Origin of the sequence: Micromonospora sp. CPCC 205739 (assembly GCF_036906795.1) — a bacterium.
Classification (GTDB): domain Bacteria; phylum Actinomycetota; class Actinomycetes; order Mycobacteriales; family Micromonosporaceae; genus Micromonospora.
Map to the genome: position 1 here is coordinate 1 of NZ_JBAKHS010000006.1, position 56,083 is coordinate 56,083.

Below are 56,083 nucleotides of genomic sequence, written 5' to 3' on the forward strand. Positions count from 1 at the left end.
CGCGGCGATCAGCAACAACTGGTCCGCGTTCGACATGATCTTCCCGGCCGGTGACTTCGACGGCGACGGTGACCCGGACGTGCTGGCGCGCAACGCCTCGACCAAGGACCTGTGGCTGTACAAGGGCAACGGCTCCGGCGGCTTCTCCTCCGGTGCGGGTGCGATCAGCACCAACTGGTCCGCGTTCGACCGGATCTTCTCCGTCGGTGACTTCGACGGTGACGGGGACGCGGACGTGCTGGCGCGCAACGCGTCGACGAAGGATCTGCATCTGTACCGGGGCAACGGCTCGGGTGGCTTCACCTCGGGCACCGGCACGGCGGTCAGCAACAACTGGTCCGCGTTCGACCTGGTCTTCTCGGTCGGTGACTTCGACGGTGACGGGGACGGCGACGTGCTGGCCCGCAACGCCTCGACCAAGGACCTGCACCTGTACCGGGGCAACGGCTCGGGCGGCTTCGTCTCGGGCACCGGCGCGGCGATCAGCAACAACTGGTCCGCCTTCGACCGCATCTTCTGACCGCCTCCGCGGAGGGGCCACCCGGCCATCGCCGGGTGGCCCGTCCGCCGTACCCACCGGAGATGCCACATGTCGCTGTATTTGCCGGAGCCCACCGGCGTCGGCGCGCCCGTCCGGCTCGTCGAGTGCGGTGAGCCCCTGATCGACGTCGGCACGGTCGGCACCCTCGCCCGGCCGGCCCGCCCCGGCCCCGGCCCGTTCCTGCGGAGCGCCCTCGTCGACCGGCTGGTCGCCGCGCAGACCATCCTGCCGCCGGGCCTGCGGCTGACCGTGGTGGGCGGCTGGCGCCCGGCCGGTGCCGGCCCGTGCCGCGTCGGGCTGGACTCCGGGCGGGTCCGCCGGGCTGGAATGGTCGATCGGATCATCCGGCGGGCACCGGCCGAGGCCGACCCGCACCTCACCGGAGCGGCCGTCGACCTCACTCTCTGTGACGCCGCCGGGGTGGAGTTCGCCCTCGGCAGCGGCCTCTACGCCCGGCCCGAGGAGTGCGACGGCGCCTGCCACACCGCGTCGCCGCTGGTGCCGCCCGAGCCCCGGGCGCGCCGGTTGCTGCTGGTCCACGCCCTGACCACGATGAACCTCGTCAACTACCCGTCCGCCTGGTGGCACTGGTCGTACGGCGATCTGCACTGGGCGGCGGTGACCGGTTCGGCGGTCGCCCGCTACGGGCCGGTGCCGGGTCCGCTGCCGCCGACCGATCCCGCCGGGCCCGCCGTCCGTATCACCGGGTAGCCGGTCGAGGAGGGGTCATGCGGGACGTACCAGAGGTGGCGCCGACGCCGCTCGTGACGCTCTGTGGCGGGGCCGGTCCGGCCGACGCCGGGTGCCCGGAGCCGGCGGAGGCGACCCGCGAACCCGGCCCGGCCCCGGCCGACGACCGCCGCGACACCCCGTTCCTGCCCTGCTCCAGCCGCAGCCGCCGGATCTGACGCCGATCACCGGCGGGTCGGACGAGCCCGGCCACCAGGGGCGGCGGGGTGGCCGGAGATTGATCAGAATCTCCCGGCGATGGATTCGGTGATCATCCAGCGGATGTCCGACTCGGAGATCTGGTATGGAGCTGCCCGTGGTTTCCACTGCAGGACGTACAGCGTGCGGTCGCGGACCCATTCCGCCTGCTGAACGTCCTCGTCGCTACCTGTCAGGTAGAGGCGAACCTGGATGCCGCTGATACGGAGACGCTCCGGAGTGACGTCGTCCACGTGTTCCGTCAGGGTCGTGGTGTGAGGGTCACGGATGAGGCGCAGCAGCGAAGCGTCCCGCTGGTCGGACGGGAGCGACGTGTCGATGATGTCGGAGGCGAATGCCCCGTTGAAGGGCTTCTCGCGGCGCTTGGTGAAGCGATCCGCCGGCTCCAGGCTCGCAGGCGTAGGGATCGCGGTCGGGGACGTGGTCGGGTAGGACGGCGTCGCGTCGGCCGTGGGCGGGGCTGCCTGGCGCGGTGGAGGTGACCCCGGCGAAAGAACCGCCAGAGCGGTGCCGAGGCCGAGGATGACCGTGGCGGTGGTACAGGCCGTCAGCAGAACCTGTCGACGCGTGCGCTGTCGCTTGCCGCGGGCCAGCACGTCGGATGCGTCCAGCGGCGGGGTGGTGGCGGCAACGGCATCCATCGCATCGTGCAGGTTGATTTCGGGCTTCATCGGTTCTGGCTCCCTTGCCGCGCCGCGGTCCGCAGACCGTCCAACGGTGAGTCCTGGAGTTCTCGGCGCATCTTGCGCAGCGCTCTGTGGCAGGTGGCCTTGACCGTGCCGACGCGCATCTGAAGCATGTGCGCCACGTCTGCCTCGGTGCGATCGTCCAGGTAGCGCAGGACGATGACGGCCCGCTCCCGCCGGGTCAGGTGCCGCAACGCGGCCAGCAACGCCTGCCGGTCGTCGACGGCGCCGAACGCGGCGGCACCGGCCTTCTCGGGTACGGCGGCTGTCGGCGTCTCGTAGCGGCGGTGGGCTATCCGCCACCAATCCGTCACGGCGTTGGCGACCGCGGCGGCGACGTACGCGTACGGGTCGTCGCGTTCGATCCGGCCCCACCGCCGATACGCCCGGACGAGGACGCCCTGGACGATGTCTCGGGCCTGCTCGGTGTCACCGCACAGCAGGTACGCGTGTGCCACCAACCGGCCGGAGCGTGTGGCGACGAAGGCCGCGAACGACTCGTCGACATCCGGACCCGATCCGATTCCCATGATCTCCCTGACGGAGGACCCGGCCAGAAGGTTTACCGCGGCGCCGAGAATTCTCCGCAGCCGCCGGATCTGACACCGATCGCCGTACCAGCGGCGGCGGCTCAGCCCAGCCCGGCCACCACGTCCGAAGTGAGGTCCTGCACCGAGGGCAGCACCACGGCGGCGAGGGCCTGGGCGTCCGGGTCCAACGGGTACGACCCGTGCGGGATCGCCACCACCGGCATGCCGGCTGCGGCCGCGGAGCGTACTCCGTTGGAGGAGTCCTCGATCGCGACGCAGCGGGCCGGGTCGACGCCGAGCCGCTCGGCGACGGCCAGGTAGACGTCCGGCGCGGGCTTGCCCCGCGCGGTCTCCTCGGTGGAGAGGGTGACCCGGAAGGCGTCGGTGAGGTCCATGGCGGCCAGCGCCGCGGCGATCAGCCGGGTCGGCGACGAGCTGGCCAGCCCCAGCGGCCACCGCCCGGCGATCCGGCGCACCACCCGGTCGGCGTCGTCGATCAGGGGTACGTGGCGCGCGTACCGCCGGGTCATCTCCTCGACCACCTCGGCGGCGACCTGCCCGGCGTCGCGGTCGACGCCCAGCTCACCGCTGAGGTAGTCGGCCCACTCGCCGGTGCTCATCCCCATCAGCCGGCGCTGGGTGTCCGGCTGCCAGGTGCCCCCGTGGGCGGCCACGTACGCCCGCCGGACCTCCTCCCAGACCGGCTCGGAGTCCACGATCACGCCGTCCAGGTCGAACACCACCGCATCCACCGTCACCCGTCCATCCTCCCCGACCGGGGCCGGCGGCGGGGCGTCAGCTCTGCAGGGCGGGCAGCCCGATGGGGCTGTTCTCCGGGATCACCGTGTGGCAGGCGCGGGCCATCGGCTCGAGCAGTTCGCGGAGGCGGTCGGTGCGGTCCGGGCCCAGCGCCCGCCAGGGCCGGGCGGCGGCGAGGTCGGTGGCGTCCTCGACGGCCTGGAAACCGGCCCGCCCCAGCTCGGTCGCCTCACCCTCCGGGCCGAGCCAGCCGCGCTCGGCCAGCCGGCCCCGCGCCGCGTGCCACTGCTCCTCCGACCAGCCCCGGCCGAGCAGGTTCTGCAGGGGCTGGTCCACCGCGACCCGCCAGGCCAGCGCCTCCACCGGATCGAGGTCGGCGGCGACCAGCGCGGCGATGTGCCCGTCGCCCCGATGCTCGCGCAGCGTGGTGGCCGCCTGCCAGAGCCGGGCCAGGGGATATTCACCGCGCGGCAGGGCGGCGTTGGCCGCGCCGAGCACCCGGCCGGCCGGCTCGATCGCCCCGGCGGCCTCCTCCAGCAGCTCCGCCGCCTCGACCAGATGGGTCTCGGGCAGCTCGTAGGTCAGCTCGGCGAGGGCCTGCACGGCGCCGGTGAGCCGGGCCCGCAGCGCCTCCTGCGGGGTGGCCAGCCGCCAGACCGCCGGCAGCGCCCGGCTCACCATGGGCGGGGCGAAGGTGTAGAACGCCGCGATCACCGGGGCGGCGTCGGTGGGCCCCAGCGGCGCGGCCCGGCCGGCGAAGTAGCCCCGCCAGTAGCCGCGCAGCCCGACCGCCTCGTACGCGGCGCGGGCCCGGGGATGGAAGTAGGTGACCGCGTGCAGAGGTTCGACGTGCGTCCACATCAGCCGGGCGGTCCGCCCGGGGTCGTCCAGCGCCGACACGCGTACCTCCGCAATGGTGAGGGGTCACCGTGACGCGGCGGAAACCGCCCACGGTGACCCCGAACCTACTGCGGGTAGGTGACGACCGGGAAGACCTCTGTGGGCTACTGCACCGCGAGCACGTCGACGACGAAGCGCAGCGGGCCGGCCGGCGCGCCCGGGCGCTGCGGCTTGTCGCCGTACGCGAGGTCGGCCGGGATGTCCAGCTGCACCCGGCTGCCCACGGTCTGCCCCTGCAGGCCCTGGTCCCAGCCCGGGATCACGTTGCCCTGGCCGAGCATGAAGGAGAACGGCTCGGAGCGCTTCCAGGAGGCGTCGAACTCCTCGCCCGTCCGGTACGAGACCCCGACGTAGTTGACGGTGATCTGCTGGCCGCCCTGCGCGGCGGGGCCGTTGCCCCGGATCAGCGGGGTGGCCTTCAGGCCGCTCAGCTCACCCTCGCCCTTGCCGGCCTGCGGCTTGCTGCACAGCGCCCGGTCGGCGCCGTCGGGCAGGGTCGGGAAGCCGCCCGGGCAGCCGGCGGGCGAGGCGGCCGGCTTCGGGGCCTCGTCGCCGCCCCGGGTCACCACGAAGACGCCCACGATCACCGCGATGACGGCGAGGCCGGCGAGCGCCCCCAGCCAGGCCTGCCGGCGCCGCTTCGCCTCGGCGGCCTTCTGCGCCGCCAGCTGGGCGGCCAGCCGCCGCTGTGCCTTCGTCTCCGGGCCCTGGCCCGCCGACCGGTTCTGCGTACGCTCGCTCACGTCCTCGACTCCCTGCTGGTGTGGGTGACCGGCCCGTCGACCCGGTGCCGTGGCCAGCGCACACGGTACCTGGATCGATGCCGTCGGTGTCCCGTCGCCCGCCCGGTCTCCCACGCCCTGTCCGGCGACGACACGACCGGACGACTCTGATGATCTTTTCGGTCAGTTGTCCGGTTACCGTGTTGCCGCTCGATGGATCCCCCACCTATGGTCCGCTGGCATTCTCTCCTTCAAAGACGGGGGTCTTTCTTGCCCAACATCCGTGGCGTCCTCTCGGGCGTCATCGCCACGGTGGTCGCGACGACGGCGGTGTCCGGTCCCGCCAACGCGGCCCCGGCAGCGACCGCTCCCCACACCGCTCTCTCCGTCGACGGCAACCCCAACTCCTGGTGGTACCAGGGAACCCAGGTGTTCGACCAGGCCGACGGAGCCACCTTCACCGTCGGCGCGGCCGCCGGTGGCGAGCTCAACCTTCGCGCCGAGCAGGGGGGCGACAACTGGACGTGGCGCCTGGCCCCGCCGACCGGCGCGTCCTGGACCGCCGGGACGGTGTACCAGCTGGCTGGGTATCCCAGCGCCGACTACGCCCTCGCCGACGTGCAGCACGCCGGGGCGAGCTGTGACGAGGCCCCGGGCATGCTCACCGTCCGGGAAGCCACCACCGACCCGGAGACGGGTGCGTTGACCGCCTTCGCGGCGTCGTACGTCATCTCCTGCTACTCCAGCTACAACGACCTGCACGGCGAGATCCGGTGGAAGTCGTCGGTCGACTACGCCGCCGCCGCGACCGACGTCATGTCGCACAACTTCGGTGACCGGCTGGTGGGCAGCCCGCCGGTGACCCGGACGATCACGGTGACGTCGACCGGGTCGGCGGCCACCGTCTTCGGTACGGCCGGCTTCTGGTCCCCGACGACCGCCTTCTCGATCACCGACGACACCTGCTCGGGCACCACCCGGGTCCGTGGCGAGACCTGCACCATCACGATCAGCACCGCGCCGACCAAGCTGGGTGGCGACTGGACGTGGCTCCAGCTCCCCGACAACACGGTGCTCGGCAAGCGGTACGTGCAGCTCGGCGTCAACGGCCTGGATCCGCGTACGGTCGGCGTCTCCCCGGCCTCGCTCTCCTTCGGCGACCAGTACATCGCCGACCGGGGCCCGGCGAACTCCGTCACCGTGACCGGCACCAGCGCGGAGCCGACCACCTTCGGGGCGGCCACGATCACCGGCACCGACGCCTCGTCGTTCGTCGTCACCGCCGACACCTGCAAGGGCGCGACGCTGCTCAAGGGTCAGACCTGCCGGGTGGACGTCGCGCCGACGCCGGCCGGTGCGGGTACCCGCCACGCGGTCCTGGAGCTGCCGAACGACAGCCTCAGCAACCCGCGCACGGTCCCGCTGACCGTGAACGGCGTGATCGGCTCCCGTGGCACCTACTACCCGCTGTCCCCGGCGCGGATCATGGACACGCGTACCGGCAACGGTGCCGCGAAGGCGAAGCTGGGCCCGAACGGCACGGCCAACCTCCAGGTGACCGGGCGCGGCGGCGTCCCGTCCACCGGCGTGTCCGCGGTGGTGCTCAACGTGACCGTCACCGAGCCGACGGCGTCGAGCTTCCTGACGGTGTACCCGTCCGGGAAGGCGAAGCCGAACGCCTCGTCGCTGAACTTCAAGCGGGGTTGGACCCGGTCCAACTCGGTGACGGTGGCCCTGGGCTCGGGCGGGAAGGTGGCGGTCAACAACAGCTCGGGCTACACCCACGCCATCGTCGATGTGGTCGGCTTCTACGCCAGCGACAACAGCTTCGTGTCCACCAACCGTGGCGTCGGTGGGCAGTTCCTGCCGGTGGTCCCGCGACGGCTCTTCGACAGCCGGAGCGACTGGGGGCGGAAGCTGCCGGCCGACCACCAGGTGCGGCTGGCGCTGGACTACGGCTACGACGCCAACTGGCGGATGCGCGCCGCGGTTCTCAACATCACCGCGGTGTCGCCGACGTCCAACGGCTTCCTGACCGCGTGGAACGGTGAATGGCCGGAGCCGAAGACGTCCACCGTCAACTACGGGGCGAGGTCCGTCACCCCCAACCTGGCGGTCGTGCCGCTGCGGCGCTGCTACGACTGCCCGTGGAGTTCGGAGTTGCCGACCTTCGGCGTCTACACGCTGAAGGACACCCACGTGGTCGTGGACATCGTCGGTTTCATCGACGACTCCGGCCTGCGCAACGGTCTGCGCTTCAACCCGCGGACGCCGACCCGGATCGTGGACAGCCGCGTGGGCCAGGGCCTGCCGGCCAACCTCGGTGCAGGCAAGAGCGGCGTGGTCACCACGCCCGCCGCGGTGGCGACGGCCGACACGCGTGCGCTGGCGCTCAACGTCACCGCGGTTGCCCCCACCGCCAGCACCGTCCTGAAGGTGTGGCCGAACGGCATCAACGGCATCGACCGGCCGGACGCCAGCAACCTGAACGCCGCAGCCGGGGAGACGGTGGCCAACGCGGCCGTCACCCTGATCGGCCCGACCGACCGATTCAACGTCTACAACCTCTCGGGGACCACCGGGGTGGTCGCCGACGTCGTCGGCACCTTCTGGCTCTACCCGGGCACCGCCGGCACCACCGTGCGTGGCCTCACCACGGGCGCTCCGCCCGCGGAGCCCACCCCGGGCGACATGCCCAAGCCGGACATCGCGCGACGATGAGCGGCTGAACGAGGAGAGACGAACGGGCGGTGGCCGGCGACGGCCACCGCCCGTTCCGCGTCTGCGTGGCCGTGTCGATCAGGTCACCGAGCACGAGCGGGGACTTGAGTCGAGGAGCCGCCGCAATGGACCGTCCGGCGGTAGGTTCTAGGACCATGGCGATCCTCACCGATGAAGACCTGGCCCTGCTCGCCGAGCCCCAGCTGGCCCACGTGGCCACCGTCGAGCCCGACGGCACTCCCCACGTCACCCCGGTCTGGGTAGACACGGACGGCGAGCACATCCTGTTCAACACCGCTCGGGGGCGGCAGAAGTGCCACAACATCGAGCGCAACCCGATGGTGGCGGTCTCGGTGGCGGACAAGGCCAACGACTTCCGCACGCTGTGGGTGAAGGGCACCGCCGAGCTGGTCAGCGAGGGTGCCGACGAGCACATCGACCGGATGGCGAAGAAGTACCTCGGGCAGGACACCTACCCGTTCCGGCAGCCGGGCGAGGAGCGGGTGATCGTCCGGATCACCCCCACCCAGAAGCTCGGTCGCGGCTGACCGTCGGCGGGGCCCCGGCGTACCACGGCGGTGGCCCCCGGCCCCGTCGCTCAGGCGGTCTTGCGGGGTGCGGCCTTCTTCGCGGCCGCCTTCTTCGCCGGTGCCTTGGCGGCCTTCTTCTCCGCGGTCTTCTTGGCGGCGGCCTTCTTCGCCGGCTCCGCCTTCTTGGCGGCGGCCTTCTTCTCCGCCGTCTTCTTCGCCGGGGCCTTCGCGGCCTTCTTCGCCGAGCGGGCCGCGGAGATCGGCGTCGGCTCGCCCGCGCCACCGGCGGCGGGCTCCTCGCCCCGGGCCGCCCGGGCCCGCTCGACGGAGGCCTTCAGCGCGGCCATCAGGTCCACCGCGGCGGCCGGCGCGGCCTCTTCCTCCTCCGGCTGCACCACCTCCCGCCCCTCGACCTTGGCGTCGATGACCTCCTGCAACGCCGCCCGGTAGTCGTCGGTGAAGGCGTCCGGCTCGAACGTGCCGGCCATCGAGTCGATCAGGGAGCTGGCCATCGCCAGCTCCGGGGGACGGACCTTCAGGTCCTCGTCCAGGAAGCCGAAGTCGGGGGTACGCACCTCGTCGGGCCAGAGCATCGTGTTGAGCAGCAGCACACCCTCGCGGACCCGCAGGGTTGCCAGCTGCTCGCGCTGGCGCAGCGCCACCTTGACGATCGCCACCCGCTCGGAGTCGGCGAGCGCGTCCCGCAGCAGCACGTACGGCTTGGTCGCCGAGCCCTCCGGCTCCAGGAAGTACGCCTTGTTGTAGAGGATCGGGTCGACCTGCTCGGCGGGGACGAACTCCAGCACGTCGATCGCGCGCGAGCTGGTCAGCGGCAGCTCGGCGAAGTCCTCGTCGGTCAGGATCACCATCTCGCCACCGCCGAGGTCGTAGCCCTTGGCGATGTCGTCGTAGGTGACCTCCTCGCCGCAGACCTGGCAGGTGCGCTTGTAGCGGATCCGGCCGCCGTCGGCGCGGTGCACCTGGTGGAATCGGATGTCCTTCTCCTCGGTGGCCGAGTAGAGCTTGACCCCGATCGACACCAGCCCGAAGGACACCGCTCCCTTCCAGATCGCCCGCATGCCGCGCTCCTCTCCCCGGTTCTGACCAGAATCGCAAACGATCGAACGGGGCGCACGCTCTTCGCTGCGCAACTACAGTCGAAAGGTGCCCGGCGCGCCGCTGAAGCCGATGCTCGCGATGACCGGGCCGCTCCCGGTGGATGACGGCTGGGCGTACGAGTTCAAGTGGGACGGGGTCCGGGCGCTGGCCGACATCACCGGCGGCCGCCAGCACCTGTACGCCCGCAGTGGCGTGGAGATCACCGCCGCGTACCCCGAGCTGATCACCCTGGCCGAGCAGGTCGACGACGCGCTGCTCGACGGCGAGGTGGTGCTCTTCAACCAGACCGGGCAGCCGTCGTTCACCGCGCTGGCCGAGCGGATGCACGTCCGGGACCGGGCGAAGGCGGCCCGGCTCGCGGCGGCGGCCCCGGTGACGTACATGATCTTCGACCTGCTCCGGCTGGGCGGCCAGGACCTGACCGGGCGCTCCTATCGGGAGCGGCGGGCGGCGCTGGAGGCGCTCGGGCTCGGCGCGGCCCGGTGGGCGGTGCCCCCGGTCTTCGCCGACGGCGTGGCCACCTACGAGGCGGCCGGCGAGCACGGGCTGGAGGGGGTGATGGCCAAGCGGGTCGAGTCGGTCTACCGGCCCGGGGTGCGCTCGCCCGACTGGGTGAAGGTCAAGCTGGAGGTGACCGGCGACTTCGTCATCGGCGGCTGGCGGCCCGGCGCGCGGAAGATCGGCGGACTGCTGGTGGGGGTGCCTCGGCCGGACGGGCGGCTCACCTATCGGGGCCGGGTCGGCGGCGGGATCGGCGCGGCGCTGGAGCGGGAGCTGCTGCGCGAGCTGGAGCCGCTGCGCGGGGCGGCGTCGCCGTTCGCCGGTGACGTGCCGCGCGAGGATGCCCGGGGCGCAATCTGGGTAACACCCCGGGTCGTGGTCGAGGTGAAGTACGGCCAGCGCACCCCGGACGGGCGACTGCGGTTCCCCCGGGTGCTGCGGCTGCGGCCGGACAAGCCACCGGAGGAGGTCGACGATGCCGGTTGAACGGTTCCGGGTGGAGGTCGAAGGGCGGACGCTGGAGCTGTCCAACCTGGACAAGGTGCTCTATCCCGAGGCCGGGTTCACCAAGGGCGAGGTGATCGACTACTACACCCGGATCGCCCCGGTGCTCCTGCCGCACCTGGCCGACCGCGCGCTGACCCGGATCCGCTTCCCCAACGGGGTCACCGGCGGCTCGTTCTTCGAGAAGAACGCCCCGGCCGCGACCCCCGACTGGGTACGCACCGAGACGCTGCCCGCGCCCGGGTCGAGCAAGGGACGGGAGACCATCGACTACGTGGTCGCCGACGACCTGCCCACCCTGGTCTGGCTGGCCAACCTCGCCGCGCTGGAGCTGCACACGCCACAGTGGAAGGTCGGCGAGCACCCGGACATGATGGTCGTCGACCTGGACCCGGGCGCGCCGGCCGCGCTGCGGCAGTGCTGCCAGGTGGCGCTGCTGATGCGCGACCGGCTCGCCGACGACGGCATCGAGGCGTACCCGAAGACGTCGGGGAAGAAGGGCATGCAGCTCTGCTGCCCGATCGCCGGGACGCAGGACGCCGACGAGGTGTCCGCCTACGCCCGGCGGATCGCGCAGGAGCTGGAGAAGGCGCACCCCAAGCTGATCGTGTCGAAGATGGCGAAGAACCTGCGGCCGGGGAAGGTCTTCATCGACTGGAGCCAGAACAACGCGGCGAAGACGACGGTGGCGCCGTACTCGCTGCGCGCCCAGTCGGTGCCGTCGGCGTCGACCCCGCTGACCTGGGACGAGGTGGAGGCCGGGGCGGCGGGGAAGCGGCCGGCGACGAAGCCGTACACGGCGACCGAGGTGCTCAAGCGGGTGGAGAAGCAGGGGGACCTGCTGGCCCCCCTGCTCGACGGCGGCCCGAAGCTGCCGGGTGCGTGATCAGGCCGCCGGCCAGGTGGTGTACGACACCCGCGCGTTGATGTTCGCCGGCCCGCCTCCGTAGGCGTAGCAGCGCACGTTGACGATGGTGTCGTTGATGCCGGACCGGGACCAGTCCGCCACCACGCAGTACCCGTTCGGCCCCGGCCGGTGCTCGGTGCGGAAGTCGTCGACGAAGGCGGTGCCGAACGCCGTACCGGTGCCGGTGATCCGCACTTCGTACCGGCCGGCGCCGAGGTGGTAGACGGCGTCACCGCCGAATCCCGGCAGCGTCGAGTTCCAGGCCTCCCCACCGATCCCGGTGTCGGGCGCCTGCTCGCCGTAGATCACTCCGGTGTGGAAGCGCGGGGCGGTGGCGTAGCCGAGCAGGTCCACCCGATTGCCGTAGGTGACCGCGAACCGGGCGTCGACCGGGTTGCCGGCGGCGTTGCGGCACCACACGTACCACAGGTCCGGCGGGCCGACCTGGCAGTGCACGCCCGTGCTGCCCACCGCCGTCACGTGCACCATCGGGAAGGAGTAGTCGTACCGGTAGTTCATGTGGAAGCGGTAATGACCGGTGCCGAGCCGCTCGTAGCGGACCTCGCCGCCGGTGGAGTCGTACCGGTAGGTGGCCGCCAGGGTACGCAGCCCGACGGGGGCCGCCTGGTCGGTGACGAACCAGGCGAAACGGCCGTCACCGGTCCACCGGGCGTTGCTGTAGGTCGCCACGAAGCGGCTGTCCACCGGCGTGCCGGTCGCCGCGAAGCAGCGCACCTGGATCAGCAGGTCCGGCGCGACCAGGCTGCGGTACCAGCCGGCGACCGTGCAGAAGACCGGCCCGCCGCCGTACGCCACGACGTGCGCGACGCCGCCGCGGGCCGGTGCCTGCTCCAGCACCACCGTGTACGCCCCGGTGCCGGTGCGCCGGATCAGCACCCCGCCGTCGGTGTTGGTGGCGGTGTAGCCCCAGCTCGGGCGGTACTCGGCGGTGGTCGGCGCGTGCGCCCAGACCGTGGCGGTGACCGTCGGCTCGATCTCGGGCAGCGGGTCGGCCTGGGCGGGGACCGCCCCGGCCAGCGTGGTGGCGACCAGCAGGGCCGTCAGCGCGGTGAGCGCTCGGCGGGTTCGTCTCCGCATGGCGGTGGGCCTCCGTTCTGGGCGGGTCGGTTCGTCGGCGGGTCGTGCCCCGCGCCGGGAAGTCTGCCAACGCCTGTCAATGCGACGGGGGGTCCGCGGCGGCCTCCGGCACCTCGCCCGGCGGAGGTCGTCGGCGCAGCCGGTGGAAGGCGCCGACCGTCAGGGCGAGCACCACCGCGGTGACCACCACGTCACCGACCAGCGCCTCCGTCGGGGACGCCGGGGCGTAGTTCGGCACGACGTACGCGAGGGCGGCGGCGACGAGCAGACCGGCTGCCCAGGCGGCGAGGACGTGCCGCTGGTCCCAGCCGGCGCGCCGGGACCAGCGCACCACCAGCACCGCCACCGCGGCGGCGGCCAGCAGTTGCCAGCCCACCCGGGCCCAGCCGCTCAGCGGCACGGTGCTCAGGTGGGCGCCGAGCACCACCAGGCCGACCCACCCGGGGTGCGGGGCGGGGACGGCCACCCGCCGGGGCGCACGCCGCCACCGGGGCAGCAGGGCCGCTCCGACGAGCAGGAGCACGGTCAGCGCCGCGATGGTCGCCTGCACCGGGCTGAGCAGGAACCCCTTCCGGCCGGCCGAGTCGTCGCTGAAGATCATCAGGCTGCCGAGGGCGAACAGCACCACGATCACCAGCAGGCCCCACCGGCCCAGCCACGGCCGGTGCCGCCGCCGCGGTCCGACGAACGACTCCACCACTGCGATCGGCGCGCAGATGCTCAGGGCGACGTGGTTGCCGACGAAGTCGACCGCCTGCTCGGCGCTGAACCCCAACCCCGGTACCCGCGTCCCGGCGGCCCCCGCACCGGCCTCGGCGAACTCGGTGTCGGCCAGGAACGCCGGGTTGAACAGCGACTGGTCGACCAGACCGGCCTGGTACACGCCGAACGCCGCGGCGAGCAGGACGATCGCCGGCCAGCCGCCGCCGACTCGCCGGGCGGTCTCCCGGACCAGCACCGCCGCGCCCCCGTACAGCGGGGCCAGCACCACCACGACGAAGAGCGAGTCGACGGCGGTGAAACCACCCCACGAGCACTCGGCGGCCCAGGGGGCGAGGGCCAGCAGCGCCAGGACGGGCCCGATCCGCCGCCAGCGGCCCGGAGCCGGCGGTGGGTGAGCGGTGCCGACGTGCGGACCGGCGTCTGTGGACATCATTGACCTCCCGCTGCGCGGTCGGAGGAACGCGCCCCACCAACTCTGGGACCACCGCCGGTCCCGGCGATACGGCCGAGGGTCGATGCCGGGTCGACGAAGGTCGACGTCCCGGGTTCCGCCGGCGTGGCCGGTGGCGGCCTCCGGGCGTCCCGGCACGGCGGCGTCGCGCCGGGACGGGCCGGTGCCCCGGGGCGGTGGTTAGGGTGAGGCGACCCGACCGAAGGAGTGCCGTCGATGACCGGTCTGCCCGCCACCGTCACCGCGCTGGATTCACCCCTGCTGACCTGGTGCGACGACGCGACCGGCGACCGGGTCGACCTGACTGCGCAGCAGCTCGGCGCCTGGGCGGCGCGCAGTGCCGGCCTGCTCCGCGACGGCTGCGGCCTGGCCCCGGGCAGCCGTGTCGCGGTGCTGCTGCCACCGCACTGGCGTACCGCGGCGGTGCTGCTCGGTGCCTGGTCGGTCGGGCTGGCGGTGTCGTACCGGCCGCGGGCCACCGCCGGGCTGCCGGTCCTCGAACCGGGCGGGGACCTGCCGTACGACGCGGTGTTCGTGACCCCGGAACGCCTCGACGACTGGCTGGAGGACGTACCCGAGGGGACGCACCGCTACCTCGTCGGCACCGGGCCGGGGCGGCTGGACGAGGTGCCCGGCGGCTGGCTGGACTGGTCGGCCGAGGTGCTCCGGCACACCGACACGCCGCCCGACCACGCCTCGATCCGCCCGTCGGACCCGGCCAGCCCGGACGGCACCAGCTACGACGAGTGGGGGAGCATCGCCCGGGAACTGGCGGACCAGCTCGACCTGCGTGCCGGTGACCGGCTGCTGGTCGACGCGGCCGAGCACGAGCAGCCGCTGAAGTGGCTGCTCGCCCCGCTCTCCGTCGGCGTCCCGGTGGTGCTCTGCGCCAACCTGGACCGGTCGCGGCTGGACGCCCGCCTCGCCGCCGAGGAGATCACCCGGGTCCTCTGACCTGCCGGCCGGAACCGGCCCGGGCCGGGGGCGCACACCCTAGGGGCTCCCCTGGGGACGGACGCCGGCCTCAGGGTCGTACGAACCGGGTTTTCTCCGGTGGTCGGCGGTTCGGGACGGTGAAAGCCTTGCCCCCATGGTTACCCGACCCGTACGCCGCTGGCGCCAGCTCGCGGTCTGGCTGCACGTCGTCACCTCGGTGGGCTGGATGGCGCAGGCCCTGGCGATCTTCGTGCTGCTGGTGACCAGTTTGACCACGGAGAGCCGGGCGGTGGCCGTGAGCGCCACCTCGATGGCCGAACTGCTCGACGGCAGGCTGCTCGCCCCACTCGCCAACGCCTCGGCGTTCACCGGGATCATGCTCGCCGCCGCGACCCCGTGGGGGTTCGTCCGGCACTGGTGGGTGCTGGTGAAGTTCGCGATCACGCTGGTCCAGCTCCACCTCGGCATCTTCGTGCTCAGCGGAGCCCTCCAGGCGAGCGCCTCGGCGGCAGCCACCGGCGCTTCCGGGCCGGCCGTCCCGCTGGCCGTCGGCTCGGCGCTGATGGCCGGGGCGATCGCCTTCCAGGCCTGGGTGTCGGTCGCCAAGCCGTGGTCCACGACCCGCTGGATGCCGGTGGACCGTCGACGGGTCTCCGGCGAGACGGCACCTCGCTGGGTGTTCGTGGCCACCGTCGTCGGCGTCGTGGCGGACCTCGCCATCGCCGCGGTGCTCGGCAATCCCGCTCCGCTGGTCTCCGTGACGATCCTGGTGACCTGGCTGGTGCGCCGCCGCCGGGTGGCGGTGGCGGCTGCCGGCGCGACCGCCTGAGCCGCGACCGGTACGTCTCGCGATTGCCTGTCCTCCTTCCGGGCCTGTCGTCGGCGCCCCTCGACGTGGTCTGATGCCGGAAGACGACGTCATCGACCCTGGTCATGGCAACCCCGCGTCGATTCCGCACCGCTTCCATCTCTGAAAGGTGCACCGATGCACAGGAGACCGATCTTCCGACTGGCAGTCCTCACCGCCACCGCCGCCACGTTCCTGGCGTCCGGTGGCGCCTACGGCGCGGCGGCGGCAGCACCCGTGACCGTCTCCCCGGGTGTCGAGGCGTGTGAGCCGGGTGCCGACGAGCACAGCGTGGCCCGGGTCGCCGAGGGCGCCACCGCCAAAGAGCCGGAGCTGTATTCCAAGAACGAGGCGAACGCCTACGGCGTGATCAAGGATTCGCCGCGCCTGGCCAACGGCAGCGTCACCGTGCCGACGGTCTTCCACATGATCTCCGACCACCAGCTCACCGCAGCCGAGACGACCAGGTGGAACACCCTGATCGCGGCGCAGATGGAGGTGCTCAACGACTCGTTCGCCGGGCGCACCGCGGCGAACGCCGCCGACACCCCGTTCCGGTTCGACCTGGTCGACACCACGTGGACGGTGAACAGCGACTGGTACACGGTCGTGCCGGGCAAGAACGAGCGCGACATGAAGCAGGCGCTGTACACCGGCGACGCCCGCACCCTGAACGTGTACGCGGCGAACATCGGCGGCGGGCTCCTCGGCTGGGCGTACTTCCCGAAGGGTTACAACAACGGCCGCGACTACATCGACGGCGTGGTGCTGCTCGACGAGTCGATGCCGGGCGGCACGGCGGGCAAGTACGCCCTCGGTGACACGCTGACGCACGAGGTCGGGCACTGGCTGATGCTGGAGCACACCTTCGCGCACGGCTGCTCCGCTTCCGGCGACTTCGTCGCGGACACCCCGCGCGAGGCGCACCCGCAGTTCAACTGCCCGGTGGGCGCGGACACCTGCACCGCACCCGGGCTGGACCCGATCCACAACTTCATGGACTACACGCAGGACTCCTGCATGAACATGTTCACCGCAGGACAGGCGGACCGGATGAGCGACGCCTGGGTGGCGTTCCGATCCGGTGGCGGCAAGTAACCACGCTCTGCCGGGGGTTGGCGGGCCGCGCTCAGCGGCCCGCCAACCCTGTCGGACGGGCAGCGTCCCAGGCGGGGCTGCTGCGGAAGTAGGTGTCGTACAGCTCCTGCACCTCCAGCAGGCTCTGCGGCGGCACCTTGCCGTACGAAATCCGCTCCAGGTGCCGGAAGTACTCGAAGCGCTGAACGCCGGGTGTGATGACGATGAGGATGTCGGCGTCCTCGCCGGGGGCGGCGGCGAACGCGTGCGCGAGACCGGGCGGCACGATGACCAGGTCGCCGCGTTCAGCGGTGACCACCTGGTCGCCGGAGAGCAGCTGCGCGGCGCCGTCCAACAGGTAGAAGGCCTCGCTGTCGACCTGCCCTTCGCCAGCCAGGACGCGCCGGTCGATCCGCCCGAGCCGTCGGCCGCGCCCGGCCCAGGGTCGGATGATCCCGGGCCGGGCCGGATCTCGATTCAGTCGAACGCGGCGGCGAACATGCCCGGCTGGTAGGAACCGCCCCGCTGGTGCACGATCACGGCGAGCCGGTTGGCCGCGTTGATCAGGGCGACCAGGGCGACGAGCGCGGCGATCTGGTCGTCGTCGTAGTGCTTGCGCACCTGGGCCCAGGTCTCGTCGGACACGCCCTGGTGGGCGTCGGCGAGCCTGGTGCCCTCCTCGGCGAGCGCCAGCGCGGCCTGCTCGGCCTCGGTGAAGACGGTGGACTCGCGCCAGGCGGCGACCAGGTGGAGCCGGACCGCGCTCTCGCCGGCCGCTTCGGCCTCCTTGGTGTGCATGTCGATGCACCAGCCGCAGCCGTTGATCTGGCTGGCCCGCAGCGACACCAGCTCCTGAGTGGCCTTCGGCAGCGGCGACTGCTGGATGACCATGCCGGCGTTCGCGAACCGCTTGAAGAACTTCATGGCGGTCTCGTTGTCGAACATGTTGAATCGGGCGTCCATGGTTCCGTCCTCACTCGTGGTGTTCGATTGGACGAACACGAGATGCCGGCGAGCGGAGTCCTGTGACGGTGCGGCCGGGTGACGACTGCCACAGCCGGAGGTGTCACAGAACGGCCGGGTCCGGCATCTGATGGGTGACACAGTCGAGGGCGAACAGGAGTCACCCATGGTGGGCACGCCGCAGACCGCAGCCGACGACCGTCCGGACCCGGCCACCGAGGCGTTCCTGGCCCACCGCAATCTGCTCTTCACCGTCGCGTACGAGATTCTCGGCTCGGCCGCCGACGCGGAGGACGTACTCCAGGAGACCTGGCTGCGGTGGGCGGGCGTCGACCTCGGCACGGTCCGGGACCAGCGCGCGTACCTGGTCCGCGTCACCACCCGCCAGGCGCTCACCCGACTGCGGACGCTCAGCCGCCGCAAGGAGTCCTACGTCGGCCCCTGGCTGCCCGAGCCGCTGCTCACCGCTCCGGACGTCGCCGAGGACATCGCGCTGGCCGACAGCGTCTCGATGGCGATGCTGCTGGTGCTGGAGACCCTCGCGCCGACCGAACGGGCGGTGTTCGTGCTACGCGAGGTGTTCGACCTCGGCTACGACGAGATCGCCGAAGCCGTCGACAAGCACCCCGCCGCCGTACGTCAGATCGCCCACCGGGCCCGGGCGCACGTCGCGGCGCGCCGGCCCCGCCAGGTCGTCTCCGCAGCCGAGACCCGGTACGCGCTCGACGCGTTCCAGCGGGCCGTCGAAACCGGCGACCTGCAGGGCCTGCTCGACATCCTCGCGCCGGACGTCGTCCTCCTCGGCGACGGTGGCGGCGTCAAGCAGACCGTCCCGCGGCCCATCCTCGGAGCCGACAAGGTGGCCCGCCTGCTGGCCGGCGGGTGGGGCAAGGTCGCCGGCAACACGTCGTGGCGGCCAGCGCAGGTCAACGGCCACCCGGCGCTGATCGTCCAGCTTGACGGTGAGATGGACACGGTCCTGGCCGTGCGCATCGAGAGCGGCCTCATCACGGGGATCTACGCCGTACGCAATCCCGAGAAGCTGTCCCACATGGAACGGGAAACCGCCCTGAGCCGGTGAGCCGGCTGATGTCTTCCGCCGGGCGGTGCGCCGGCCGCGGTCGGGGCTTGTCAGCGCCGCCTGAGCCACGGCGGACGTCGTGTGCAGGCCGAGGTGTGATCCACCGGCAGCGCACACCGCCCGCCGCCGTCCGGCAGCGGCCGATCGCAGAAAACCCAGTGGCGTACGCCCTGCTGGTCCTCGGCCGAGACGGTCACCCCGCCCGGCTCGACGCGGGCGCTGAGCCGGGCCAGCACCCGGGCGGCGGTCCGGGCGAAGATCCGGGCGCGGAGCAGGTCGGGTGCGGTGACCGGCAGGTGGATCACCCAGCGCTCGGTCATCGGTAGCGGTGGTTCGCCGACTGGGCGCTCTGCCAGGCGCGCAGTGCGTTCTTGATCCGTACGTTCTCCTCCTGCACCGCGACCAGGGCGGTCTGCGCGGCGGTGAGTTCGTCGGCCACCCGGTGCAGGAAGGCGCGGATCTCGACGGGGTCGAGGCCGCGCCGGCGCACGTTGAAGCACCGCTCGCGGATCTGCCACGGCCGGAGGGGCTGCTTGTGGTGGGCGGCCGCCACAGGTGGTCTTTCGTCGCGCCGGCTCACCAGCCGGCGGAACAGGTCGCGCACGGGGACCGCCCTTCGTCGGGTCGCGTCGAAGTGGAGGGGGCGGCCTCCGCCGGTTGCGGTCGGCGGAGACCGCCCCGCCCTGCGGCCTTGTTCGGCACAAGGCCGCAGGGCCGCGCCGGGGGAGCGCGGAGGTTGGGGTCTCGGCGGCGATGCGAGACCGGTACGAGAGGCGCCAACCGACCGCAGCAGCACCGCATCACCGAGAGCGACGCTATCGATGCAGCATCACCTACGTCAAGTCCCTCGCCATCCTCTTCTACCGAACCACCATCACCATCAGCTATGTCACCACCATCACCTCTTTCAGCGGATGCATTGCCTACGTCGAGGGCGTGGATCAATACTGGGTGGGCCAACCGACTGCAAGGGGCCGCATCGTGCCTATCCCGCCCACCATGGACGAGCTGCTAGACGACCTGCGAGGCAAGATCAAGGACGGGACCTATCCTCCGGGCAGCCAGTTGCCCTCGGGTCGCGCGCTTGCCGACTCCTACGACGTTTCGCACTCGACCATTCAGCGTGCGATCGCGACCTTGCGGGAGCAGGGTGTGCTGGTCGGCCGCCCGGGTCGCGGCGTCTTCGTGGCGGAGGCGACGAGGCGCTGACAAGCCCGGCCGGAGGCCTGCACGCGCCAACTCTTCTCCGAATGATCGAAAGGCTCCACTTCGAACCATGTGCGAATTGCGGTGCTCGGGCAAGTGCAGCTAGCCCCGCTAGGCCTCGGAGCCGCGACTATCGGCGGCATTACCCCTGGAGATGCCATGGCCGTTCCGCCTGTAATACGACCCCGACAACGCAATACCCTAGCCTCGGCACCTCGAAGCTCCATCGCGCCAACCTCGCCGGCCTCGACGACGCTGGGTGCGAACGGTCCGGTGAAGACGCTCTGAGTGAAAGGGGCGGGATGGAACACCAAGAGGACGAAGGCCCTCTGCTCATTCGAGAGCGATTCTCGCTGCCAGGTCTACCGGAGACGCTCGAGGCATTTGCTGTCTATAGCGAAGGCAAAAGGCCGGTGAGGAAAGGGCGGTTTTGCCCGCGGGTCGCCGAGGTGAAAGGAGCCGACTCCCTTGAGCGTTTCGCTCCCTCTGCTTCAATCACCAAAGACGAACTCGTTTGGTTCCTCCGTGAGCGGCGCCGGCTATGGCGGAGCGTTGAGGCTAAGTGGGGCGACAGGGCCGAAGAGTTGGTGTATGAGCTGACAAAGTGTGGCGGCCTCATCCTGAAGATCCGGCTGGATGCAAGCTTTCGTGTATCAGCCATTGTGACGCTTCAACTTACCCCATTCTGGGCAGAGGTTGCTGCCGAGAAATTGGTGGAACTCACCGGCAAGGCTCGTCCGGCTGAAGCACGTGCCGCCCTTCTCGAAGTCTTGGCCGGGACGCCGGAGTTAAGAGACGAGTACGACCTTCTTCGAGCCCAGGACCAAGCGTCTCCGCTGCTACCCCCGCTGGATACAAGAACGAGGGCGTCTCGCTGGTCGCCTTACGAGTTTTCGCTCCGAGTTGCAGCTTGGTGGTACCGTCGTCCAAATCCTTACCGAAAACCGCCGATGGATGAGGCGGCCGCTTGGGCCTTTCCCGACCGTCGTGCGTCCAAGGAGGAATGGACCGCTCCTCGTCGGCTCGCGGTAGAGAATATCTTAGGGGCTCCGCTTACCGAGCTGATGACTACGCCAGACTATGAGCTCCGAGTTCGGGGCCCACTGCAGTGGCGGATTGGCTCTGTCGCCGCTGACGCTAGCGTCGCGGATCCGTGGACCGGTCTGCCTTCAAACGGGGCCCGGCTGATCGGCGACCTTGACTATTCGAAGGCGTACGGCGTCTTCGTAATTGAGAACCAGACTACATTCCAAGAAGTCTGCAAACTGGCTCCGATCGTAGCGCATTGGGTCGTTGTATGGGGGAAGGGCTATGCTGCTCACGGTTTGGTCGAACTGCTTAAGAGGCTGGCCCATCTTCCCCTAGCCGTATGGGGGGACTTGGACGCCGACGGAGTGAGAATTATTGCGAACATGGAGCGCAAGCTTGGACGCTCGTTCCATCCGGTGGGTATGACAGCAGAATATTGGTTAAAGGGTCCGCACCGTTTCACGACGCCAGATCAGAACGACCGGTCGATCATGATAGCTAGAGAGCTAGCCTCTAGCGGTCCGCAGGCCTTTCGGAAGCTAGCCCAGGCGATGGCAGATCATCCGAAGCTGGCCGGAAGAAGCCGCGAGCAACAAACGCTGCACGACGTTGTTCTGCCAGTACTTGGCAAATTGCTGGCGGAGATCGGCCCTACGCTTCTTCCCGACCCTCATGGAGCCAGGGAGCGATGAGGTCAACTCTCCTGTGGTCGGCGTCGAACCCCCATGCCCGCGTCGGTCTGTTGTAGGGTTCCGACGCGGATGCGTGGCAGAACCAGAGAATTTCCCCGCATACGCCAGCGGCATCGTGAATGACGCTATCCTGGCACGTCCCAAGTATCGTGATGTCCTGCTCTCTGGCGACAGCATTTAGCGCCGAAAGGACGTCCTTGCGGTTGGCGTCGCCCAGACTGTTTCCGAGCTCGTCTAGGATTAAGAGTCGAGCTGGCACGCTATCGTCCGCGAGTAACGCCGCCAGCACGAGCTGAATCGCAAAGATCTTGACTTGTGCGCTATTAGCGACTTCCTTGTAGGAGATATATCCCCCCGCAGGAGAACGCTTCCATTTTGGCGTAACGTGCCATCCCCACGAGTCCTCTGGCCCAATCGGACGAGTAATCACGATATCGAGTCTCGCGCCATAGCCGCGTTTCGTATCCAGCTGGTCAAGACGCATACTTATTTTCCTCAACGCAGTGTCAACTGAGGTCTCGACCATATCTTGCTGTTTCTTCAGGTCTTCGCCGATGAGTTCAAGTTCTGCCTGGGTCTCTTCGACCTCTCGTTCACGTTTCTCACGGCTCCGGTATATTCGGTCCTGGAGAACTGCATCCTTCTCGACCGTCGAGTCGAGGAGATCGCGAAGTTGTCGCGTTCGAGTCGCGAACACTGCTGGATCCGGCGCGTCAAGATCGAAGCCATCTGATCGCTCACCGGTGTTGAACGCCGGTTCTTCTCGCGAAGTAGGTCCATTCGGGTCATTGGCTGTATATGTGAGTGCCTCTTTCAATGAGAGCTTGCTTTCGGCGAGCCACCAAGCTGCAGTATGCTTTCCTCGTCGTCTCCCTTCGCCCTCCATAAGTGCAGTTGCGGCCTGATATGGCCGGTGCCATGTGTCTCGCCAGAGATTGATCTGTACTCGGTCTACTGCGGAAACCGCAGCCCTTTCATCGCGGACCAGCTCACCCTTTTTTTCTTCGCACTCCTTTACCTCGCTAGCGAGCCTACTGAGGTGCCCTTCATGATTATCGAGTGCGCTTTTGGCGGCCGTGTACATGTCATCCGCTTCGATCCATTCAGATTCGGCAGTAGACTCACGCTCACGCTCGATTCCAAGCGCGGTCTCCGCAGCCCTGATTTCCTTTGTCACGTTGACAAGTTGCGCCGCTGCGTCAGCTGCCTCCAGTAGTCGCCGCTCGTGCTTCAGCTTCAGCGCCGCCTGTGCAACTTGATTGCCTTGGCTGGCCAGGAAACCTTCTGCGGCGCTGACCCCGGCGCGAGCCAGGTTGATTCGTGCTTCCCTGCCTACAAAAGGGCTGGCGAAGCCCCCAAGCACGGCTTCGGACAGTGCATCATCCCGCACGTGAGGTGGCTCGCCTCGGAACTCAAGTCGATCCTCAAGTGCACGCAGAAAGTTTGAGAGAGGCACTGACGAGGTGAGTCCTTCGGGCAGGCCGTCGGCGTTGGCACCGTGCAGTGGCCCGTCCGCCAGCACCAGACTGGCGCCAGGCACTGCTTGTAGTTCCTCCAGGGCACGTGCCTCATCGCGCGGGGCGACCACTACAGCATCTCGGTGCCGCCACAATCTTGGCTCCCAGCTTGCTCTGCTGCTGTCGCTGACGGTGAGCACATCGAGAAGGGGCACCGCCTCGACAATTCCCTCCAAGATGGCCACCGCATGCCCGGCCGAGCCTTCCCGTCCTTCCTGCGCCGCTTGGAGGTCTTTCTTGGCCTGTTGAAGGCGCTCCTCAACTAGGCGATGCCTGGCCTTCGCCGTTACTAATTCCGCCTCTGCCGCTTCCACCATGACCGTGTGGTCGCCAACCGGTCGCGTATCGTCCCCCTCGGCCAATACTTGAAGCCGTGCTGACTTCCCGCGCAGGGAGTCGATGGTGGCAGTAAGGCGGCCGATCGCCTCTTGTGCTGCGCTACGCCGGCCGGCGATCTTACGCCGGCTGTCGTCTGCCATTTTTGCCGCGTCGGCTAGGCCCGCATTGGCCGCGCACTCCTTGTATTCCGCTTTTTTCTCGCGGAGTACGGTCTCCGCTTTCCGTAGAAGTTCCTGTGTCCTTTCGAGTTCGGCGGTTTTATCTTGGTGGAGCTCGGACTTCTCGATGAATCCCTGGGCGAGATATGCATTCCAGCAACGGTCGGCCTCTGCGAGTGCTTCACGCGCCGACTCTCGACGTCTAAGTTCTTCCAGCTGTGCATCCTCGACGAGCCGATCACGCTTATCCTCTTGTGCCCGGCTATCAAGCACCGCCAGTTGGTCGGCGTGCTTGCGGCGAACTTCTACCTCGTTATGTAGCAATTGATCGCGTCCGGTTAGCGCGATGAGCGCTTCTCCGATACGGTCTGGCGACATCTGCGTCATCTGTTGTGAGAGGAGGGACGGCACGGACGGCCGTAGTGTCGAGTCAAGGTAGGCCAGACAACGTGGCGCATTCCCAAATAGGGTGGAAGCCATGTCGCGAGAACCGCGCTCGGTGCTCCGCGGCATCTGTTCCCAGAGGTCGTCGGCTTGGTCGGACCGCTCCTGGTCGGTTACTCCGCGCAGAACATGAAATTCAGAGACATGTCGCATGAGAACCAGCGGAGGTTTGCGGGATATCCTGACCCAAACCGTTACCAGTCCGGACGGATTGCCGGCGGCTCCGTGAGCAAAGACGCCGATGACATAGCCATGGTCGGCGCCGCCTCCGGAGGCATCTAAACCTGCAGCGCCTGGCCGGAACAACAATCCGGCTGCGTGTCGACCGTCAACGTCCAGCCGCCATTGAGAGTCGCAATGCAGAAGGGAGACCGCGCTGAGAAAGGTGGTTTTGCCGGACCCATTCGAATCTGCCTTCGGTCCTTGCCCCGTCACCGCTATAAAGCTGCCGGGAACGATCGGAACCGGGTGTGTGGTCAATCGCGCGATGTCAACCGTCTGGACCGCGATAAGCCGTCGTTCCCCGATCACGCCGGTAACAGAACTACCGTCATCCGTCCGGCCGCCGAGCAGCCGAGCGGCGAAATCTCTTCTCATGGCACCCTACTCCGCTCCGTCGGTCAGCCGCTGACGGCGTCGACGGATTACGTCTGCCATGACGCCTTGTGGTTCTGCAAGAAGGACAAGCTCCTCCCACAACCGCGCAGAAGCCTCGGCGGTCAACCGGGCGAGCTGCGGCCCCGGGGCAACCAGCTTGCTGCGAGTTACATAACGGATGAGGCGTCGCTCATCTAATCGACGGAGCGAATCATGGACGACTGTGTTCGGAACCTTGCTAATCGTGAGTTCAGACCTGGGTATCGGCACTCCCGGGAACCAGCCGGCTCCCATGATCCGACCCTTAGCTCGGGGTATCGCTACGCAATGTAGCAAGACTAGCACCAGGACAGACCGATCGTTCGTCTCGAGAAGTCCAACACCTTCATTGGCAAGTGCTCTGGCAACATCGTCCGAGTATCCGGAAATGAAGCCTTCACTCGTGCGGAGCAGCACGCGTCCGGCCTCGTGAAGACAAGCGCGGACACATTCTCGAAGGTCCGGCTCACGCAGCCCGGCATAGTCACTTTCACGGACGGGAGCAAGGCAGGTTTCGACGGCCGCAATTGCAGCCACCACCTGGCCGTAGCGAGCGGGACTTAAATCAGCTAATAGGGTCACCGCTTCTCCCAGCCGCCGGGCTTCGTGGAAGCCGACCGTAGATTCCGCGTAAGAGGTCGACTTCACCGTCCGACCAGGTTGCGACCCGCGGACCTAGACTGATCGCGGTCTCATCAGGATCGACCCACAACGAAGTTCGCAAGGAACCGAGCGCGCTTCGCACTCTTCCTGTGAATCCTTGGTCAGCATTGTCGGCGCGGGCCAGAGCGACAGCCTCGATGATCTCGTCTTCAGAGCACGCAACGCTTGGCCAGGGATGAGCAGTCCGGTCGTGCCAGCACGTGCCGAGACAGGCGGCAAAGACGAGCGTCACGAACGGTGCAACTGCAGCGGCATGCCCCTCCTGCTCTGCGGGTTCGAATCCGACTGGCCATGCCAGGACGTCAACGACGTCGCCACTTGCCGTCGCTCGGACCACCGCCCGGCCCGCTCTTGCAGCGGGGCCGTCGAGCGGCACCCTCGGCGTCGCCATACCCGCTGCTCGAAGCCTTGCGAGAGCTAGTCGGGAGTCGGCAGGTGAGCTAGTCATCGACGGGCTTGTCGGTCGAGTCAGCTCGCCGGATGAGTCTAACTGGCGAAATATAGGTGACCTTTCCGGTCGGGTTCACGCGCAAGGAGTCTCCGAACTTTAAGTCGAACTGCCGTCCCGCACCGGTGGCACGGAGCATCGATACGAGCAGGCGAGCGGCGCCCGGCCACCCGCGGGCCGCCATTTCCTCGGAGAGATCCACCTCGCTGCCTGCCCCTAGTAGCAACTGAGCCTCGTCGGCCGCGATGTCGCCGCGGCGGTGTTCTCTGTCGATAAGCGCCTGGAACGGGTCGTCCCCAAAGGTTGCGTCCGCTGGCCGGGGCGGTTTCGGTGTCTTCGGAGCCGGGGGGTGAAGCCGGTCCACCTCCATGGCGATCGTCGCGGTGCTCAATTGCAGATCTACTGGATCGAAAACGAACCTTTCCAGGGCCTGCGCTAGGTGCCTGGTTGAGGCCTCCCTCGCAACCGCCAGGTACTGCTCGTGGTGTAGGACGCCAAAGTCTTCTGCCCGCGCGCCTTCCTCGAGGAGGCGTTCTACAAATCGAGTTCGAGCATCCAGATACCGCTGCGCCTCCAAGACCACCGTATAGGTGAGAGCGTCCATTTCGGAGAACCGCAAACGTACTAGCTCCGTTACCGCATGAACATCGCTCATCAGGGCCGGATGCTGATGCTGATGCCGCTCAGCAATCATCATTTCCAGTGAGCGGGTTCGTACGAGCATCAGGAGATAGTCGGCGGCGATGACGAGCATTCCTCGAGCCCTGGTCAGCGCAGCACTGACTTGCTCAGGCGTCGCTGTCCCTCGACTGATCGCGAGGCGGGTCCTGTCAAGCAGGGCCAGTAGCTCATCAACCCCGCCAGCACTTGAAATGCGGTCAAATACCAGAATGCCAGCGGCCCCATAGGGGTTGAAGAGGTATCGCTCTTCGTGCGCCTTCGCCACGCCCGGTATCAGCAGCTTCAGCTTCTTGAAGAGCTCAAACCGACTATCGAACGTCCGCTCGTCACACACGCCCGCACACGCGTCGAGAAGTTCCTGCCGGGCCAATCCCCCAGATGACCGCCGAGAGGCGAAGGCATCGAAGACGGCCTGGGCTATTTCGAGAGCATTCGGATCTTGGGTGATGGCGTCACTGTTGCGCGCTACCGCAGCGACGAACGCCTCCAACGCGCTTTTCCGCAGGGCTGCTTGCGGAAAACTCCCTAGATGTAACTCGGGTTGCACACTGGTCTCCCACCGTGCCACGGATGACACTGGGGGCGGAGTTGGCTGCGGATCAAGCAAACCGCCCATCCCACGATCAGTCAAGCGGACAGTCGTTACGCCCTGTCCTGTGTCGACAGAGTTCGACCACCGTATCGGCCCTTAGCTGCACTCGGCTAGTGCTGTCGGATACCCGAAAGATCATCCCTGTGGATGTCGGATCTTGTCTCCCACGCCGGGCTCGTCGCTGCGGGCCATGCCCTTGAGTGAGAGGTGGCCTTAGTCGACGGTGGGGAGCTTCGGGCCGAGGACGTCGTCCGCGTCCACGATCGTGTACGCGTACCCCTGCTCCGCGAGGAACCGCTGCCGGTGCGCCGCGTACTCCGTGTCGATCGTGTCCCGGGAGACGACGGTGTAGAAGTGCGCCTGCCGCCCGTCCGCCTTCGGCCGTAGCACCCGCCCCAGCCGCTGCGCCTCCTCCTGCCGCGACCCGAACGTCCCGGACACCTGGATCGCCACCGCCGCCTCCGGCAGGTCGATCGAGAAGTTCCCCACCTTGGAGATGACCAGCGTGCGGATCTCGCCGGTGCGGAACGCGTCGAACAACCGCTCCCGTTCCTTGTTGGTGGTGGACCCCTGCACGATCGGCGCGTCCAGGTACTCCCCGAGCTGGTGCAGCTGGTCGATGTACCCGCCGATGACGAGCACCTGGTCGTTCGGGTGCCGGTCGACCAGCGCGCGCACCACCGGCAGCTTCGTGCGGGCGGTCGCCGCCATCCGGTAGCGCTCCTCGGACTCCGCCGTCGCGTAGGACATGCGCTCGGCGTCGGTCAGCGTCACCCGTACCTCGGTGCACTCGGCCGGGGCGATCCAGCCCTGCGACTCGATGTCCTTCCACGGCGCGTCGTACCGCTTGGGGCCGATCAGGCTGAACACGTCGCCCTCCCGGCCGTCCTCACGTACCAATGTCGCCGTGAGGCCCAGCCGACGGCGGGCCTGGAGGTCCGCGGTGAACCGGAAGATCGGCGCGGGCAGCAGGTGGACCTCGTCGTAGACGACCAGGCCCCAGTCGCGGGCCCCGAACAGGTCCAGGTGGGTGAACGCGCCGCCGCGCCGCGAGGTGAGCACCTGGTACGTCGCGATGGTGACCGGGCGGATCTCCTTGCGCTCGCCGGAGTACTCGCCGATCTCCTCCTCGGTCAGCGAGGTGCGGGCGATCAGCTCCCGCTTCCACTGTCGGCCGGCGACGGTGTTGGTGACCAGGATCAGCGTGGTCGCCTTCGCCTCGGCCATCGCCGCCGCCCCGACCAGCGTCTTGCCCGCGCCGCAGGGGAGCACGACCACGCCGGACCCGCCGGCCCAGAACGCCTCCACCGCCTCCCGCTGGTACGACCGCAGCGTCCACGGCTTGCGGCCGTCCTTGCCGGCCTCGGCCAGCTCGATCGGGTGCGCCTCGCCGTCGACGTACCCGGCCAGGTCCTCCGCCGGCCAGCCGAGCTTCAGCAGGGCCTGCTTGAGCCGGCCGCGCTCGGAGGGGTGCACCTGGATGGTGTCGTCGTCGATCTTGTTGCCGAGCATGCCGGCGAGCTTCTTGCTCTTGGCGACCTCGATCAGCACCAGCCGGTCCAGCGCCCGCAGCACCAGGCCGTGCGCGGGGTCGTTGGCGAGCTGGAGCCGGCCGTACCGGTCCATCGTCTCGGCCACGTCCACCAGCAGCCCGTGCGGCACCGGGTAGCGCGAGTACTTGATCAGCGAGTCCACCACGCCCTCGGCGTCGTGGCCGGCGGCCCGGGCGTTCCACAGCCCCAGCGGCGTCAGCCGGTAGGTGTGCACGTGCTCGGGGGAGCGCTCCAACTCGGCGAAGGGGGCGATCGCCATCCGGCAGGCCTGCGCGTCGGGGTGGTCGATCTCCAGCAGCAGGGTCTTGTCGGACTGCACGATCAGTGGTCCACCGCTCACGCCAGTGTCCTCTCCTCGACCGGGATCATCGGCCACCGTCAGCGGCGGGATCACCCGCCGCAGGCCGACCATCCAGTGTTGCACGAGGTCGGCAGGTCCCAAGAAAATGCCGGATCGACGCAACGTTTCCTGATCGCCGAACGTCTACCAGATGGGACGGCGAACTCAGGAGGGCTCAATGAGGCACAGAGGTATGGCCATCCGGATCGCTGCCCTGGCAGTGGTCACGCTGGTCGGCGCCGGTGGGTGCGCGCTCGACCCGCAGGCCGATCCGGGTGGCACTGGAGGAGGGCTCGCCCCGGTCGGCAATGCGGAACAGGTAACGGGGGCGAGCGGCTCCTCCCAGCCCGACCAGCGGACCGAGCCGGTCACCTCGCCCCCGAGGCAGCGGACCACGGCGACCGCGCCGCGCACCACCACGACGCCGAAGCCGGAGCGGGCACGCCGCCTGACCAACCCGACCCCGCAGAACATGACCCGCTGCGATCAGGGCGAGTACCAGCGCGAGGTGGAGGGCTACCTGGCCCGGCTCGGCGGCTTCGGCAAGGTCAGCGTCGACGGCCGGCAGTCCGACGCCGACTGCGCCGCTATCAAGAAGTTCCAGCAGCGGTACGACATCCGCCCGGCCGCCGGCCGGGCCGGCCCCACCACGTACGACGTGGCGAAGCGGCTGGCGAACACGGACACCAGCCGCTGCAACGCCGGCTCGGGCACCACCTTCTGCGTGGACCTGACCCAGCAGACCACCTGGGTGATGCGCGACGGCAAGGTGGTGGCCAAGCCGACGGTGACCCGCACCGGCATGTCCGGCTTCGCCACCCCCGCGGGCACCTACAAGATCAACCTTCGCAAGCTGAAGGAGTGGTCCGACCCGTACGACGTGTGGCTGCCCTACTGGCAGCGCTTCAACGGCGGGATCGGCTTCCACGAGACCACCACCTACCTGCACAACGGCGCGATCGGCTCGCACGGCTGCATCAACCTGCTGCACACCGACGCGGTCCGGTGGTATGAGCTCGGCTCCATCGGTTCCCGCGTGACGTTGGTCGGCCGCCGCCCCGGCACCTGACCCGCGACCCCCTTACCTGAACCGCCCCGGCAGTCCGACTGCCGGGGCGGTTCAGGGTTTTGTCCCCTGTGCGGCCAAGCGTCCGGGTGCCACCCTGGAGGGCGGGAGCCGGACGGGGAGCGGGAGGGCTGGCATGAGCGTCGACCAGGAAGCGGCCACCGACGACGAGTCACCGCCCGCCGACGAGGTCTCCACGGCGACGCTGGTCGGCTACGCCGCCGCCGCGCTCGCCCTCGTCGGCTGGTTCCTCTTCGGCTGGCTGGTGCAGCGGCAGGGCTTCGTCGCGTCGGTCGGCGAGACCGCCGGGGCCGCGTTCGCGCTGCTGCTCGCCGTCTCCGTGATCGGCACCGTGCGCCGCAGCCGGCGCTGACCGTTCAGTCCTCCCGCACCGCCGCGGTGATCCGGTGCAGCGCGAAGGTGTGCAGCATCTCCGTCCGGTCGTCCTCGGCACGCAGGTAACCGGCACCGATCGACACCGGCCGGAGCAGCCGGGACGCGGTCGCCCCGTGCGCGTCGACGTAACCGACCCAGACCAGCGCCTTGTCCCGCACCGCCTGTTGCAGCACCGCCAAGGCGTCGCTGTGGCTGTGCGCCGGCATCGGGCCGGCGGCCACCCGGGCCGCGCCGCCGCGTACCACCGCCGGGGCCCGCCGGGCCGCCCGCGCCGCCGCGTCGCCCCGGCGGATCTGCTCCACCACGCCGAGCAGGCGGGGCATCGCCAGCTTCGGGGCGGCCAACGGGTCCACCGCGCGGGTCGTCACCGACGCCCGGGCAGGGGCCCGTCGGGTCTTCGGCCGGGACAGCACGGTCGCGCCGCTGGTGTCCTCCGGCACCGGCGCGTACCCGGCGTCGCGCAGCGCGTTCAGCATCCGCCCCACCTGATACGGGGTGATCAGCACCGTCGGCGCCAGCCGCCGGAACGCCATCGGCTCCAGCCGCCGGTCGGCGAGCACCTCGGCGAGCAGCGCCTCGTCGTCGCTGCGCACGTACCCGCCGGCGGAGCCGAGGCGCAACCCGCCGTGCTTGCGGGCCACGTCGTCCACCAGGTACGTCAGCCCCTGCGGCACCGGGGTACGGGACCGGCGGCGGAACAGGGCGTGCAGGTCGTCGGCGGTGTAGCCGGCGTCCAGGGCGCGCCGCACGCTCGCCGTGGTGATCCGGTGCACGCTGGCCCCGCCGGCCGACTCGTGCTCGGCCACCACGTCCAGCTCGGCGGCGAGCGCCGGGTCGGGCGGGCCGGGCACCACCACGCTCAGGTCGGCCTGCACCAGGAAGTGGTCGACCGGGGCGGGGAGCAGCGCGTCCAGCGCCCGCACCGCACTCGACGGGTCGCCGCTCTCGGCGTCCGAGCGCAGCCCGAGCGGGTCGTCCGCGCCGCGCTCGTCCGCCTCGGTGACATCGGCCAGCAGCAACCGCCCGTACGAGGTGAGCGCGCCGAGCCCGGTGACGCCGAGCTGGGCCGCCTCGGCCAGCACCTCCCGGTGCGCGGCCTCCCGGCCGCGGCTGCGCCGGGGAGCGCGCCAGTCCAGCAGCTCCAGCACCTCCTCCGGGGTGGGCGCGGTGGCCTGCTCCAGATCGGCCAGCACCCCGAGCACCGCCCGCCGGGCGGCCGGCGCGCCGGCCCGCTCCGCCTCGGCGGAGAGCACGCTGATCGGCCGGTCCCGGTCGTCGCGCTGACCGACCAGCCCGACCTGCCGGGTCATGGTCAGCCAGGCCCGGGCGAGCTGCTCCCACCGGTGGGCCAGCGACATCGCCCGCCACACCTCGTACCCGCCGGTCGGCAGCACCTGCTGGTCGGCGCCGTAGCGGCTGGTGGTGGCCCCGGGCAGGTCCATCTCCCCGACCAGCCCCGCCGCGTACGCCACCTCGAAGACCAGCGCGGTGGCCGGCTCGTCCAGCCCGATGCCGCGGGCAAGCCGGCGCAGGTCACGCACCCCGACCCCACCCGAACGCAGCACCGGGGCCGGCTCGGCGGCCAGGCTCTCCAGCAGCGCCTCGGTGTGGCGTACCAGCTCCATGGTCTGCCCCGCACCGGCGGAGTCGACGGCCTTCGGCTCGCGCGGCGGGCCGGCGACCGACGGCGGGCTGGTGCGCAGTGGTCCGAGCGGCCCGCTGTCCCGGCGCAGCAGCAGCCCCACCTCGCGGGGCAGCTCCACCGTGCCGGCGGAGACCGGCACCAGCAGCCGGGCGTCGACCAGCCAGCGGATCGGTGAGCCGGTGGGCGCGCCGCCGTTGGTGGGGTCCGGCGGCAGGTCGTCCTCGGCGCCGACCGGGGGCGCCTGGAGGGCGCCCGGCGGGACGCTGCCCACCGGCGGCCCGGCGGCGAGCCGGTCCAGGATCGCCCGGGCCGACGGGGGAGCGGCGAGCAGCGTCCGCCGCAGCTTCGCCGGGTCCGCGCAGAGCGCTGCCGTCCGCGCGTCCAGCTCCGCCGCCGGGCGCCCCAGCCCCGCCGGGTACGCGGAGACCTCGTCGACGCTGCCCGCGACGCGCAGGGCGTGCTCCGGGCCGTACAGCAGGAAGAGCGCGCGCAGCCGATCGACCGCGCCCCGGACGCTGGTCGGGGCGGGCGGGTGCGGCCCGGCGGTGGCCATCGCGAGGACGGCCTCGGTGGAGGTGGTGCCCTCCTCGGGGTGCCGGGTGAGGCGGGCGGCGTCGAGGATCTGGAGGGTGAACTGGTCCAACCCGTCCAGGGCGCGGGCCACGGAGACCCGCGACTCGGCCCGGATGGCGAGGGCGGAGACGTCGGCGGGCACCGGCACCACGAGGTCGGGCCGCAGCTGGAGCAGGGCGGCCAGCGACTCGTCGGGCAGGGCGCGCAGGTGGTCGGCGAGTGAGGTGGTCATCGTCGTTCCACGCTAGCCCGCTGCGAGGCCGTCCCGCCCCTCGGTCGTCCGGCTCGGTCCGGGTTGGGCGGGTACGTTCTCGGGGTGCCTCCACTGATGGTCGGTTTCGACCTCGACATGACCCTCGTCGACTCCCGCCCCGGCATCGCCGCCTGCTACCGGGCGTTGACCGCGCGGACCGGCGTACCCGTCGACGCCGACCTGGCGGTCTCCCGGCTCGGGCCGCCGCTGCGCACCGAGATCGGGTACTGGTTCCCGCCGGAGCAGGTGGAGGAGGCGGTGACGATCTACCGCGAGCTCTACCCGGCGTACGCGATCACCCCGACGGTCCTGTTACCGGGTGCGCGGGAGGCGGTCGAGGCGGTGCACGCGCGCGGCGGCCGGGTGATGGTGGTGACCTCGAAGATCGGCCGGCTGGCCCGGCTGCACCTGGAACACCTCGGGTTGAGCGTCGACGAGCTGGCCGGGGACCTCTTCGCCGAGGAGAAGGCGACCGCGCTGCGCGCGCACGGCGCGAGCCTCTACGTGGGTGACCACGTGGCGGACATGGTGGCGGCGGCCGCGGCCGGGGTGCCCGGTGTCGGGGTGGCGACCGGCCCGTGCAGCGTCGACGAGCTGCGGGCCGCCGGGGCGGACCAGGTGCTGGACGACCTCACCGGATTCCCGGCGGCGCTCGACCGGATCATCGGGCTAGCCTTGGAGCAGTAGACGTCTCAAGCGAAGCAGGGGTTCTCAGGTGCCGACGGGTCGAGTGAAGTGGTATGACGCGGCCAAGGGATACGGGTTCGTCACCAGTGACGAGGGTGGCGACGTGTTCCTTCCGAAGGGCGCGCTACCCGCGGGTGTCACCGACCTGAAGGGTGGACAGCGGGTCGACTTCAGCGTGGTGGACAGCCGCCGGGGCGCCCAGGCGATGGGGGTCAAGCTGCTGGACGCCCCGCCGTCGATGGCGGAACTGCGCCGGCGCCCGGCCGAGGAGCTGCACGGCCTGGTCGAAGACATGATCAAGGTGCTGGAGGCGAAGGTCCAGCCGGACCTGCGCCGGGGCCGGTTCCCCGACAAGAAGACCGCGCAGAAGATCGCTCAGCTGGTCCACGCGGTGGCGCGCGAGCTGGAGGTCTGAGGGCCGGCGGCCCGAGGTGTGAGCCCGGCGTCGGCGGCCCGGCCCAGCAGCGCCTCCACGGCGGCGAATCCCGCGTCCCCGAGGTTCGCGGTGAACTCGTTGACGTAGAGGCCGATGTGCCGGTCCACCACGTCGGGCTCCATCTCCTGCGCGTGCGAGAGCACGTACTCCCGGCTGGCGGCCGGGTCGGCCCAGGCCTGGCGGACGGACTCCCGGATCCAGTCGGCCGCCTCCGCCGGGTCGACGGCACCCTTGCGGGCCAGGATCGCGCCGAGCGGGATCGGCAGGCCGGTGTCGCCCTCCCACCACTCGCCGAGGTCCACCAGCGCGGTCAACCCGTGCCGGTGGTAGGTGAACCGGGCCTCGTGGATGACCAGCCCCGCGTCGTACCTGCCGGCGGCCACCGCCGGCATGATCTCGTGGAACGGCACCACCTCGATCCGCGCCGGGGGCCGCTCGGCCGACCAGAGCCGGAAGAGCAGGTACGCGGTGGTCCGGTCGCCGGGCACCGCCACCGTGGCCCCGGTCAGATCGGTCCGGTCCGGCCGGTCCGGTCCGCCCGCACCGTCGCCGGCCCCGCCCCGGGTGAGCACCAGCGGCCCGCAGCCCCGGCCGAGCGCCCCGCCGCATGGCAGCAGGTGGTAGTCGTCCAGCAGCCAGGGCAGCGCCGCGTAGCTCACCTTCACCAGGTCGAACGCGCCCCGCTCGGCGGCCGTGTTGGTCACGTCCACGTCCGCGTAGGTCACCTCGACCGGCGGCGCGCCGGGCACCCGCCCGTGCACCAGGGCGTGGAAGACGAACGTGTCGTTGGGGCAGGGCGAGATCGCCAGGGAGAGCGCCACGCTCCCACGGTAGCCCCGCCCCCGCGCCCCCACCCCACCCCGCCCGTCACCGTGTGACGCCACCCGCCCGCTGCCGCTCGCTGCCGCTTGCCGCCGCTTGCCGCCGCCCGCCCACCGCCCTCCGCCGCTCGCTGCCTGTGGCTGCCGCCACGCGTCAGCCGCCCAGCCTCGCGACGGCGCCCGGACGGGTGGCAACCCCTCCGCAAACTCGCTGTGGAGCTGATGTCGTAGACGATTCAGCCGTCCGCGCGCCATCGCCGGCAGCGTCCCGGGCCGCCCTGATTCGACAGCCGCCCAGCCTCCAGACGTGGACCGCCGTGGAGCTGTTGCCGGCCTAGTCCACGCCGGTGATCACGGCGTCGCCGCCCGGCGCGGGTGCTCGACGCGGCGCTCACCCCTGCTGACGACGCGCCGTCGGAAGGGCCACTGCGCCTCCACTGGAAGTCGTTCCGCCCACCTCGCGCGCCGGACCGGGGGGTGAGTCGTTCGCGACATCAGCTCCACAGCGTCCGTCACCCCACCGCTGTCCCCAGCTCGGCGGGTTTTCCACAGCCTTGTCCACAGGCTGGCGGAGCCTGTTGAAAGAGCGCGAGGCGTGGCCGCAGCATGAATTCGTGACGGAGACATCACCCCGGGTCGACCTGGGCCGCACGATCCGCGCGCTGCGCCGCCGCGCCAATCTGAGTCAGCGCGAACTGGCCGAGAAGTCCGGGATACCGCAGGCGACCATCGCGCGCATCGAGTCGGGACGGTCAACCGACCCGCGCTTCCGCACGATCAAGGCCCTGGTCGCAGCGGTGCAGGGCCGGATCGTGATCTCCGTGCCAACCGCCGGCGGGGCCGAGGTCGGTGGCGGGGTCGAGGCAGAGCCTGCCAGCCACAACGCGGCGGCGGAGGGTGCCGGGCCGGCGACGGGTGGGCTGCCGGCCGTACCGCACGACGAGCTGCGGGACGCGGTCGGTCGGCGCTACCCGGCACACCTGGACGCGTGGCCGGTGCACGAGCCGAAGGACTGGCCGGGCGCGTGGTGGGCGGACTGGTACGACCTGCCGCGCGAGCGGTGGCCCCGGCCGCTGCCCGAGGCGACGTACGAGCGGGACCGCGGCTACCGGGACCGGCGGCGCAGGGCGGAACGGGTGCGCCGGGAGTTCTCGGTACGCCAGGTCGTCGAGCCCGGCCGGCCGGCGACAGCCTGGCGGTTCGTCGCCGAGCTACCCGATGGGGAACTGGTCGGCGAGTTGCGAGCCCACGAGCGCACGCGGCACCTGGCGTACGGGGGCGACGAGTCGGTGTGGCCACGCGACCTGGTGCTCGACGGGGTGCTGGTCGCCTGGGAGCACCGGCGGCTCGGCATCGGGCGTGGATTGATGGACGCGTTGCTCCGGCGGATGGCGGAGGTGCGGGTCGGCACCGTGTCCGGGGTTGCCGAGGGTCCGGGCGTCAACTTTCTGGCCGCGTGCGGGTTCCGCATCGCGTCGCACCGGCCCCTGGCGATGTGTCTCGCGCTGCCGGTCAGCCCAGGGCCCGGGCGGCCGCCGTCAGGGCGCTGAACGCCTCCCGCATCCGCCACGACCCCCGATCGCGGGGGCCGATCGGGTTGGAGATGGTGCGCAGCTCGACGAAGGGCAGGCCGGCGTGCGCGGCGGCCACCGCCACGCCGTACCCCTCCATGGCCTCCGCCACGGCGTCCGGGTGACGATCGGCGAGGGCGCGGGTGCTCGCGGCCGTGCCCGTCACCGTGCTGATGGTCAGCACCGCGCCGACGACCGCTTCCGGGAGCGCCGCACGGAGGGCGGCCAGCAGCTCCGGGTCGGCGTCGACGGTCGGCCCGCCGCCCAGCAGCTCCGGCGGCATGCCCAGCTCGTCGACGGGGATGAAGCCCTCGGGCGACTCCGCGCCCAGGTCTGCCGCCACGCTCCGGGTGCCGAGCACCGTCGCGCCCACCGCCACCCGGCCGGCGAAGCCGCCGCCGATGCCGGCGCTCACCACCGCCCGGTACGGGCGACCGGCCGCCTCGGCCAGCGTCAGCAGCCGCGCGGTGGCGGCGCCGGCCACCGCCGGTCCCACCCCGACCGGCCGTACGGTCACCGTCGGATCGGTGAGGCCGGCCCGGATCGCATCGGCCTCGGCCGGCACGGCGGTCAGCACCAGCAGACCCGTCACGACACCGACCCCGGCGACTCCCGCCGCTGCTCGTCGTCCGTCCCGCCGGGCCGCGCCACCGCCGAGGAGGGCCGGTAGATGTGGTAGCCGGGCGGCGCCAGCGCGGTGTCGTCGGTGGCGGGGGAGCGGTGGCCGGTCGGCGCGGGCGAGGTCGGCGCGGCCTGGGCGGCGGCGGCCGTGGCGGCGTCCTCCGCCGGGTTCGGGCCGGGGGTACCGGCACCCCGTCGTTCGGCGTCCGGGCCGGGCCGGCCGCCGTTCGGCCCGGCCAGGTCCGGCGTGGCGCGGGGCGGTTCCGTCGTGCCGTGCGGTGCATCCGCCGCCTCGTCGCGCTCGGCGAGTTCCTCGTCGGTGAGCGGGCGGCCGATCAGTCGTTCGCCGCGCAGCCGCCCGGCGACCACGATGCCCCGGGCGGCGGCGAGCACGCCCACCCCGGCGGCGACCGCGATGCCGACCCGCCCCTCGAACGGCACCAGGCCGAGACCGCCGCCGGCCACGAAGGCCAGCATCAACGCGGTCTCCGAGTGGGCGAAGGAACTGGCCCGCAGCCGCTCCGGGATGCGCTCCTGGATCGAGGCGTCCACGGCCAGTTTGGCGATTCCGCTGCTCATCGCGGCGACCAGGCAGAGCACCGCGACCATCGGCAGGGAGAACTTCAGCGTCGCCAGGACCGCCACCCCGGCCACGATGACCAGGCTGCTCGACTGGATCGCGGCGGGCCGGTGTATGCGCAGCCGGGTGCCCAGCGCGGTGGCCAGGAAGCCGCCGATCGCCAACGCCCCGCCGACCAGGCCCAGCGCCGCCTGGTCGTTGAGCTCCCGGCCGAAGAAGTCGGTGTCCAGGTCGCCCTTCTTGAGCGCGAACGCGAGGAAGAGCAGCAGGAAGCCGTAGAGCGCGCGTGGCGCCGCCGCGCCGATCAGGGTGGCGATCACCAGACGACCGGCCGGGCGGCCCCGGCCGAGGGGCCGGTCCCCGTCGCGGCGCAGCGCCCGCAGCGGACGGGGCACCCGCTCCGGCGGGTCGGAGTCCGCCCTGGGCGGCAGCCGCAGCGCGATCACCATGCCGACCAGGAAGATCACCGAGGCGACCCGGAGCGGCCACTGCGGCCCGAACCAGAACGCGGCCAGCCCGATCGGCACCACCAGCGCGCCGGCCACCGTGCCGTAGACGCTGGCCCGGGCACCGACCTGGGACAGGCCGAGTCCCTCGGGCAGCAACCGGGGCACGGCCGCCGAGCGGGCCACCCCGTACGCCCGGGAGAGCGCCAGCACGCCGAACGCGGCCGGGTAGAGCCCGAGGCCGCCGATGTAGTCCGAGATCAGCCAGGCCAGGAACGCCCGGCCGAGCATGGTGGTGGCCAGGGCGTACCGGCGGCCGTGCCGGAAGTGGTCGAGCAGCGGGCCGACCACCGGCGCGAGCATGGCGAACGGCACCATCGTGACGAGCAGGTAGAGCGCGACCTTGCTGCGCGCCTCACCGAGCGGGACGTCGAAGAAGATCGTCCCGGCCAGGCCGATCGCGATCAACGTGTCGCCGGCGCAGGAGACCGCGTGCAGGTCGAAGAGGCGGACCATGCCGACCTCGCCGCCGGCGCCCTTGGCCCGGGCCGATCCGGCCCGCCGGGTCATCCAGCGTCCGCCACTGACCGAACCGCGGAACAGCAGACGGACGGCGCGGATGCCCGTGCCGACGGTCCGTCCGAGCACGGACCGCCCGGAGCGGGAGGAGAGCGGCATGTGCACCATCCTCGCCCATCTGATCCACGCCCGTCGCACCACCGGGGGAAGACGTCATCGGGGAGTCCCTGTCGGGCGGCGACGCGCATGGGGAACAATGGGCGGGTGACCAGGCCCGCCTCCTCCCGCGCCGCCCGCCTCGACCAGGTCTGCGCCGCCGCCGTCGACCTCGCCCGCGACGCCATCACCGAGGTGGAGCCCTCCGACGTCGGTGACCACCTGCGTGCCGTCGCCGAGGGCGACCGGGTCGTCACGCACTACTTCGAGTGCAAGCTCGCCGGCTACCGCGGCTGGCGGTGGGCGGTCACCGTGACCCGGGTGCCGCGCAGCAAGCACGTCACGGTCTGTGAGACCGTGCTGCTGCCCGGCTCGGACGCGCTGCTCGCCCCGGGCTGGCTGCCCTGGCAGGAGCGGCTCAAGCCCGGCGACCTCGGCCCCGGCGACCTGCTGCCCACCGCGCCGGACGACGAGCGGCTCGCCCCCGGCTACCTGCTCTCCGACGACCCGGCGGTCGAGGAGGCCTCCTGGGAGCTCGGCCTCGGCCGGCCCCGGGTGCTGTCCCGGGAGGGGCGCACCGAGACCGCCCAGCGCTGGTACGACGGCGACCACGGCCCGGCCGCGCCGATCTCGGTGGCGGCGCCCGCCGCCGCCCGCTGCGGCACCTGCGGTTTCTACCTGCCGCTGGCCGGCGCGCTGCGGCAGTCCTTCGGCGCCTGCGGGAACTTCTACGCCCCGGACGACGGCCGGGTGGTCAGCGCCGACCACGGCTGCGGCGCGCACTCCGAGGCGCTGGTCGAGGCGGCGGAGTCCCCGGTCGACGAGATGCCCACGATCTACGACGACAGCGCGGTGGAGGCCATGTCGGTCAGTCGCGCGCCGGGCTCGGTGGAGACGGGCGAGCCGGCGGAGCCGTACGGCCACTCCTGACGGTCAGCCCCGCAGGGCGGATTTGCGGCGGCGGCGCCGGTTGGCGTCGTGCCGCATCATCACGGCCAGGCCGGGAAAACCCCACAGGAAACCGGCCAGGCAGATCCAGAGCCAGTTCTCGTGCCCGTGCTCGGTGAGCCAGCCGCGGAAGAAGACCAGCAGGACCAGGCCCACCACCGCCCAGGCGATCAGCCCGGCCACCGCGAACGGGACCATCGGCGGGTCGAGCGGCTCGGGCCGCGGCGCTTGCTGCTGGGGCACGGGCAAAGCGTACGCGATCAACTTTTGCTGCCCGCCCCTGATCTGGGACGATGCGCGCGACAACGGAAGATCACCTGCGAGGGACCTGATGGCCATTGCGCCGCCGGACAACGGCACTCCACCCGATCCCGCCCACCCCCGCACCGGTTTCGACCGGTTCTTCGAGATCTCCGCCCGTGGTTCGACGCTGAGCCGCGAGGTACGGGGTGGTCTGGCGACCTTCTTCACGATGGCGTACATCGTGGTGCTGAACCCGCTGATCCTGGGCGGTGCCGTCGACGGCGACGGCCAGAAGCTCTCGATCCCCGCACTGGCCGCCGCGACCGCCCTGGTCGCCGGCCTGATGACGATGCTGATGGGCGTCGTCGGACGATTCCCGATGGCGCTGGCCGCCGGCCTCGGCGTGAACGCGCTGGTCGCGTACGAGATCGCCCCGGAGATGACCTGGGCGGACGCGATGGGCCTGGTGGTGATCGAGGGTGTGATCATCGGCGTGCTGGTCCTCACCGGCCTGCGCACCGCGGTCTTCCGCTCGGTCCCCACCCAGTTGAAGACGGCGATCGGCGTCGGTATCGGTCTCTTCCTCACCATCATCGGACTGGTCGACGCCGGCTTCGTCCGGCGCCTGCCCGACGCCGCCAACACCACCGTGCCGGTGGGCCTGGGCATCAACGGCAGGATCGTCAGCTGGCCGATGCTGGTCTTCGTGGTCGGCCTGCTGGTGACCCTGGTGCTGGTGGTACGCCGGGTGCGCGGCGCGATCCTGATCGGCATCCTGGCCTCCACCGTGCTGGCGATCATCGTGGAGGCGATCGCCAACGTCGGGCCGTCCTTCGTCGACGGCAAGCCCAACCCCAAGGGCTGGTCGCTGAACGTGCCGGAGCTGCCCAAGCAGGTGGTGGACCTGCCCGACCTGTCGCTGCTGGGCAACTTCAACGTGCTGAACTCGTGGAGCCGCGCCGGCTGGCTGGTGCCGCTGATGTTCATCTTCACCCTGCTGATCACCGACTTCTTCGACACCATGGGCACGATGGTGGCGATCGGCCAGGAGGGGGACATGCTCGACGAGCAGGGCACCCCGCCGCGGGCCAAGGAGATCCTGCTGGTCGACTCGATCGCCGCGGCCGCCGGTGGCGCGGCGAGCGTCTCCAGCAACACGTCGTACATCGAGAGCGCCGCCGGTGTCGCGGAGGGTGCCCGGACCGGCGTGGCCAACCTGGTCACCGGCGCCCTGTTCCTGCTGGCGATGTTCCTGGCGCCGCTGTCGCTGGTGGTGCCCTTCGAGGCGGCCTCGACGGCGCTGGTGGTGGTCGGCTTCCTGATGATGACCGCGGTGCGCACCATCGACTGGACCGACTACGAGATCGCCATCCCGGCGTTCCTCACCATCACCTTCATGCCGTTCACCTACTCGATCTCCAACGGCATCGGCGCCGGCGTCATCAGCTACGTCGTGCTCAAGCTGGCCAAGGGGAAGGCGCGGGACATCCACCCCCTGCTGTACGGGGTGGCCGTGCTGTTCGTGCTCTACTTCCTGCGCGGGCCGATCGAGTCCGTGGTGCTGTAGCTCCACCGCCGCTCCGGGTCGGGGCCGAAATCGGATACCCGGCCCGGAGCAGCACAAACTTCTCGTGAGCGTGGTCATATCGCGTGTCGTTAGCCAGGCTCATTAGTTAGGCTAACTACTGTGACGGAGCGGACGGTGACGGCTAAACGCGTGCCACCGGCGCAGCTGGCCCCTCAGCTGCGTGATGCGATCACCCGACTCAACCGGCGGGTCCGACAGGCCCGCCCGGTCGGCGACCTGACGGTCACCCAGCTCTCCGCGCTCACCAGCCTGAAGCTGGCGGGCGCGCTGACGCCCCGGGAACTGGCCGACGTCGAGCGGGTGCAGCCACCGACGATGACCAAGATCGTCGCGAAGTTGGAGGAGCGCGGCCTCGTGCAGCGCACCCCCCACCCGACCGACGGTCGTCAGGTCATCCTGGCGGCGACCGAGGGGGGACGGGCCGTGCTCGACCAGTTCGAGCGGGCCCGCGACGAGTGGCTGGCCAGCCGGCTGGCCGCGCTCAACGAGGACGAACGCGACACGCTGCGGCGCGCCGCCGAGATCCTCCAGCAACTCGCCAGGGCCTGACCGCCCCCGTACCTCGGGGTCCGCACCGTCCGTTGTGGATGAGGCGTACCACCGAGGAGGCGCACCAAGAGTGCAGGCGAAGCTGAGCACGATGTTCCAGTCCCTACAGGTCCGTAACTACCGGCTATTCGCATCCGGGCAGCTGATCAAGCTGATCGGCGTCTGGATGATGTTCATCGCCCAGGACTGGCTCGTCCTCGAGCTCTCCCACGACTCCGCCACCGCGCTCGGCGTGGTGACCGCGCTCCAGTTCACCCCGGTGCTGCTGCTCACCCTGCTCTCCGGCCGGCTCGCCGACCGGTACGACAAGCGGCTGCTGCTCTTCGTCGCCAACGCCTTCTGGACGGTCCTCGCGCTCGCCATGAGCGTGCTGGTCCTCACCGACCTGGTCCAGCTCTGGCACGTCTTCACCTTCGCCGCACTGCTCGGCGTCGCCAACGCCGTCGAGACCCCGGTCCGGCAGGCGTTCGTCTCCGAGCTGGTGGGCATGTCGCTGCTGCCCAACGCGCTCTCGCTCAACGCGGCGGTGTTCAACTCGGCGCGGATCGTCGGCCCGGCCGTGGCCGGCCTGGCCATCGCCGCCTTCGACGTCGGCCCGGTGTTCCTCTTCACCGCGGTCAGCTCGATCGCCCCGCTGGCCACCGTGGTGCGGATGCGCCCCGCCGAACTGCACCGCAAGGACCTGCCGCCGGTCGGCGAGCGGGACTCGGCCAAGGTGATCGACGGGCTGCGCTACGTCTTCCGCCGCCCCGACCTGCTGCTGCCGATGGCGGTGATGTCGGTGGTCGGGATGACCCTGTTCAACTTCCAGCTCACTCTGGCCGCGCTGGCCAAGACCGTGTTCCGCACCGGCGCCGCCTCGTTCGGCCTGTTCAGCACCGCGCTGGCGATCGGGGCCCTGGTCGGGGCGCTGGCCGGCACCGGGCGGCGCAGCCGCCCCTCGGTCTGGCTGGTGCTCGGCGCGGCGGTCGGCTGTGCCGTCTTCGGCACCCTGGTCGGGTTCGCGCCGGCGTACTGGCTGGTGGTGGCGCTGCTGCTGCCCACCGGCTTCTTCATGGTCTTCTTCGCCCAGGCCGCCAACCAGCGGGTGCAGCTCGGCGTCGACGCCGCCTTCCGGGGCCGGGTCATGGCGCTCTGGGTGCTGGTCTTCCTCGGCACCAACCCGGTCGGCGCCCCGCTGATCGGCTGGGTCGCCGAGAAACACGGCGCCGGGGCGAGTATCTGGATCGGTGGCCTCATCTCGCTGGCCACCGCGCTGCTCGCGCTCACCTGGCAGCTCCGCCGCTCCGGTGCCCGGCTGCGCTTCCGGGTGCTGCCGATGCCCCGCTTCTACGTGGTCCCGTCGCCCGACTGCTGAGCGCCGTGCCGCCGGCCCGCCCCCGCCATCCGCCGGGAGCGGGCCGGTTTCGTGTTCGGATACCGGCAATCTGGTGGCGGGAGCCCGGCGTGGGGCTTAGCGTCGATGTGTGGCAGGCGGTGGCGCACTGGCGCTGGTACTCGCGTTCCTCGCGGTGGCATGCCTGCCCGCGGCGTTCGCCCTGCTCTTCTGTCTCGACGAGATCTTCGACCGGGTCGCCTGCGGCTGGGCCGAGTGGCGCGACGGGCGACGCGAGCGCCGCACCATCGCCCGGCTGGACCGGGCGGTCGAGGCGGACGCCCTCACCCGCGAGATCGACCTGACCCAGCTCGATCGGGCCGACCGGCAACCCCTGGAACGCATCGCCGCCGACCTGCGCCGCCTCGGCGGGCACCGGCTCGCCGCTCGCGGCCGTTCCGTGGTCTGGCACGCCTCGGTCATCGACGCGTACGACGACCGGCTCCGGGCCGCCTGCCGCGCGCTGGGGATCACCGAGCACCTGACCGAGCTGACGGGCGTCGACCGGGAGATCGAGCGGGTGCGGGTCGAGGGGCTGCTGGTCCAGGCGGGGCTGGTGCTGCCGGCCGCCGCCGCCGGCCGTCGACCCCGCCACCGGCGGGCGTGAGACTCTTCGTCGCGGTCTACCCGCCGCCCGCCGTGGTCGCCGACCTGACCGACCGGATCGCCGGGCTGCGGGTCGGTGCCGCGTCCGCCGCCGGGATCAACGTACGCCTCGCCGACCCGGCGAACCTGCACGTCACGCTCGCCTTCCTCGGCGACGTCGAGGCGGACCGCCTGGTCGACGTGGAGAGCACGCTCGGGCTCGCCGCCGAGACGTCCCGCGCCGGGCGGGACGGCGCGCCCCGGCTCCGGCTCGGCGGGGGCGGGCGGTTCGGCCGGGGCCGCTTCACCGTGCTCTGGGTGGACCTGCTCGGCGACGTCGAGGCGCTGCACGTGCTGGGCCGGCTGATCCGGATGGGGCTGCGCCGTAACCGCCTCCCGCACGACGAGCGGCCGTTCCGCCCGCACCTGACGATCGCCCGCCCCGGCGACCGGATCGACCCCGCCGAGGTGGAGGCCGACCAGGTCGCGCTCGGCGACTACGAAGGGCCGGAGTGGCCGGCGACGGAGCTGGTGCTGGTCCGCAGCCACCCGGGTCCCCGGCCGACCTACGACCGCCTCGCCGCCTGGCCCCTCTGACCGCCCCCGGCTCCTCGCTGCGCCCCCGCGCTCGTCGATCTAGGGGAAGTCGCTGCCAGTTGATCTCCACCAACAGCTGTTCGCCCTAGATCGACGAGGGCGGGGTGGTCGTGGGAGGAGGAGGGGAAGGCAGTTACCAGGCCCAGGCCTCCGGGCCGGGGCCGCCGTTGCCGATCGGGGGGAAGAGTTCGTCGAGGCGCTGCTCGGTCGCCTCGTCGATGTCGACGGTCAGCGCGCCCAGGCTCCGGTCGAGCTGCTCGACGGTACGCGGACCGATGATCGGGGCGGTCACCCCGGGCCGGGAGAGCAGCCAGCCCAGCGCGACGTCCGCCGGGTCGTGCCCGAGATCCGCGCAGAGCTTCTCGTACGCCTCGATGGTCGACCGGTGCTCGGCCAGCGCGTCGGCGGAACGCCCGCTCGCGCCCCGCGCGGCGCCGCCCTCGGCCATCTTGCGGATGACACCGCCGAGCAGACCGCCGTGCAGCGGCGACCACGGGATGACGCCCAGCCCGTAGTGCTGCGCGGCGGGCAGCACCTCCAGCTCGACGTGCCGGGTGAGCAGGTTGTAGATGGACTGTTCGGCGACCAGACCGAGGAAGTTGCGCCGGCCCGCCGCCGCCTGCGCCTGGGCGATGTGCCAACCGGCGAAATTGGACGATCCCACGTAGATCACCTTGCCCTGGGCGACCAGGGTCTCCATCGCCTGCCAGATCTCCTCCCACGGCGTGCTCCGGGAGACGTGGTGCATCTGGTACAGGTCGATCACGTCGGTCTGCAGCCGGCGCAGTGAGCCCTCGCAGGCGCGGATGATGTGGCGGGCGCTCAGCCCCTGCTCGTTGGGCCAGTCGCCCATCTTGCCGTAGACCTTGGTGGCGAGGACGACCTTGTCGCGCCGGCCGCCGCCCTGGGCGAACCAGCGGCCGATGATCTGCTCGGTGATCCCCTCACCGGTCTGCCAGCCGTACACGTCGGCCGTGTCGAAGAAGTTGATGCCGTGTTCCAACGCCCGGTCCATGATGGCGAAGCTGTCCGGCTCGGTGGTCTGCGGCCCGAAGTTCATCGTGCCGAGGCAGAGCCGGCTCACCGAGAGACCGGTGCGTCCCAGATTCGTGTACTCCATGGGTCCACCCTGGCACGCGGGCACTTAGAGTGCCTCGCTGCCAGGGTGGCCGTTGGATCAGGAGGACTCGCGGGCCGCCGGGCCGCTGCCGAAGAGGACGTCGTCCCAGCTCGGCAGCCGCTTGCGCGGCTTGCCGTTCGCGTCGGTGGACTCGCCGCCGGCGGCCGCCGCGGCGCCCGTGCGGCGGGGCCGGAGCACCGCCAGCGACGGTACGGCCGGGACCTCCTTCGGCGCGTCCGAGTCGTCGTCGAAGGCCGAGCCCTGACCGCCGCCGAGCAGGGCAGCCGCGCCCCCGCCGACGGCCCGCTGCCGGGGTGCGTCCGGGCCGGCCATCGCAGCCGGGGAGCGCGGGTCGAGCCCACGACCGGAGGTGCCGCCGAGCGGGCGGTCCAGCGAGGCGAGCAGGGCGTCCCGCCCGGCCCGGATCGGGTCCCGCCCCGGACGGCTGTGCTCGCCGGCCGACGGCAGGCCGTGCCCGCCCCGGCTCGGCTCGCCGCGCGACGGGCCGGGCAGGGCGTGCCCGCCCCGCTCCGGCGCCGGCTCCTGGCCGAGGATCGGCGTCGGGCGCTCGGCGCACAGGTACTGCGCCATGTCGTCGTGCGGGGTGACGTTCTGCCGGAGCTTGTCGAGGTCCCAGACCGCCTGGGCGGTGGCCTTGCCGGACGGCCAGGTGGCGATGATCCGCCAGGTGCCGTCGTCGCGCCGGTACGCGTCCCAGGAGATCTTCTCGGTGTCTATCCCGTGCTGGGCGAGGCGATTGTTGACCACCTCGGCGAGCGGGGTGGGCTTCTCCGCGCCCTTGAGCCGGGTACGGCGGGCGTGCTGGGCGAGCATCGCCCGCTCCTGGAGCACCGGACCGGCGTACCGCAGGACCCGGTCGACCGGGACACCCGCGATGCGGGCGACGTCCTCGGCGGACTCACCGGAGCGGATCCGGGCCTGGATGTCCCGTGGGGACAGCGACGGCGTCGGGTCGACGGTGGTCGCCACCACCGCCAGGGGCGTCGCGCCGGGCTCGGCGTGCAGCGCCGTGGCGATGCGTTCGTCGATGGGGAGGGCGAGCAGGCGCCCGACCTCGTCGGCGAGCACCAGAGCCTGGCCGTCCTCGGAGAGGGCGACGAAGCGTACTGGGCGCATGGCGTTGCCTCCGTCCCGCTTCGCTGGCCGTCACGCCACGAGCCGGCCACCCGGGCGTCCTCGCACCACCGTACGCTCTCCTACCCGAAGGTGGGGGATGCGACACCCGCATGTCGCGACTGAGCTGCGACGATGATCACGGTGGGTGGCCGACGGGGTCCCGCCCGCCACCCACCGTGACCGTCTACTGGAGCCGCTGCACCACGTAGTCGATGGAGGCGGTCAGCGCCTCCACGTCGGCCGGCTCGATCGCCGGGAAGAGCGCGACGCGCAGCTGGTTACGCCCCAGCTTCCGGTACGGCTCGGTGTCCACGATGCCGTTGGCGCGCAGCGCCTTGGCGATCGCCGAGGCGTCCACCCCGTCGGCGAAGTCGATCGTGGCGACCACGTTGGAGCGCAGCGCCGGGTCGGCGACGTACGGCGTGGCCACGTCGGAGCGCTCGGCCCAGCCGTACACGATGCCCGCGCTCTCGGCGGTGCGCTTGGCCGCCCAGGCCAGCCCGCCCTGCGAGTTCATCCAGTCGGTCTGCTCGGCGGCCAGGAAGATGGTGGCCAGCGCCGGCGTGTTGTACGTCTGCTCCAGCCGCGAGTTGTCGATCGCGGTGACCAGGTCGAGGAAGGCCGGGATGTAGCGGCCCGACGCCTTGATCTCGGTGGCCCGCTCCAGCGCGGCCGGCGACATCAGGGCCAGCCAGAGGCCGCCGTCGGAGCCGAAGCACTTCTGCGGGGCGAAGTAGTAGACGTCGGTCTCGCCGACGTTGACCTCCAAGCCGCCCGCGCCCGAGGTGGCGTCGACCAGCAGCAGCGAGCCGGGGTCGGCGCCGGGCACCCGGCTGATCGGCACCGCGACGCCGGTGGACGTCTCGTTGTGCGGGGTGGCGTAGACGTCCACGCCGGCCTCGGCGACCAGCGTAGGTGCGCTGCCCGCCGCGGACTTGCGGATGGTCGGCTCGCCGAGGAACGGCGCGTCCGCGACCGACTTGGCGAACTTCGCGCCGAACTCGCCGAAGCTGGCGAACTGGGCCCGGTCGCGGACCAGCCCGAAGGTGGCGACCTCCCAGAAGGCGGTGGTGCCACCGTTGCCGATGATCACCTCGTAGCCCTCAGGCAGGGAGAAGAACTCGGCGATGCCCCGGCGCAGCCGGGCCACCTCGTCACGGACCGTCTTCTGCCGGTGCGACGTGCCCAGGTAGCTGGCGGCCACGTCCGCGAGGGCGGAGACGGCGGCCGGACGGACCTTGGACGGCCCGCAGCCGAACCGCCCGTCGGCGGGCTTGATGTCGTCGGGAATCCGGATGGTCGGTGCGTCAGCCACGGTTGTCGAGATCCTTCCGCAGGGGCGAGGGCGGGCCCGTTCAGCGGGCACGGATCGACGGCGGACTTGTGCGCGGGCGCACGAGCGGCCGGGATCCGGGCCAGGTCCGGCGACACTGCCGGCCTTCATCCTCCCACCCGTGGTGGCCGGCTGACCGGCGGGTCTCAAGCCGCAGGGTGAGGCATGGGACACAGTTGCCGCCGCCGGGCATGATCGTCGGCAAGGGGCGGGTTCCGGAGGGGCGGAGATGGCACGTCGGCGGAACGGCTGGGCGGGCCGACCCCGCCGGGCGCGGGGTACGGCGGTCAGACGCCGGGTAGCCCTGCTGCTCGGTGCCGGCTCCGTCGTGGGCTTCCTCGCGATCGCGGTGTACGACGCCGACTGGGACCGGCACCTGCTCGGCTCCGACCGGACGGCCGAGGCGACGGTGCTGACGCGCGACTCCAGGCACGTCCGGATCTCGTTCACCGTGGACGGCCGCCAGGTGGTCACCGAGATGGAGGCGTTCAGCGGGACCGAGCCCGGCGACCGCATCACGGTCCGCTACCACCCCGACGATCCGAGCAGGTACGTCATGGACGACCGCGGTCACCTCTTGCCGTTCGTCGGGTCACTCATCGCCCTGGGCGGTGCCGCCGGGCTGGCGCTGATCACCCTGTTGGTCTGGCGGGCGCCACCGGAGCTGTGGGACAGGTGGGGATCGTGAGCGGAAGACGCCGATCCTCGCCCGGACGGACCGGACGGGGATCGGCGGTTGTCTCCCGGCTCAGACGCCGTGCGGGATGGCGTCCCAGCCCTCGACCTCCTGCGGCTTGCGGCTGCTCGGCCCGACGTAGCGGGCGGACGGCCGGACCAGCCGCTGGAGCTTCTTCTGCTCCAGGATGTGCGCGCTCCAGCCGCCCATCCGGGCGCAGGTGAACATCGAGGTGAACATGTGCGCGGGCACCTCGGCGAAGTCCAGCACCACGGCCGACCAGAACTCGACGTTGGTGGCGAGCACCCGGTCCGGGCGGCGGGCCTGGAGCTCGGCCAGCGCGGCCTTCTCCAGCGCCTCGGCGATCTCGAAGCGCGGCGCGCCCAGCTCCTTGGCGGTGCGACGGAGCACGCGGGCGCGCGGGTCCTCGGCCCGGTAGACGCGGTGGCCGAAGCCCATCAGCCGCTCGCCGCGGTCGAGGACGCTCTTGACGTACCCCTCGGCGTCGCCGCTGCGCTCGACGGCCTCCAGCATGCTCAGCACCCGGCTGGGGGCGCCGCCGTGCAGCGGGCCGGAGAGCGCGCCGATGCCGGAGGAGATGCAGGCCGCAGCGTCGGCGCCGGTGGAGGCGACGATCCGGGTGGTGAAGGTGGAGGCGTTCAGGCCGTGCTCGGCGGCCGAGATGAAGTACGCGTCCACGGCCTTGACGTGCCGCGGGTCGGGCTCGCCGCGCCAGCGCTTCATGAAGCGCTCGACGATCGTCTCCGCCTTGTCGATCTCCTTCTGCGGCACGGCGGGCAGGCCGAGGCCGCGCGCCGACTGGGCGACGAAGGACAGCGCGGTCACCGAGACCCGGGCCAGGTCCTCGCGGGCCTGCTCGTCGGAGATGTCCAGCAGCTGGTCGAGCCCCCAGTACGGGGCCAGCATGGCGACCGCGGACTGCACGTCGACGCGGATGTCGCCGGAGTGCACCGGCACCGGGAACGGCTCGGCCGGCGGCAGGCCCGGGCCGAACCGCCCGTCGACCAGCAGCGCCCAGACGTTGCCGAAGGAAACCTGACCGATCAGATCCTCGATGTCGACGCCGCGGTAACGCAGCGCGCCACCCTCGCGGTCGGGTTCGGCGATCTCGGTCTCGAAGGCTACGACGCCCTCCAGGCCCGGTTTGAAGTCAGACATGTCGTCTCCTGGCTTCCGGCTCGGTGCGCCCGCCGCGGGCTCAGTCCGGCCCAGACCTTAGGCGACCCTCAGGGATGGTTTCGTGACATCTTGCCTGCTCGGTAACCAAGTGCGCGACCCACCGCGACTGTGCCGCACGTGACATCCCCGCCGGTGGAGGCCGCCACGTCCTCGGTGAGACTGTTCGGTGGGGGCTGGCCAGCGTCGGGGGACGTGGGCGCCACCCCGAGAGGGAGAAGCAACGTGACGGGCGACACACCGCCGCCGGCGGCCATGCGTAACGAGTACGCCGCCGACCTGGGCCTTTCCGAGGCCGATCTGGCCGTGGACTGGTACACCCAGTTCGACCGCTGGTTCGCCGACGCGATCGCCGCCGGCCTGCCCGAGCCGAACGCCATGATCGTCGGCACCGCCGACGCCGCCGGCCGCCCCAGCGGGCGCACCGTGCTGCTCAAGGGCTACGACCCCGACGGCTTCGTCTTCTACACCAACTACGACTCCCGCAAGGGTGCCGAGGCGACCGCCAACCCGTACGCCAGCCTGGTCTTCCCGTGGTTCCCGATGCAGCGGCAGGTGGTGGTCGCCGGCCCGGTGCAGCGGGTCGACCGGGCGGAGACCGAGGCGTACTTCGCGAGCCGGCCGCGCGGCTCCCAGCTCGGGGCCTGGGCCAGCGTCCAGTCCCGGGTCATCGGAGACCGGGCGGCGCTCGACGAGGCGTACCAGGCGGTGGTCGATCGTTTCGCCGACGTGGCGCAGATCCCCGCGCCGCCGCACTGGGGCGGGCTGCGGCTCCGGCCCGAGTCGGTGGAGTTCTGGCAGGGGCGGGCGAGCCGGCTGCACGACCGGCTGCGGTTCCGCCGCGTAGACGGCGGCGACTGGGTCGTGGAGCGGCTGGCCCCGTGACCGCGACCAGCCCGACCCGGCCGCGCGGAGCGCGTCGCTGGGCGATCGACCTGCGCCCGCTGGCGGTGCCGGAGTTCCGGCGGATCTGGCTGGGCGGCGGCATCGCCATGCTCGGCTTTCAGTTCACCGCGGTGGCCGTGCCGGTGGAGATGTACACGCTGACCCGGGACTCGTTCTGGGTCGGCCTGCTCGGGATCGCCGCGTTCCTGCCGCTGCTGGTCTTCGGGCTCTGGGGCGGGGCGGTCGCCGACGCCCGGGACCGGCGGGGCGTGCTGCTCGTCAGCCAGGCGCTGCTCTGGGCGTCGATGCTGGCGCTGCTGCTGCAGGCGGTGCTCCGGGTGGGCAGTCCGGTGCTGCTGCTGGCCCTGGTGGCGCTCCAGTCGGTCGGCTTCGCGGTCAGCGGGGCGGCCCGTACGGCGAGCATCCCCCGGCTCGTCCCGGCCGAGCTGGTGCCGGCGGCCAGCACGCTGAACTTCACCACGTACACCGCCGCCTCGGTCGCCGGGCCGCTGCTGGCCGGGCTGATCTTCGCGAGCTGGCGGATCGACGTCGCGCTGCCGATCGCGTACGGCCTGGACATGGTCCTGTTCACGGCCGCCGTCTGGGCGACCCTGCGGATGCCGGCGCTGCCGCCCGAGCCGGACCCGGACGGCGACGGCAGCCCCCGCAAGGCGGGCCTGGCCAGCATCGTCGACGGGCTGCGCTACCTGGCCACCACGCCGGTGCTGATGCTCTCGTTCGCCATCGACCTGATCGCGATGGTCCTCGCCATGCCCCGGGCGCTCTTCCCCGAGGTGGCCCAGGAGCGGTTCGGCGGCGGCGCGGCGGTCGGCTGGCTGTACGGGGCGATCTCGCTCGGCGCGATGCTGGGTGGGCTCACCTCCGGCTGGATCGGCCGGCTGCGCCGGCAGGGCCTGGTGCTGGTGGTGGCGGTGGTCGGCTGGGGCCTCGCGGTGGCGGCGGCCGGGTTGGCCCACCAGCTCTGGCTGGTGGTGCTGCTGCTCGCCGTGGCCGGGGCGTCCGACCTCGTCAGCGCGGTGCTGCGGCAGTCGATGCTGCTGGTCTACGCGCCGGACCGGATGCGCGGCCGGCTCCAGGGCGTCAACACGGTCGTCATCGCCGGTGGGCCGCGCCTGGGCGACCTGCGCGCCGGCGCCGTGGCGGCCGGGTACGGCACCGGCGTGGCCTGGGTGGGCGGGGGTCTGATCTCCGCCGTGCTCGCCGTCGTGCTGGTGGTGGTCTTCCCGGCGCTGCTGCGCTACCGGGCCACCCCGGCCGCCGCCCGCGACTGAGCCGTCCGCCTCGAACCTGACCGCTGGGCGGGAAGCGGCCGGTGGGTCGGGCGGGGTCCGCAGGGGGCGACTAAGGTCCCCTGACATGGAGAAGGCCGCGACCCGCCCACCGTCCGGGGCACAGTGGACCATTGCCGCCGACGGCCACGAGGCGGTCATCGTCGAGGTGGGCGGTGGGCTGCGGTCGTACCGGCACGACGGCGTGGACTACGTCGACGGGTACGGCCCGGACGAGATCTGCCCCGGCGGGGCCGGCCAGGTGCTGGCGCCCTGGCCCAACCGGATCCGCGACGGGCAGTACACCTTCGGCGAGCGCTCGTTGCAGCTCACGCTGACCGAACCGGACCGGAACAACGCGATCCACGGCCTGGTCAACTGGGTGGCGTGGGAGCTGGTCGAGCAGTCCGCCGACGCCGTCACGGTCGGCTACGACCTGCCGCCCACCCCGGGGTATCCGTGGCCGCTGCGGCTGCGTACCCGCTGGAGCGTCGGGGCGGACGGCCTGCGGGTCGCGCACGAGGCGACGAACCTCGGCGCGGAGGCCGCCCCCTTCGGTTACTCGATGCACCCCTACCTGCGCCTGCCCGGCGTGCCGGTGGAGGAGCTGTCGCTGCGCGTCCCGGGGCGGATCCGGACCCTGCTGGACAGCCGGCTGCTGCCGGTCGGCGCCACCGCCGTGGCCGGCACCGAGTACGACTTCACCGAGCCCCGCCCGATCGGCGACGCGGTGCTCGACCTGGCCTTCGGTGACCTGCTCCGGGACGCCGACGGCGGCTCGTCGGTGACCCTGGCCGCCCCCGACGGCTCCGCCGCGGTGCACGTCTGGGCGGACCGGGAGTTCGGCTGGTGGCAGGTCTACACCGGGGACACCCTGACCGGGGAGCGGCACCGGCGGTCGGTGGCGGTGGAGCCGATGACCTGCCCGGCGGACGCGTTCCGCTCCGGCAAGGACGTGATCACGCTGGAGCCCGGCACCACCTGGCGGGGCGCCTGGGGCGTCCGGCCCGGCGTCTGAGCGGCGGGGGCATGGAGTTCGGCGAGGTCGTCCGGCGACGCCGGATGGTGCGCAACTACGACCCGGACCGGCCCGTCCCGCCGGACGTGGTGGACCGGCTGCTCGACCACGCGGTACGGGCGCCGTCGGCCGGGTTCGCGCAGGGCTGGGGCTTCCTGGTGCTGGAGACCCCGGAGGACCGGGAGCAGTTCTGGACGGCGGCCACCCCGGGCGGCGGCGGCCGGGAGCGCTGGCTGGCCGGGATGCGCCGGGCGCCGCTGATCGTCGTGCCGCACGCCAACCGCTCCGCCTACCTGGAGCGGTACGCCGAGCCGGACAAGGGCTGGGCGGACCGGGCGGCCGAGCGCTGGCCGGTGCCCTACTGGTACGTCGACACCGGTTTCGCCGCGCTGCTCATGCTCCTCACCGCCGTGGACGAGGGGTTGGGCGCCTGCTTCTTCGGCATCCCGCCCCAGCGGTTGGCGGCCTACCGGGAGGCGTTCGGGGTCCCCGAGGAGTACCAGCCGATCGGCGCGGTGACTGTCGGTTACCGGGCCCCCGACCATCGGTCACCGTCGCTTCGGCGGGGGCGGCGTCCGGTCGGCGAGGTGGTCCGGCGCGGCCGGTGGAGTTGAGCGTGGTTCGTACGGTCCGGGATGGGTATCGGCGGTAGCGAAACCGACATGAGGGAGTAAAACGCAGTGTGGCGGAGGCGGTTAGGCTGGCACGGTCATCGGTGCCGTACCGCGCGGTGCCACGGCGTGACCCGGCTCCGCGCCGTCGGTCGGCCCGGCCACGGGGAGGGGAGCGTGCCGTGATCTTCAGAGCGGTCCGGGACGGGCGTCCGTACCCGGAGCACAACTTCACGCTCAAGCAGTGGGCCGAGATCCCGCCGCGTCCGCTGCGGCTGGACCAGCTCATCACCACCAAGCGGGAGCTGGCGCTGGACAAGCTCCTCGCCGAGGACTCCACCTTCTACGGCGACCTCTTCCCGCACGTGGTGCAGTGGAACGGCGGTCTCTACCTGGAGGACGGGCTGCACCGCGCGCTGCGCGCCGCGTTGCAGCAGCGCAACCAGATCCACGCCCGGGTGCTGGTGCTCGGCGGTCAGGACGGATGACGCCCGCCTGACGACTCGTTAAGGTGGCCCCCATGACCGCACCCCTGGACCTGCTCGACGTCGACGCCTCGCTCGGCGAGGAGGAGCGCCAGATCCGCGCCGTCGTGCGCCAGCTCGTCGACGACCGGGTACGCCCGCACGTCGCCGACTGGTACGAGCAGGGCCACGTGCCGGCCCGCGAGCTGGCCCGCGAGTTCGGCAAGCTCGGCCTGCTCGGCATGCACCTGACCGGGTACGGCTGCGCCGGCGCCTCGGCGGTCGCGTACGGGCTGGCCTGCCTGGAGCTGGAGGCCGGCGACTCCGGTATCCGCTCCCTGGTCTCCGTGCAGGGCTCGCTCGCCATGTACGCCATCTGGCGCTACGGCAGCGAGGAGCAGAAGCAGCGCTGGCTGCCGTCGATGGCGGCCGGTGAGGCGATCGGCTGCTTCGGCCTGACCGAGCCCGACCACGGCTCCGACCCGGCCTCGATGGCCACCCGGGCACGCCGCGACGGCGACGACTGGGTGCTCAACGGCGCCAAGATGTGGATCACCAACGCGCCGATCGCCGAGGTCGGGGTGATCTGGGCGCGCACCGACGAGGGGGTTCGCGGCTTCGCCGTACCCATGGACACTCCGGGGGTGACGGCGCGCGAGATCCGGCAGAAGATGTCGCTGCGCGCGTCGCTGACCGGCGAGATCGCCCTCGACGACGTCCGGCTGCCGGCGGACGCCCAGCTGCCCGGCGCGATCGGGCTGAAGGCCCCGCTGAGCTGCCTCACCGAGGCCCGGCACGGCATCGTCTGGGGGGCGCTCGGCGCGGCCCGCGACTGCCTGACGACGGCGCTGGACTACGCCACCACCCGGACCCAGTTCGGCCGGCCGCTGGCCGGCTTCCAGCTCACCCAGGCCAAGCTCGCCGACATGGCCGTCGAGTGGAACAAGGGCTACCTGCTGGCGCTGCACCTGGGTCGGCTCGCCGATGCCGGGAAGCTGCGCCCGGAGCAGGTCAGCGTGGGCAAGCTGAACAACGTGCGCGAGGCGTTGGCGATCGCCCGGCAGTGCCGCACGATCCTCGGCGCCAACGGCGTCTCCGGCGAGTACCCGGTGATGCGGCACGCCAACAACCTGGAGAGCGTGCTGACCTACGAGGGCACCTCGGAGATCCACCAGCTGGTCATCGGGCAGAAGCTGACCGGGGTGTCGGCCTTCGCCTGACCGGCTTCACCCGATCGGGTTGCTCGCCGCGCGGCTGTCGCATCCGGCACGTACCGTCATTTCAAGACGACGTGTCTGACGAGGACGGTGAGGGCCATGGCCCGCGACGGTGACATCAACCAGCCCACCAGGGAGTTTCCCGGCTACCCGACCGCCGACACGCTCCCGGCCCGGTCGGACGACACCCCCGCGCCGCGGCCCGGCGGGCCGGCACCCGCCCGTGGCCTGCTCTGGGTGCTCGGTGCGGCGGCGCTGGTGGTGGTGGTGCTGCTCGGCGCCCAGGCGGCCGGGATCTTCCCCGACTTCCGCAACCCATTCGCCAAGGAACAGACCGACCGCAGCCAGCCGCCGCTGCTCAAGTCGATCCAGGACCTCAGCCGGTACGTCGCCGCCGAGGGCAACTTCCAGGTCGTGGTCGACCTCCAGAACGACCGCAACAACGTGCCCGACTTCCTGCTCAACCAGCGGACCCTCTTCGTCGGGGCGGGCAGCGTCGAGGCGTACGTCGACTTCACCAAGATCTCCGAGGGCGCGGTGGTCGAGTCCGCCGACGGCAAGTCCGTCGACATCAAGCTGCCCGCGCCGCAGCTCGGCAAGACCAACCTCGACATGCAGAAGAGCTACGTCTTCGCCGAG

56 protein-coding genes (1 of these 56 cut by a window edge) are annotated in these 56,083 nt (G+C 71.3%); 32 read left to right on the plus strand and 24 right to left on the minus strand.

What is annotated here, in order from left to right; genetic code table 11:
• The 3 genes from V6U88_RS11615 to V6U88_RS11625 all read left to right on the plus strand — a co-directional run.
• Positions 1-520 (plus strand): FG-GAP-like repeat-containing protein (locus V6U88_RS11615; RefSeq protein WP_334452378.1); only part of this gene is annotated, 520 nt, incomplete at its 5' end.
• A 69-nt stretch (positions 521-589) separates the two neighbouring features.
• Complete coding sequence (locus V6U88_RS11620; RefSeq protein WP_334452379.1) at positions 590-1,252, plus strand: M15 family metallopeptidase; 663 nt, start codon at positions 590-592, stop codon at positions 1,250-1,252.
• 17 nt (positions 1,253-1,269) lie between these two features.
• Positions 1,270-1,449: a hypothetical protein gene (locus tag V6U88_RS11625; RefSeq protein ID WP_334452381.1), complete on the plus strand. Its 180-nt coding sequence runs from the start codon at positions 1,270-1,272 to the stop codon at positions 1,447-1,449.
• Between the two features lie 63 nt (positions 1,450-1,512).
• On the opposite strand, the gene V6U88_RS11630 is transcribed toward V6U88_RS11625, so the two are convergent.
• The 5 genes from V6U88_RS11630 to V6U88_RS11650 all read right to left on the minus strand — a co-directional run bounded on the left by V6U88_RS11630 (position 1,513) and on the right by V6U88_RS11650 (position 5,107).
• Positions 1,513-2,160 carry a hypothetical protein gene (locus V6U88_RS11630; protein ID WP_334452383.1) on the minus strand — a complete coding sequence of 216 codons (648 nt, stop codon included), beginning with the start codon at positions 2,158-2,160 and terminating at the stop codon, positions 1,513-1,515.
• A complete protein-coding gene (locus tag V6U88_RS11635) occupies positions 2,157-2,705 on the minus strand; it encodes a SigE family RNA polymerase sigma factor (protein ID WP_334452385.1) in 549 nt (182 codons plus the stop codon). Before V6U88_RS11635 ends, V6U88_RS11630 begins: the two co-directional genes overlap by 4 nt.
• A gap of 101 nt (positions 2,706-2,806) precedes the next feature.
• On the minus strand, positions 2,807-3,463 hold the full coding sequence (locus V6U88_RS11640; RefSeq protein ID WP_334452386.1) for an HAD family hydrolase: 657 nt from the start codon (positions 3,461-3,463) through the stop codon (positions 2,807-2,809).
• 37 nt (positions 3,464-3,500) lie between these two features.
• Positions 3,501-4,325, minus strand: coding sequence for an SCO6745 family protein (locus V6U88_RS11645; RefSeq protein ID WP_334452560.1), 825 nt, complete (start codon positions 4,323-4,325; stop codon positions 3,501-3,503).
• Positions 4,326-4,468: 143 nt separating this feature from the next.
• Positions 4,469-5,107, minus strand: a complete 639-nt coding sequence (locus V6U88_RS11650; RefSeq protein WP_334452388.1) for an FKBP-type peptidyl-prolyl cis-trans isomerase — start codon at positions 5,105-5,107, stop codon at positions 4,469-4,471.
• Positions 5,108-5,356: 249 nt separating this feature from the next.
• Here V6U88_RS11650 and V6U88_RS11655 point away from each other — a divergent pair, with 249 nt between their 5' ends.
• The gene (locus V6U88_RS11655; RefSeq protein ID WP_334452389.1) at positions 5,357-7,807 is read left to right on the plus strand and encodes a choice-of-anchor D domain-containing protein; all 2,451 of its coding nucleotides are present in this window, start codon (positions 5,357-5,359) and stop codon (positions 7,805-7,807) included.
• Between the two features lie 155 nt (positions 7,808-7,962).
• Positions 7,963-8,355, plus strand: a complete 393-nt coding sequence (locus tag V6U88_RS11660) for a PPOX class F420-dependent oxidoreductase (RefSeq protein WP_334452391.1) — start codon at positions 7,963-7,965, stop codon at positions 8,353-8,355.
• Positions 8,356-8,405: 50 nt separating this feature from the next.
• Here the strand turns inward: V6U88_RS11660 and ku are convergent, their stop codons facing one another.
• On the minus strand, positions 8,406-9,416 hold the full coding sequence (ku, locus tag V6U88_RS11665) for a non-homologous end joining protein Ku (protein WP_334452393.1): 1,011 nt from the start codon (positions 9,414-9,416) through the stop codon (positions 8,406-8,408).
• A gap of 85 nt (positions 9,417-9,501) precedes the next feature.
• Between ku and ligD (V6U88_RS11670) the strand changes: the two genes are divergently transcribed.
• Together ligD (V6U88_RS11670) and ligD (V6U88_RS11675) are read left to right on the plus strand one after the other, a co-directional pair.
• On the plus strand, positions 9,502-10,443 hold the full coding sequence (ligD, locus tag V6U88_RS11670; RefSeq protein WP_334452394.1) for a non-homologous end-joining DNA ligase: 942 nt from the start codon (positions 9,502-9,504) through the stop codon (positions 10,441-10,443).
• Entirely contained in the window at positions 10,433-11,347 is a 915-nt protein-coding gene (ligD, locus tag V6U88_RS11675; protein WP_334452395.1) for a non-homologous end-joining DNA ligase, read from the plus strand. The genes ligD (V6U88_RS11670) and ligD (V6U88_RS11675) overlap by 11 nt, the downstream gene beginning before the upstream one ends.
• Here the strand turns inward: ligD (V6U88_RS11675) and V6U88_RS11680 are convergent, their stop codons facing one another.
• Both V6U88_RS11680 and V6U88_RS11685 read right to left on the minus strand, forming a co-directional pair.
• Positions 11,348-12,466 (minus strand): hypothetical protein, encoded by a 1,119-nt coding sequence (locus tag V6U88_RS11680; RefSeq protein ID WP_334452397.1) that lies wholly within the window; start codon positions 12,464-12,466, stop codon positions 11,348-11,350. It abuts the gene before it with no gap.
• Between the two features lie 76 nt (positions 12,467-12,542).
• Positions 12,543-13,619: a hypothetical protein gene (locus V6U88_RS11685; protein ID WP_334452398.1), complete on the minus strand. Its 1,077-nt coding sequence runs from the start codon at positions 13,617-13,619 to the stop codon at positions 12,543-12,545.
• 237 nt (positions 13,620-13,856) lie between these two features.
• On the opposite strand from V6U88_RS11685, the gene V6U88_RS11690 reads away from it, so the two are divergent.
• From V6U88_RS11690 to V6U88_RS11700, 3 genes are all read left to right on the plus strand, one after another.
• Positions 13,857-14,594 (plus strand): TIGR03089 family protein, encoded by a 738-nt coding sequence (locus V6U88_RS11690; RefSeq protein WP_334452399.1) that lies wholly within the window; start codon positions 13,857-13,859, stop codon positions 14,592-14,594.
• A 136-nt stretch (positions 14,595-14,730) separates the two neighbouring features.
• Positions 14,731-15,405 (plus strand): hypothetical protein, encoded by a 675-nt coding sequence (locus V6U88_RS11695; protein ID WP_334452400.1) that lies wholly within the window; start codon positions 14,731-14,733, stop codon positions 15,403-15,405.
• Between the two features lie 156 nt (positions 15,406-15,561).
• Positions 15,562-16,521 carry a zinc metalloprotease gene (locus tag V6U88_RS11700; RefSeq protein WP_334452401.1) on the plus strand — a complete coding sequence of 320 codons (960 nt, stop codon included), beginning with the start codon at positions 15,562-15,564 and terminating at the stop codon, positions 16,519-16,521.
• Positions 16,522-16,552: 31 nt separating this feature from the next.
• Here the strand turns inward: V6U88_RS11700 and V6U88_RS11705 are convergent, their stop codons facing one another.
• Together V6U88_RS11705 and V6U88_RS11710 are read right to left on the minus strand one after the other, a co-directional pair.
• On the minus strand, positions 16,553-16,981 hold the full coding sequence (locus V6U88_RS11705; RefSeq protein ID WP_334452562.1) for a cupin domain-containing protein: 429 nt from the start codon (positions 16,979-16,981) through the stop codon (positions 16,553-16,555).
• The gene (locus V6U88_RS11710) at positions 16,978-17,463 is read right to left on the minus strand and encodes a carboxymuconolactone decarboxylase family protein (RefSeq protein WP_334452402.1); all 486 of its coding nucleotides are present in this window, start codon (positions 17,461-17,463) and stop codon (positions 16,978-16,980) included. Before V6U88_RS11710 ends, V6U88_RS11705 begins: the two co-directional genes overlap by 4 nt.
• 166 nt (positions 17,464-17,629) lie before the next feature.
• On the opposite strand from V6U88_RS11710, the gene V6U88_RS11715 reads away from it, so the two are divergent.
• Positions 17,630-18,544, plus strand: coding sequence for an RNA polymerase sigma-70 factor (locus tag V6U88_RS11715; RefSeq protein WP_334452404.1), 915 nt, complete (start codon positions 17,630-17,632; stop codon positions 18,542-18,544).
• Between the two features lie 50 nt (positions 18,545-18,594).
• Here V6U88_RS11715 and V6U88_RS11720 read toward each other — a convergent pair whose 3' ends face one another.
• Together V6U88_RS11720 and V6U88_RS11725 are read right to left on the minus strand one after the other, a co-directional pair.
• A complete protein-coding gene (locus V6U88_RS11720; protein ID WP_334452405.1) occupies positions 18,595-18,864 on the minus strand; it encodes a hypothetical protein in 270 nt (89 codons plus the stop codon).
• Positions 18,861-19,127, minus strand: a complete 267-nt coding sequence (locus tag V6U88_RS11725) for a DivIVA domain-containing protein (protein WP_334452563.1) — start codon at positions 19,125-19,127, stop codon at positions 18,861-18,863. The genes V6U88_RS11720 and V6U88_RS11725 overlap by 4 nt, the downstream gene beginning before the upstream one ends.
• A gap of 416 nt (positions 19,128-19,543) precedes the next feature.
• Here V6U88_RS11725 and V6U88_RS11730 point away from each other — a divergent pair, with 416 nt between their 5' ends.
• Both V6U88_RS11730 and V6U88_RS11735 read left to right on the plus strand, forming a co-directional pair.
• Positions 19,544-19,753 (plus strand): winged helix-turn-helix domain-containing protein, encoded by a 210-nt coding sequence (locus tag V6U88_RS11730; RefSeq protein ID WP_334452564.1) that lies wholly within the window; start codon positions 19,544-19,546, stop codon positions 19,751-19,753.
• Between the two features lie 299 nt (positions 19,754-20,052).
• Positions 20,053-21,471, plus strand: coding sequence for a Wadjet anti-phage system protein JetD domain-containing protein (locus tag V6U88_RS11735; RefSeq protein WP_334452406.1), 1,419 nt, complete (start codon positions 20,053-20,055; stop codon positions 21,469-21,471).
• Here the strand turns inward: V6U88_RS11735 and V6U88_RS11740 are convergent.
• The 3 genes from V6U88_RS11740 to V6U88_RS11750 form a co-directional block, all read right to left on the minus strand.
• Complete coding sequence (locus V6U88_RS11740) at positions 21,431-24,526, minus strand: hypothetical protein (protein ID WP_334452407.1); 3,096 nt, start codon at positions 24,524-24,526, stop codon at positions 21,431-21,433. The two genes, V6U88_RS11735 and V6U88_RS11740, sit on opposite strands and share 41 nt — an antisense overlap.
• Positions 24,527-25,668: 1,142 nt before the next feature.
• Positions 25,669-26,847 carry a hypothetical protein gene (locus tag V6U88_RS11745; RefSeq protein WP_334452409.1) on the minus strand — a complete coding sequence of 393 codons (1,179 nt, stop codon included), beginning with the start codon at positions 26,845-26,847 and terminating at the stop codon, positions 25,669-25,671.
• 315 nt (positions 26,848-27,162) lie between these two features.
• A complete protein-coding gene (locus V6U88_RS11750) occupies positions 27,163-28,842 on the minus strand; it encodes a DNA repair helicase XPB (protein ID WP_334452410.1) in 1,680 nt (559 codons plus the stop codon).
• Between the two features lie 178 nt (positions 28,843-29,020).
• Here V6U88_RS11750 and V6U88_RS11755 point away from each other — a divergent pair, with 178 nt between their 5' ends.
• Both V6U88_RS11755 and V6U88_RS11760 read left to right on the plus strand, forming a co-directional pair.
• Positions 29,021-29,911, plus strand: coding sequence for a L,D-transpeptidase family protein (locus V6U88_RS11755; protein WP_334452411.1), 891 nt, complete (start codon positions 29,021-29,023; stop codon positions 29,909-29,911).
• 133 nt (positions 29,912-30,044) lie between these two features.
• A complete protein-coding gene (locus tag V6U88_RS11760; protein ID WP_334452413.1) occupies positions 30,045-30,281 on the plus strand; it encodes a hypothetical protein in 237 nt (78 codons plus the stop codon).
• Between the two features lie 4 nt (positions 30,282-30,285).
• Here V6U88_RS11760 and V6U88_RS11765 read toward each other — a convergent pair whose 3' ends face one another.
• The gene (locus tag V6U88_RS11765) at positions 30,286-32,754 is read right to left on the minus strand and encodes a helicase-associated domain-containing protein (RefSeq protein WP_334452414.1); all 2,469 of its coding nucleotides are present in this window, start codon (positions 32,752-32,754) and stop codon (positions 30,286-30,288) included.
• Positions 32,755-32,838: 84 nt separating this feature from the next.
• Here V6U88_RS11765 and V6U88_RS11770 point away from each other — a divergent pair, with 84 nt between their 5' ends.
• Together V6U88_RS11770 and V6U88_RS11775 are read left to right on the plus strand one after the other, a co-directional pair.
• Entirely contained in the window at positions 32,839-33,462 is a 624-nt protein-coding gene (locus V6U88_RS11770; RefSeq protein ID WP_334452415.1) for an HAD family hydrolase, read from the plus strand.
• 28 nt (positions 33,463-33,490) lie between these two features.
• Complete coding sequence (locus tag V6U88_RS11775; protein WP_088643517.1) at positions 33,491-33,877, plus strand: cold-shock protein; 387 nt, start codon at positions 33,491-33,493, stop codon at positions 33,875-33,877.
• On the opposite strand, the gene V6U88_RS11780 is transcribed toward V6U88_RS11775, so the two are convergent.
• Entirely contained in the window at positions 33,838-34,719 is an 882-nt protein-coding gene (locus tag V6U88_RS11780) for a 1,4-dihydroxy-6-naphthoate synthase (protein ID WP_334452416.1), read from the minus strand. The genes V6U88_RS11775 and V6U88_RS11780 overlap by 40 nt on opposite strands.
• Positions 34,720-35,333: 614 nt before the next feature.
• Between V6U88_RS11780 and V6U88_RS11785 the strand changes: the two genes are divergently transcribed.
• Positions 35,334-36,269, plus strand: a complete 936-nt coding sequence (locus V6U88_RS11785) for a GNAT family N-acetyltransferase (protein WP_334452417.1) — start codon at positions 35,334-35,336, stop codon at positions 36,267-36,269.
• Here the strand turns inward: V6U88_RS11785 and V6U88_RS11790 are convergent.
• Both V6U88_RS11790 and V6U88_RS11795 read right to left on the minus strand, forming a co-directional pair.
• Positions 36,232-36,882 (minus strand): futalosine hydrolase, encoded by a 651-nt coding sequence (locus tag V6U88_RS11790; protein WP_334452418.1) that lies wholly within the window; start codon positions 36,880-36,882, stop codon positions 36,232-36,234. The genes V6U88_RS11785 and V6U88_RS11790 overlap by 38 nt on opposite strands.
• Positions 36,879-38,615 (minus strand): MFS transporter, encoded by a 1,737-nt coding sequence (locus V6U88_RS11795; RefSeq protein WP_334452419.1) that lies wholly within the window; start codon positions 38,613-38,615, stop codon positions 36,879-36,881. Before V6U88_RS11795 ends, V6U88_RS11790 begins: the two co-directional genes overlap by 4 nt.
• A gap of 87 nt (positions 38,616-38,702) precedes the next feature.
• Between V6U88_RS11795 and V6U88_RS11800 the strand changes: the two genes are divergently transcribed.
• Positions 38,703-39,542, plus strand: coding sequence for a DUF3027 domain-containing protein (locus V6U88_RS11800; RefSeq protein ID WP_334452420.1), 840 nt, complete (start codon positions 38,703-38,705; stop codon positions 39,540-39,542).
• 3 nt (positions 39,543-39,545) lie between these two features.
• On the opposite strand, the gene V6U88_RS11805 is transcribed toward V6U88_RS11800, so the two are convergent.
• A complete protein-coding gene (locus V6U88_RS11805; RefSeq protein WP_334452421.1) occupies positions 39,546-39,803 on the minus strand; it encodes a DUF2530 domain-containing protein in 258 nt (85 codons plus the stop codon).
• An 88-nt stretch (positions 39,804-39,891) separates the two neighbouring features.
• On the opposite strand from V6U88_RS11805, the gene V6U88_RS11810 reads away from it, so the two are divergent.
• From V6U88_RS11810 to thpR, 5 genes are all read left to right on the plus strand, one after another.
• The gene (locus V6U88_RS11810) at positions 39,892-41,370 is read left to right on the plus strand and encodes an NCS2 family permease (RefSeq protein WP_334452422.1); all 1,479 of its coding nucleotides are present in this window, start codon (positions 39,892-39,894) and stop codon (positions 41,368-41,370) included.
• A 120-nt stretch (positions 41,371-41,490) separates the two neighbouring features.
• The gene (locus V6U88_RS11815) at positions 41,491-41,940 is read left to right on the plus strand and encodes a MarR family winged helix-turn-helix transcriptional regulator (RefSeq protein ID WP_334452423.1); all 450 of its coding nucleotides are present in this window, start codon (positions 41,491-41,493) and stop codon (positions 41,938-41,940) included.
• Between the two features lie 70 nt (positions 41,941-42,010).
• Entirely contained in the window at positions 42,011-43,297 is a 1,287-nt protein-coding gene (locus tag V6U88_RS11820) for an MFS transporter (protein ID WP_334452424.1), read from the plus strand.
• Between the two features lie 109 nt (positions 43,298-43,406).
• Entirely contained in the window at positions 43,407-43,922 is a 516-nt protein-coding gene (locus V6U88_RS11825; protein ID WP_334452425.1) for a hypothetical protein, read from the plus strand.
• The gene (thpR, locus tag V6U88_RS11830; RefSeq protein ID WP_334452426.1) at positions 43,919-44,497 is read left to right on the plus strand and encodes an RNA 2',3'-cyclic phosphodiesterase; all 579 of its coding nucleotides are present in this window, start codon (positions 43,919-43,921) and stop codon (positions 44,495-44,497) included. The genes V6U88_RS11825 and thpR overlap by 4 nt, the downstream gene beginning before the upstream one ends.
• Positions 44,498-44,630: 133 nt before the next feature.
• On the opposite strand, the gene V6U88_RS11835 is transcribed toward thpR, so the two are convergent.
• The 3 genes from V6U88_RS11835 to serC all read right to left on the minus strand — a co-directional run bounded on the left by V6U88_RS11835 (position 44,631) and on the right by serC (position 48,069).
• Positions 44,631-45,617, minus strand: coding sequence for an aldo/keto reductase (locus tag V6U88_RS11835; protein WP_334452428.1), 987 nt, complete (start codon positions 45,615-45,617; stop codon positions 44,631-44,633).
• Between the two features lie 57 nt (positions 45,618-45,674).
• Positions 45,675-46,754, minus strand: coding sequence for a septation protein SepH (gene sepH, locus V6U88_RS11840; protein ID WP_334452429.1), 1,080 nt, complete (start codon positions 46,752-46,754; stop codon positions 45,675-45,677).
• A 184-nt stretch (positions 46,755-46,938) separates the two neighbouring features.
• Positions 46,939-48,069 (minus strand): phosphoserine transaminase, encoded by a 1,131-nt coding sequence (gene serC / locus V6U88_RS11845; RefSeq protein WP_334452430.1) that lies wholly within the window; start codon positions 48,067-48,069, stop codon positions 46,939-46,941.
• A 247-nt stretch (positions 48,070-48,316) separates the two neighbouring features.
• Here serC and V6U88_RS11850 point away from each other — a divergent pair, with 247 nt between their 5' ends.
• Positions 48,317-48,775, plus strand: a complete 459-nt coding sequence (locus V6U88_RS11850) for a DUF3592 domain-containing protein (RefSeq protein ID WP_334452431.1) — start codon at positions 48,317-48,319, stop codon at positions 48,773-48,775.
• 60 nt (positions 48,776-48,835) lie between these two features.
• Here the strand turns inward: V6U88_RS11850 and V6U88_RS11855 are convergent, their stop codons facing one another.
• Positions 48,836-49,942 carry a citrate synthase 2 gene (locus tag V6U88_RS11855; RefSeq protein WP_334452432.1) on the minus strand — a complete coding sequence of 369 codons (1,107 nt, stop codon included), beginning with the start codon at positions 49,940-49,942 and terminating at the stop codon, positions 48,836-48,838.
• 273 nt (positions 49,943-50,215) lie between these two features.
• On the opposite strand from V6U88_RS11855, the gene pdxH reads away from it, so the two are divergent.
• From pdxH to V6U88_RS11890, 7 genes are all read left to right on the plus strand, one after another.
• Positions 50,216-50,845, plus strand: coding sequence for a pyridoxamine 5'-phosphate oxidase (pdxH, locus tag V6U88_RS11860; RefSeq protein WP_334452565.1), 630 nt, complete (start codon positions 50,216-50,218; stop codon positions 50,843-50,845).
• Complete coding sequence (locus tag V6U88_RS11865; RefSeq protein ID WP_334452433.1) at positions 50,842-52,137, plus strand: MFS transporter; 1,296 nt, start codon at positions 50,842-50,844, stop codon at positions 52,135-52,137. Before pdxH ends, V6U88_RS11865 begins: the two co-directional genes overlap by 4 nt.
• 85 nt (positions 52,138-52,222) lie before the next feature.
• Complete coding sequence (locus tag V6U88_RS11870) at positions 52,223-53,152, plus strand: aldose 1-epimerase family protein (RefSeq protein WP_334452435.1); 930 nt, start codon at positions 52,223-52,225, stop codon at positions 53,150-53,152.
• Between the two features lie 11 nt (positions 53,153-53,163).
• On the plus strand, positions 53,164-53,766 hold the full coding sequence (locus V6U88_RS11875) for a nitroreductase family protein (RefSeq protein ID WP_334452436.1): 603 nt from the start codon (positions 53,164-53,166) through the stop codon (positions 53,764-53,766).
• 179 nt (positions 53,767-53,945) lie between these two features.
• Complete coding sequence (locus V6U88_RS11880) at positions 53,946-54,251, plus strand: type II toxin-antitoxin system VapB family antitoxin (protein ID WP_334452437.1); 306 nt, start codon at positions 53,946-53,948, stop codon at positions 54,249-54,251.
• A 32-nt stretch (positions 54,252-54,283) separates the two neighbouring features.
• A complete protein-coding gene (locus tag V6U88_RS11885) occupies positions 54,284-55,447 on the plus strand; it encodes an acyl-CoA dehydrogenase family protein (protein ID WP_334452438.1) in 1,164 nt (387 codons plus the stop codon).
• A gap of 96 nt (positions 55,448-55,543) precedes the next feature.
• Positions 55,544-56,083 carry the 5' portion of a DUF4230 domain-containing protein gene (locus V6U88_RS11890; protein WP_334452439.1) on the plus strand. 213 nt of this gene lie beyond the right edge of the window, so 540 of the gene's 753 nt are visible here — the first part of the coding sequence; its start codon is at positions 55,544-55,546; the stop codon falls past the right edge of the window.

Coding starts and splice junctions, on each gene's coding strand:
- V6U88_RS11620 (WP_334452379.1), top strand. CDS start 590: ATGTCGCTGTATTTGCCGGAGCCCACCGGCGTCGGCGCGCCCGTCCGG.
- V6U88_RS11625 (WP_334452381.1), top strand. CDS start 1,270: ATGCGGGACGTACCAGAGGTGGCGCCGACGCCGCTCGTGACGCTCTGT.
- V6U88_RS11630 (WP_334452383.1), bottom strand. CDS start 2,160: ATGAAGCCCGAAATCAACCTGCACGATGCGATGGATGCCGTTGCCGCC.
- V6U88_RS11635 (WP_334452385.1), bottom strand. CDS start 2,705: ATGGGAATCGGATCGGGTCCGGATGTCGACGAGTCGTTCGCGGCCTTC.
- V6U88_RS11645 (WP_334452560.1), bottom strand. CDS start 4,325: ATGTGGACGCACGTCGAACCTCTGCACGCGGTCACCTACTTCCATCCC.
- V6U88_RS11660 (WP_334452391.1), top strand. CDS start 7,963: ATGGCGATCCTCACCGATGAAGACCTGGCCCTGCTCGCCGAGCCCCAG.
- ku (WP_334452393.1), bottom strand. CDS start 9,416: ATGCGGGCGATCTGGAAGGGAGCGGTGTCCTTCGGGCTGGTGTCGATC.
- ligD (WP_334452395.1), top strand. CDS start 10,433: ATGCCGGTTGAACGGTTCCGGGTGGAGGTCGAAGGGCGGACGCTGGAG.
- V6U88_RS11680 (WP_334452397.1), bottom strand. CDS start 12,466: ATGCGGAGACGAACCCGCCGAGCGCTCACCGCGCTGACGGCCCTGCTG.
- V6U88_RS11685 (WP_334452398.1), bottom strand. CDS start 13,619: ATGTCCACAGACGCCGGTCCGCACGTCGGCACCGCTCACCCACCGCCG.
- V6U88_RS11690 (WP_334452399.1), top strand. CDS start 13,857: ATGACCGGTCTGCCCGCCACCGTCACCGCGCTGGATTCACCCCTGCTG.
- V6U88_RS11695 (WP_334452400.1), top strand. CDS start 14,731: ATGGTTACCCGACCCGTACGCCGCTGGCGCCAGCTCGCGGTCTGGCTG.
- V6U88_RS11700 (WP_334452401.1), top strand. CDS start 15,562: ATGCACAGGAGACCGATCTTCCGACTGGCAGTCCTCACCGCCACCGCC.
- V6U88_RS11710 (WP_334452402.1), bottom strand. CDS start 17,463: ATGGACGCCCGATTCAACATGTTCGACAACGAGACCGCCATGAAGTTC.
- V6U88_RS11715 (WP_334452404.1), top strand. CDS start 17,630: ATGGTGGGCACGCCGCAGACCGCAGCCGACGACCGTCCGGACCCGGCC.
- V6U88_RS11720 (WP_334452405.1), bottom strand. CDS start 18,864: ATGACCGAGCGCTGGGTGATCCACCTGCCGGTCACCGCACCCGACCTG.
- V6U88_RS11730 (WP_334452564.1), top strand. CDS start 19,544: ATGGACGAGCTGCTAGACGACCTGCGAGGCAAGATCAAGGACGGGACC.
- V6U88_RS11735 (WP_334452406.1), top strand. CDS start 20,053: ATGGAACACCAAGAGGACGAAGGCCCTCTGCTCATTCGAGAGCGATTC.
- V6U88_RS11740 (WP_334452407.1), bottom strand. CDS start 24,526: ATGAGAAGAGATTTCGCCGCTCGGCTGCTCGGCGGCCGGACGGATGAC.
- V6U88_RS11755 (WP_334452411.1), top strand. CDS start 29,021: ATGAGGCACAGAGGTATGGCCATCCGGATCGCTGCCCTGGCAGTGGTC.
- V6U88_RS11760 (WP_334452413.1), top strand. CDS start 30,045: ATGAGCGTCGACCAGGAAGCGGCCACCGACGACGAGTCACCGCCCGCC.
- V6U88_RS11765 (WP_334452414.1), bottom strand. CDS start 32,754: ATGACCACCTCACTCGCCGACCACCTGCGCGCCCTGCCCGACGAGTCG.
- V6U88_RS11795 (WP_334452419.1), bottom strand. CDS start 38,615: ATGCCGCTCTCCTCCCGCTCCGGGCGGTCCGTGCTCGGACGGACCGTC.
- V6U88_RS11800 (WP_334452420.1), top strand. CDS start 38,703: ATGGGGAACAATGGGCGGGTGACCAGGCCCGCCTCCTCCCGCGCCGCC.
- V6U88_RS11810 (WP_334452422.1), top strand. CDS start 39,892: ATGGCCATTGCGCCGCCGGACAACGGCACTCCACCCGATCCCGCCCAC.
- V6U88_RS11835 (WP_334452428.1), bottom strand. CDS start 45,617: ATGGAGTACACGAATCTGGGACGCACCGGTCTCTCGGTGAGCCGGCTC.
- sepH (WP_334452429.1), bottom strand. CDS start 46,754: ATGCGCCCAGTACGCTTCGTCGCCCTCTCCGAGGACGGCCAGGCTCTG.
- V6U88_RS11850 (WP_334452431.1), top strand. CDS start 48,317: ATGGCACGTCGGCGGAACGGCTGGGCGGGCCGACCCCGCCGGGCGCGG.
- V6U88_RS11855 (WP_334452432.1), bottom strand. CDS start 49,942: ATGTCTGACTTCAAACCGGGCCTGGAGGGCGTCGTAGCCTTCGAGACC.
- pdxH (WP_334452565.1), top strand. CDS start 50,216: ATGCGTAACGAGTACGCCGCCGACCTGGGCCTTTCCGAGGCCGATCTG.
- V6U88_RS11870 (WP_334452435.1), top strand. CDS start 52,223: ATGGAGAAGGCCGCGACCCGCCCACCGTCCGGGGCACAGTGGACCATT.
- V6U88_RS11875 (WP_334452436.1), top strand. CDS start 53,164: ATGGAGTTCGGCGAGGTCGTCCGGCGACGCCGGATGGTGCGCAACTAC.
- V6U88_RS11885 (WP_334452438.1), top strand. CDS start 54,284: ATGACCGCACCCCTGGACCTGCTCGACGTCGACGCCTCGCTCGGCGAG.